Genomic DNA, 56,338 nt, shown 5'->3' with positions numbered 1-56,338 from the left:
GGTACTCCATGGCACCGACGCCGATGATCGCGCCCTGGCCCTGCATGAGGCGCGGCACGGAGTGGACCGTGCCGATGCCGCCCGGGTTGGTGAGGCTGATCGTCGAGCCGGCGAAGTCGTCGGCCGTGAGCTTGCCCGCGCGGGCCCGGCGAACGATGTCCTCGTAGGCCGTCCAGAACTGCGAGAAGGTCATCGTGTCGGCGCCACGGATCGCGGCGACGACCAGCTGGCGGGTGCCGTTGGCGTTCTGCAGGTCGATCGCCAGACCGAGGCCGACGTTGTCGGGGACGACGAGGGTCGGCTTGCCCTCGACGACCGCGAAGCTGTGGTTGATCACCGGCACGTCGGTGGCGGCCTTGACGAGCGCGAAGCCGATCAGGTGGGTGAACGACACCTTGCCGCCGCGGCTGCGGCGCAGGTGGTTGTTGATGACGGTGCGGTTGTCGGCGAGCAGCTTGGCCGGGACCGCGCGCACCGAGGTCGCCGTCGGGACCTCGAGCGAGGACTCCATGTTGGCCACGACCCGGGCGCTCGCGCCCTTGAGCGTCGTCGTCTCCGCACTGGCCGACGGCACGGGCCCGGCGGGCTTGGCGGCGGGAGCAGGAGCCGCAGGGGGTACGACGGGGCTGGCTGCCGCGGGCGCGGCGGCCGGGGCGGGCGCGGCCGGCGCCGGAGCGGCCGGTGGCTGAGCCTGGGCGGCCGGAGCTGGGGCGGCCGGAGCTGGGGCGATCGGAGCCGGCGCGGCAGCGTTGCCGTTGGGGGTGCCGTTGCCGTTCGGGGGCGCGGTCGCGAAGTGCTGCTGCCACACCTCCGGCACGCTGGTGGGGTCCTCGAGCCACTGCTGGTGGATCTCGTAGACGAGCCACTCGTTGGCGCCGAAGTCGGTCTGCTGGCCCGGCTGCGTGGACACGCGCGGATCGCCTCTTCCCGGTGGTCGAACTGGCTGCTCTGCCGGTCCGGAAGGCTACCTCTGTCGCGCACGTCACCCTGCCGTCGGGGTGTGGCGTCGCGCACGACCGGCGAGGCTGTCTGGATGGGCAAGGGCAAGCGGCGGGCCGAGCGCGACGGTGCGCGCGCCAAGAAGGACAAGGTCTGGGTCTGCCGCGGCTGCTGCTGCGGGACGAAGAAGAAGCACCCGGGCGTCGACCACGTCGGCCTCGAGAAGCAGTTGCGCGCCGGTGCGCAGGCGGCCGGGGCGCGCTACGAGGTCACCGGCTGCCTCGGGCCGTGCGGTCAGGGCAACATCGTGGTGGTCCGCTCCGAGGGCCGGCTGCGGTGGTTCCGCAAGGTCAACAGCACCGAGGTCGCCGACGCGGTCCTGTCGGTCCTCACCGAGGACGACCCGCCCGCGGCGCTCGACGGCCATCGCCTGCGCAAGCACGACGGCAAGAAGCCCGACCCGGACTGAGTCCGACCGCCCCGGTGCTCCTGGCACGTTCGGACGCCGGACATCCACCTCGTGAGCGGTGCGACGGCGAACGCGCGGGCCTACGCCTACGCCGGGGAGAGGACCCGCGAGGTGGATGTCCCCGGTCCGCGGACCGGCTGTCGGTCCGGGGCCGTCGTCACGGGGCATTCCGGGGGAGGTCGACGACGGCCCGGCAGCCGGGGGCTCCGTCAGTGAGGGTGACGCTGCCGCCGTGCAGCTCCACGAGCCAGCGCGTGATGGACAGCCCGAGGCCGCTGCCGCCGTCTCGGGCAGCCCGGGCGGAGTCGGTGCGGGTGAAGCGTTCGAAGACCCGCTCGCGGTCCTCGGGGGCGACCCCGGGCCCGTCGTCGACGACCTCGAGCCGGAGCCCGGACTCGTGCGAGACCGCCCGCACGGACACTCGCGAGGTCGCGTGCCGGCAGGCGTTGTCGAGCAGGTTCACCACGACCTGGTGCAACCGCTCGGGGTCAGCGTCGACAGACAGCGAGGCCGGCTCGACCGACACCGTCACCGGGGTGTCGCGCTGCAGGGCGACCTCGCGCACGACGTCGTCGAGGAAGGGCCGCAGCACGACCTGCTCACGGTGCAGCGGCACCTCGCCGGCCTCCAGGCGCGACAGGTCGAGCAGCTGCTGCACGAGCCGGCCGAGCCGCCGGGTCTGCGCGACCGCCGTCTCGAGGGTCTGCGGGTCGGGCTCGGCGACGCCGTCGGCGAGGTTCTCCAGGAGCGCCTGCAGGGCGGTCAGCGGGGTGCGCAGCTCGTGGGACACGTCGGCAACGAGCCGGCGGCGCTGGGCGTCGACCGCGCCGAGGTCGGCGGCCATCCGGTTGAAGACGGCCGCGAGCTCGCCGACCTCGTCGCGCGAGGTCGCCGTGACACGCCGGCTGTAGTCGCCGCGGGCCATCGCGCGGGCGGCCACCGCCATCTCGCGCAGCGGTGACGTCATGCCGCGGGCGAGGACCTGCACGAGCACCAGTGACAGCAGCACCCCGATGACGAAGGTGTAGCGGGGGAGCAGTCCCTGGCGCAGCAGCTCGATCGACAGCAGCAGCCCCGCAGCGGTCGAGCCGGCGACCAGGAGCCCCAGCTTGACCTTGATCGACCGGACCCGGTCCAGCGGCCGGATCACGCGTCGCCGACGGCGTAGCCGACACCGTGCACGGTCCGCACGACGGACTCGCCGAGCTTGCGGCGCAGCGCGGCTACGTGGCTGTCGACGGTCCTCGTCGTACCTCCTGCGTCCCTCCACCCCCACACGTCGGCCAGCAGCGCGTCGCGGGTGTGCACCGCGCCGGGTCGGGCGGCCAGGCGCAGCAGCAGGTCGAACTCGGTGGGGGTGAGGTGCACCTCGGTGCCGCCGCGGTGGACCCGACGGGCGTCGCGGTCGACCTCGACGTCGGAGCCGACGCGCAGCACCGCGCCGGGCGCGACGGCGCGGGCCGAGCGGCGCAGCAGGGCGGCGACCCGGGCGGACAGCTCGCGCGGGCTGAAGGGCTTGGTGACGTAGTCGTCGGCGCCGACCCGCAGGCCGACGACGACGTCGGTCTCCTCGTCGCGCGCGGTCAGCATCAGCACCGGCACCGGTCGCTCGGCCTGGACCTGCCGGCACACCTCGTAGCCGTCGATGCCAGGCAGCATCAGGTCGAGCACCACGAGGTCGGGCCGGACCTGGCGGCACAGGGCGACGCCCGACGGGCCGTCGTGCGCGACAGACACGTCGTAGCCGTCGGACCGCAGGCGCGCGGCGACGGCATCGGCGATGGTGGGCTCGTCCTCGACGACCACGACCTTCTCGTTCACGTCTCGGAGGCTAGGGGTCGCAGGTGCCCGTCGCGCGTGCCTTGTGTGCAGGGCCTGTGCAGGCTCCCGGTGGCGCAGCGGTCCCGTCAGCAGCAGGCTGACGGGCATGGGAGCGCTCGCGGGTCGGAGCGCACTGGTGACCGGTGGGAGCCGCGGCATCGGCCTCGCTGCCGCGCGTGGCCTCGGGGCGCAGGGGGCGCGGCTCGTCCTGGTCGGCCGCGACGCCGAGCGGCTCGACGCGGCGGTCGACGCGCTCGACGAGGAGGGCCTCGACGCGACAGGGGTCGCGCTCGACGTGGCAGACCTCGAGCAGGTACGCCGGCTGGCCGCCGTCAGTGCGGAACAGCCTGTGGACGTCCTGGTCCACGCCGCCGGGGTGATGAGCCAGCGGGCCGCGAAGCCGCTGCGCACGACGCCCGAGGAGTGGCGCCGGGTCCTCGGCACCAACCTCGGCTGCCGCACCGACATGGGCGGTCTCGACGCGCCGCGCTCCGCGGAGGAGGGCGCCGAGACCGCGGTCTGGCTGGCGTGCCGTGACGAGGGGCCGACCGGGCTGCTGTGGGAGGACCGAGCCGTCGTCCCCTGGTGAGGTGCGGTGACCGGATCGAGACCGGGACCCCTCCCGCAGGACAGGGACGTGTCGGACACTGGGAGGGTGACCCCGCCCCGTCTCGTGACCGCCCTGCTCGCCCTGTCGCTGCTCGCCGCGGCGTGCGGCGGTGACGACCCGCAGGCCGCGCCGATGACCACCGCGACCCCGTCGGTGAGCGCCTCGGCGACCCCGAGCGCGTCCGTGACCGCCACGCCGACGGCCTCGAGCACAGCGACGGCACCCGCCCCCGCGGCGACGCTCGCGCCCTGGAAGCCCTGCGGCGACGACGGCTTCCAGTGCTCGTCGCTGAAGGTGCCGCTCGACGTCGCCGACGCCACCAAGGGGACGGTCACGCTGGCGCTGACCCGCAAGCGGGCGACCCGGCCGGCCGACCGGATCGGCTCGCTGGTCATCAACCCCGGTGGTCCCGGCTCGTCCGCGGTCGGCTACCTGCAGGCCGCCTGGACCGCGATCCCGGCCGGCGTGCGGGCCCGCTTCGACCTGGTGGCCTTCGACCCCCGAGGTGTCGGGCGGACCGCGCCGGTCCGCTGCGCGAGCACCGCGGACCTCGACCGCTACTACCACCTCGACCCGACGCCCGACACCGACGCGGAGCTCACGGCCTACGTCGCCGGCAACGCGAAGCTGTCCGCCGGTTGCCAGCAGCGGTCCGGCCGGGTCCTGCCCTACGTCTCGACCCGCGAGGCGGCCGACGACCTCGACCGCGTCCGCGCAGCGCTCGGTGACGACACGCTCACCTACCTCGGCTACTCCTACGGCACCGCCATCGGCGCGACCTACCTCGAGCGGCACCCGACCAAGGTCCGCGCAATGGTGCTCGACGGCGCGCTCGATCCGCGGCTGACCTGGGACAAGCTGCTCGAGGGCCAGAGCAAGGGCTTCGACCTCGCGCTCGGCGCCTTCATGGACGACTGCGAGCGGACCTCCTGCCCGTGGCGCGACGAGGTCGACGGTGACCTGCTCGAGGAGTTCGACGCGCTCGCCGCGCGGATCGACAACAAGGCGATCGCCGGCGTGGGCAGCCGCACCGTCGGGCCGGGCGAGTTCTCACTCGGCGCGGGTTACGGCCTCTACAGCAAGAACCTCTGGCCCACCCTCGCGTCCGCGCTCGTGCAGGCCCACCGCGGCAGGGGCGCGGAGATCCTCGCGATGAACGATCGCTACCTCGACCGCACCGGCTCGGGCTACGAGAACGTCCTCGAGGCCAACGTCGCCGTCAACTGCATCGACCGGCCGTGGCCGTCCGGCACCGCGGACTACCTCGCCCTCGCCGACCGGGTCCGCGAGGACGCGCCCCGCTTCGGGCCCGCGATCGCCCTGTCGGGCCTGGCCTGCGCGCCGTGGCCGGTCGCCGAGGTCATGGAGCCGCGCACGGTCACGGGCAAGGGGGCGCCGCCCGTCGTCGTCATCGGGACGACGCGTGACCCCGCCACGCCGTACGAGTGGTCGGTGGCTCTCGCCGAGCAGCTCGACAAGGGCGTGCTGCTCATCAACGAGGGCGACGGCCACACCGTCTACCGCGCCGGCGCGAAGGCCTGCATCCGCGAGCGCGTCGACGCCTACCTGCTCACCGCGAAGGCCCCGTCCCCCGCCCGCTGCTGACCCGATCGCGTCCCCGCCGACCCGTCACCGATCCGAGTTGCGTCCAGTTCGCCGCACGCCAGCGCCGGCCGACGCGTGGCGTGGCAGCGGGAGCGGCGACAGGAGCCGGACTGGAAGCAGAAGGGATCGTCGAGGTGACAGGCCACGAGGTGAGGGATCGGTGCGGCGCGGTGAGGACCGCCCGCCGCCCGCACCGCGGAGGCTGTGCCACTGAGGTGCTGGGCTCAGGGACCAGCCCCTGGGGCTAACGCTTCGTGACGAGCGTGCGGGTCGGGACGAAGGCCTCGAGGCGCGCCGGTGCCTTGCCGCAGACCTTCGCCGAGGCCAGTCCGCCATCGACGGCGCGGCGGGCCTGCGAGGTGCCCTTCAGCGAGCCCTCCTCGTCGACCTCGCGGACGTCGAGCTTCGGGGCGTCGGGGCGCGCGGTCACGAAGCGCAGGGCGCTCGGGTGCGCGCAGTCGTGCAGCAGCGTGATCCGGGAGGCCGTCCCCGACGGCACGGTCTGGCGCGGCTCGGTGCCGCTGCCGGAGACCGTGACGCGCAGACGGCCGCCCTTCGGGACGACGATGTCGACGGGCATCAGTCGCACCTGCACGCGCAGCGGCGTGTTGGTCGCGGGCAGACCGAGCGACTCCTGGCGGAACCAGTTCTCGGTGATCGGCTGCAGGTGCTGCAGCGAGCGGTGCCCGTAGGTCGCGACCGGGATGCTCGAGCCGGGGACCTGCAGGACCTGGCCGTCGGCGTCGAGCGCCTCGACGGTCGCGGACACGTGCCCGTCGGGGCGGTCGGTCGTGAGCCACAGGTCCAGCACCGGCTGTCCCGTCAGGTGCAGCGCGGACCGCAGCGGCGGGGTGGTGAAGCCGGCCTCGGTGCCGCCGCCGCTGACGACGGACGTGCCCTCGGTGTAGGTCGTGCCGCCGCTGGGCTGGGTCGTGCCGAGGGTGGCCTCGGGGCCGAGGGCGAGCTGGCCGACCGGGCCGCCGGTGCCGGGGAAGTCCTTCTCCGCGCGCCAGCTGCCGTCGGTGGCCTGCACCTGCACGGTCGGCCACTTCTCGGTGCCGGTCTTGAGGCCCTTGAGGTGGCGGTCGTACCAGGCCGTCACCATCGGCAGCCAGTCCGCGCGCTCGAAGTCAGCGGCGACACTGCCGTGGCTGTCCGGGAAGTTGTGGGCCCACATGCCGTAGAGGCCCATCCGCGGGGTGGAGGCCGGGATCCGGTCGAAGAAGCCGGTCGCGGCAACGGGGAGCACGTTGTAGTCCTGGAAGCCGTGGACGTGCATGGTCGCGGCGGTGATCGTGCTGGCGCCCGCGCGGTACTCGCGCGCCTTCCAGCCGGCGTTGAGGTTGCCGGTCGGGTCGGCCGACGTCGCGAAGAGCTCTGGCTGGCAGTCGAGCTTCCCGGCGTACTGCCCGGGTGAGGGGTTGGCGCCCGGTGCCAGGGTCTCGAGCAGGTAGGCGCCGTTGGACAGCGCGGCCTGACCCGCGAAGGGGACGCCGTCGTAGTTGGAGTACTCGTACTGCCCGCTGACGCTCTCGACGGGGATGATCGCCTTGAGGTACTTGGTCTTGCTCTTGTCGCCGAGGCCGGCGACCGAGATCTGGGTCTCGCCGTCGTAGGAGATGCCGTACATCCCGACCGCGCCGCTGGCCCAGGCGGCGTCGCGGCCGAGGTACTCCACGACCCGCGCGCCGTCGTCGATCTGGTTGGCCGCGGTCTGCTCCAGGCAGCCGCCGGACTCGCCGGTGCCGCGGACGTGGGCCTGCGCCACGGCGTAGCCGCGCTGCGTGAGGTAGTCAATGATGTCCGCGCGTCCGTTGGTGCCGTAGCGCTTCACGCCCTGGCTGACGTAGGGCGTCATGATCAGGACGGTCGGCACCCGCTTCGGCGGCACGGCCTTGCCCTTGGCCGCGGGCAGCCAGGTCTCGACGTAGAGGTCGATGCCGTCGGCGGCCTCGACCACGTGCTGCTGGCGCTCGGGGTCGGCGTCGGGCGCCTTCGTGCCGTAGAGCGCCTTCGAGGCCGGCTTCGGCTCGAAGACACCCGCGGGGGCAGCGCTGGAGGTGCCGAGACCGGTGAGCGGCGTGAGCGCACCAGCGGTCAGGGCGGCGGCGAGGGCAAGGCGGGCTGGGACGCGCATGTCCCTTCACTTCGCCACGCGACGTGAAGTTCCTGTCGGTGCGCCATGTGCTGCTCGCCGGCCCCGAGCAGTGGCAGGGTAGGCGGGTGCCCGCACCCAGTCAGCGCCGCAAGATCGCCATCGCCACGTGGCGAGCCCCCAAGGAGGCGCGGCTGCACGCGCGGATGGCGGTCGACGCGAGCGCCGTCCTTGCCTACTGCGCGCGCAAAAGGGCCGAGGCCGGGGTGCAGGTCACCCCGGCGGCCGTCGTCGGCATGGCCTTCGCCCGCGGGATCCTGCAGGTGCCGGCGTTCCGCCACCGCGTCGCCTTCGGTCGGCTGCGCCGCTTCGACGGCGGCCAGGACGTCGCCTTCGCGGTCGACATCGACGGGGGCGACGACCTCGCGCCGACGAAGGTGCGCGACGTCGACGCCAAGACCGTCGTGGAGGTCGCGGGGGAGCTCGAGGTCGGCGCGGCCCGGCTCCGGGCCCGGGCCGACCGGGCCCACACGACCTCCACCGGCATCGCCCGCCGGGTCCCGTGGTTCCTCATGCGCCCGCTGCTGTGGGTCGCCTCGATCCTCAACGGCGGCCTCGGCGTGCCGGCCTTCGGGCAGCCGGCCCACCCGCTCGGGTCGCTGTTCGTCACCAACATCGGGTCCTTCGGCCTCGACGAGGGCTACGTCGCACCGCTGCCGTTCGCGCGCGTCCCGCTCTACATCTGCATCGGTGCGGTCGCCGACGCCCCGATGGCCGTCGACGGTGAGGTCGTCGTGCGTCCGCGAATCGTCATCACCGCCACCGCCGACCACCGCGTCGTCGACGGCGCCCACGCCGCCAAGCTGGCGCGCCTCGTCCGCGGCTACCTCGCCGACCCCGACACGCTCGACGTCCTGCCCGCGGCCTGACACGATCCCCGGCGTGACGAGTCCCGGTGAGGTCGTAGCGGCGTTCCTGACGGTGGCGGCGAAGGGAGAGTGGGACGCGGCCCTGCCGATGCTCGCCGACGACGTCGTCTACCAGAACATGATGCTGCCGGCCGTGACGGGACCTGCCGCAGTCCGCGAGACCGCCGACCAGCTGCTGTCGCTGTGCGGCGGCTCCGAGTGGGTCACCCACCGCCAGGTCGAGTCCGGCGACCTCGTCATGAACGAGCGCACCGATCGCTTCCTCATCGGTGGCGAGTGGCTCGACCTGCCGGTAGCCGGTGTCTTCGAGGTCCGCGACGGGCTGATCGCCGCCTGGCGCGACTACTTCGACCTGCAGACCGTGATGACCAGGGCGTTCCCGGACGCGTGAACGGACGGCACCGTGCTGCTGCGCTCGCGGGTCCTGCCGTACTGAGCCGTCGTCGCTGACGTCCGACCTCGCGACCGCGGGGCGCTACGTCGACAGGCCCGTCGACCCGGACCTCCGGCCGTGCTTCGACCGCGTCGTCGAGGAGCACTCGTGGACGGTCGCGACACCTGTCCGTCCACGGCATCGCGGCCGGGCTGCGCAACACCGGCTGACGGCGCCCGGACGTCTCGGGACCTTCGGCCCTGCCGGACCGTCGTCCCGTCGGTGAGGCTGGCGCCGTGACGGTGGCCGCGATCCGGACCGAGGGGCTGACCAAGCGCTTCGGTGCCGTGACCGCACTCGACGGCCTCGATCTCGTCGTGGAGCAGGGCGAGGTCTTCGGCTTCCTCGGCCCCAACGGCGCAGGGAAGTCGACCACGATCCGCCTGCTGCTCGGGCTGCTGCGCGCCACCTCAGGGACCGCGACGGTCATGGGCGTGCCGACGACCGACGTCGTGCGATCGCACCGGCAGCTGGCCCACGTGCCCGGTGACGTGGCGCTGTGGCCGCAGCTGACGGGCGTCGAGACGCTGACCCTGCTGGGCAACCTGTCCGGTGGCGTCGACGTGGCCTTTCGCGACGAGCTCGTCGAGCGCCTGCGACTCGACGTCAGCACGCGTGCCCGTTCCTACTCCAAGGGCAACAGGCAGAAGGTGGCGCTGGTCGCGGCGTTCATGACCCGACCTGCCGTCCTGCTCCTCGACGAGCCGACGTCAGGTCTCGACCCGCTCATGGAGGCGGAGTTCCAGCTGCTCGCGCGCGAGGCTGCGCAGAGAGGCCAGACCGTCTTCCTCTCGTCCCACGTGCTCGACGAGGTGGAGGACCTGTGCCACCGGGTCGCGATCCTGCGTGCAGGCCGGCTGGTCCGCGTGGCGTCGCTGGACGAGCTGCGGGGGTGGGCGACGACCGAGCTGGAGGCGAGCTTCGACGGTGTCGTCCCCGACCTGAGCGGCGAGCCGGGCGTCACCCGCGTCGTCCGTGAGGGGCAGGTGCTGCGCCTCACCGTGACCGGCTCGCCGGCACCGGTCCTGGGTGCGCTCGCCGCCGCAGGGGTGTCGAGGCTGCGCAGCCACGAGCCGAGCCTGGAGGAGATCTTCCTGACCTACTACCGCGAGACCGTCGTCCGGTGAGCGACCTCGGCGCGCACCGGGCGGTCGTCGCCCTGTCGAGCCGACTGGTGCGCCGTGGCGCGCTGCTGCTGGCAGCGTTCGGCGCGTCCTACGTCGCGCTGGAGATCGTCAGCTACGAGCAGACCTACCCGACCGCGGAGTCACGCGCGCGACTGGCGGACTTCCAGGACAACCCCGCTGTGCGGATGCTGCAGGGCCTCGCGCGTGACCTCGACACCACCGGTGGGTTCGTGGCCTGGGACGGCGGGTGGTTCCTTCAGACGGTCGCGGCCATCTGGGTCCTGCTGGCCGTGCTCCGCGTCACCCGGGCCGACGAGGAGAGCGACCGCTGCTCGCTGCTGCTCGTCGCCCCGCTCCCCGCCCGGCGCGTGCTGGCGCTCCAGCTGCTGGTCGCCGTCGCCGCCGGGGCGCTCTTCAGCGCTGCCTGCGTGGTCGTGCTCGTCGCGTGGGGCGTGCCGCCGGGCGGAGCCGGCCTGTTCGGGGTGGGCCTGGCCTGCTTCGTCGCGACCGCCGCAGGCCTGGCAGGCGTCATCGCCCAGCTCTTCGACGTGCGGCGCCGCGCGGTGGGGGTCGCGTCCGCCGTGCTGGCCGGCTGCTATCTGCTCCGCATGGTCGGCAACAGCACTGACCAGTGGGCGTGGCTGCGCTGGACCACGCCCTACGGGTGGGTCGACGAGCTCCAGCCGTACGGCGACACCTCCTGGACAGCGCTGGGCCTGCTGCTGCTCACCCCGGTCGTCCTCGTCACGGTGGCCTGCTCGCTCCGCGGGGCGCGTGACACCGGCGGAGCGGTGCTCGCCAGCGACGCGCGGCGAACGGCACGGACCCGCCTGCTCGGGTCGTCCCTCGCCTTCACATGGCGCTGCGGTCGGGGGGCGCTGCTCGCGTGGGGTGTCGGCCTCGCGGCGTACGCCGCGCTGATCGGCTCGTTGCTGCCGACTCTCGTCGACTACCTGCTCGACGACCCGCAGCTGCGCACGACCCTCGGCAGCTACGGCATCGACGTGTCCGACGTCTCCGACGGCATGGTGGGGTTCATGAGCTCGCTGTTCGGGCTGGCCTTCGCGCTGTTCGCCTGCTGGCGTCTCGGTGCGGCCCGGGCCGAGGAGGAGTCGGCCCGCCTCGACCACCTGTTCGCGAGGCCGCTCTCGCGCGCGCGGTGGGTCGGGGGTCACGTGCTCGTCGCCGGTGCGGGGGTCGTCGTCCTCGCGACGACGACCGGCACCAGCATGTGGGCCGGGGGTCGCCTGGCCGGAGCAGAGCTGTCCTTGGGCGCTGCCGTCGGCGCGACCTGGAGCACCGTTCCCGTGGCGTTCCTCCTGGCAGCCGTGGCCGTCCTGCTCTTCGCCACGCTGCCCCGGGTGACGGTGGTCGGCTCGGCGTCGGTCTCGGCCGTTGCCTACCTTCTCCCCGCCCTCGGCCAGGGTGTGGGTCTTCCGCTCTGGGTGAGGGACGTGTCGCCCTTCCAGCACCTGGCGGTCGTGCCCGTCGAGCCCTACGCGGTGACGGCGGGGCTCCTCATGCTGGGTCTTGCGTCTGTCGTGACGGCCGCGGGGATGGTCCTTCTGGCGCGTCGAGACCTCGCTGGCGCCTGACCGGCCACATGCCTCGAGGCGGGACGTTCGGCACTACCCACCAGCGGTCGAGACCTGGATCGTCGGGTTCGACGGAAGGGGACGTGCATGACCACGACGGTCCATCGCCTTGCCGCCCTCACCCGCACGTCCGCCGAGACCGAGGGTGTGCAGTTGTGACGACCACGTTGCCACCGCGACTCGCAGATCCTCCGGTCGGCCGGCGAGGGGGTCGCCCCCTGGCTCTGGCCACCCTGCTGCTCGCTGCAGGTCTGGCGTTGAACGCGGTGCTCGGGCCGCTGCTCACCGGCCTGGTCAGCTACCCCTTCAGCGAGACGCTGCGCAACCAGACCATCGGGCTGGAAGCCGTGACGCTCCTGCTCGTCGTGCCCCTGACCGCAGTGAGTGCCGCGTTGACCTGGCGAGGCCGGCAGGCGGGTCCGGTCCTCGCTCTCGGCCCGGCCACCTACGCGGCCTACATGATGCTCCAGTACCTCGTAGGTCCCGGCTACACCTATTACCCGCGGGTCCTGCCGCTCCACCTCGGGCTGTTCGTGCTCAGCGCGGCGGTGGCTCTCGGTGCGTGGTCCGCGGTCGCCGCGACTGCCCTCCCGACGACGAGCCGGCCCGTCGACCGGCGCCACGCGACCTTGCTGCTGGTGCTCGCGGCCTTCGTCGTCTCGCGCTACCTGTCAGTGCCCGCCGGGAGCTGGCAGGAGTCCGCGATCCCGCCGGACCTCACCCGTGAGTCGGGGATGTTCTGGACGATCCTCACCCTCGACCTCGGCGTCGTGGTGCCCCTCACCATCTGGGCCTCGGTCCTCCTGAGGCGCGGCGTCCCGGCGGGGCGCAAGGCCACCTACGCCGTCCTGGGTTGGTTTGCCCTGGTGCCCCCGTCGGTCACCGCCATGGCGGTGGTCATGGTCGTCAACGGCGACCCCCACGGGTCGGTCCTGCAGGTACTGGTGTTCTCCGTCGCAACGGTCGGCTTCTGGGTGTTCGCCTACGGCGCCTCTCGTCCACTGCGCACCCATGCAGCGGGCACTGGCCCCCGTCGGCGCCCGCTTCTGAGCGTCCGGGTGCCGCCGCCAGGTGGGCGACTGCTGGGCGCACCAGACCACCGGTGCCGGCGCGTGCCGGTCAGGCCAGGGACGCGACCTCCGCGGTCCGGTTGCGGACCAGGTCGTTGAAGGCCTGGCCTGGTCCGATGTGGTCCCACAGGGTCGCCGGGTAGTGCGTGACGTACATCGTGCGACGACCGCCGCGCCCCGTCGGCGCAGGTGAGGCGTGCATGACGTCCTGGATGTGCACCGTGACGTCGCCCGGCTCGGTGTTGATCTCGACGACGGGCAGGTCGCTCTGCGTGGACCACTGGTAGTGAAGGGTCTGGCCCTGGCTGCCGGGGACGGCGAGCAGGTTGCCGGTCTCCGCGCTCGACCCGGTCAGCTGGATCCCGAGGCTGACTGCCGGGCAGATGACCGCGTGACCGCCCATGCCGCAGTCCTGGTGCCAGGGGATGTTGGACAGGCCGCGCGTCTCGCCGGGCACCTTGATCAGGACGGCGCTGCCCTCCATGCGGTCGGGCGCGATCTGCAGTGCCGGGTCCAGCAGGGTGCCCAGCCGCTGCAGGCGCGGGTCCTGCTCGAGCTGCTGCAGCACGGTCGAGCGCAGGGTGGCGTAGACCAGCCGGCACACCTGCGGCCCGGTCTCGGTCTCGACGAACCAGCTCTGCTCGTCACCGGGTCGGGCCAGTGCCGCGAGCCGGTCGACCTCGGCGTTGGCCGCGGCCATCTCCTCGGCGGTGAAGACGCCCTTCACCAGCAGGTAGCCCATGGTGGTCAGCTGCGCGCTGAGCTCGGCGTCACTGTCGGACAGCGACATCTCTGCGTGCGGGTCGCGGCCCCCGAGATCACTGCCGGTGTACGGCGGGACGCCGGAGTGCAGGTAGCGCAGCGTCCTGTCCCACGCGGCCAGCTGCGTGAAGGAACCCCGCTCGTAGGTGATCTCCTGCGCGAGGTGGAGGTTGATCAGCGACCGGACCTGACCGGTGAGGTCCGCCCACGCCGCGGCGGTCAGGCGGACGGCGGTGTCGCCGCTGGTCTCGGTGGTCTCCAGGACCTCACCGTTGCGGACGGTGTAGGTGAGGGCCTGGTCCGCCACGAGGAAGGTCAGCGAGCCGGCCTTGGCCGTGTCGCGCGAGGCGAGCGACAGCAGCTGAGGGTCGAGGTCCGAGCGACGAGCGGGTGCGAGGGTCATGTCCGGCAGTATGCAAGAGAGCACTTGCACAACGCAAGAGGTATCTTTTCCCCCATGGCGAGGGACACCCGGGAGCGGCTGCTCGACGTCGCGCTCGCGCAGTTCGCCGCGCGGGGCGTCGAGGCCGTTCCCGTCACCGACCTCGAGAAGGGCGCCGGCCTGTCGCCGGGAAGCGGGAGCTTCTACCGGCACTTCCGGTCCAAGGCCGACGTGCTCGCCGCTGTCGTCGACCGCGAGGTGGATCGGGTCGCCGCCGCTCGCGACCTCCAGGGGCCGCTGCGCGACATGCGCGACTACTACGACTGGACCCTCGACAACCTCCAGCGGATGGGGCTGCTCATCGCCCTCTTGGTCCGAGAGGGTGCCAGCCTGCCGCACCTCGACCGGATCCGGACCGTGATCGCCGAGGGCGGGGTGGCGCACGACGCGGCCGACCTGCGGGCACGCATGGAGCGCGGGGACGTCCCGGCCCGGGACGCGGAAGCGGTGGCCGCGGTCGTCCAGGCCGCGCTCACCGGCTACCACCTGGCAGCGAGCTTCTTCGGGGGGTCCGCGGTGATCGATCGAGACCGCTTCACAGCAGCCCTGGCGAGCATGGTGACCGGCTCCACAGCCGACGACCAGGCATGGTGAGTGGGTGCCCCCGGCAGGATTCGAACCTGCGCTTCCGCCTCCGGAGGGCGACGCTCTATCCCCTGAGCTACGGGGGCTCGGGGCGCTCAGACGTTAGCAGGACGCGGGAGGTGACAAGCCGGGTGTTTCCGCTAGCCTCCGGCCATGTCGAGCAGCCTGGGCCGCGTCCTCGTCGTCGACGACGACGACGTCATCCGTCAGCTCATCACGGTCAACCTGGAGCTCGAGGGCTTCGAGGTCACGACCGCCGTCGACGGCCAGGACTGCCTCGACAAGGTCAAGGACGTCGCCCCCGACGTCATCACGCTCGACATCATGATGCCGCGCATGGACGGCTGGGAGGCCGCGTCGCGGCTGCGCGCCGATCCCGAGACCGCCGGCGTCAAGGTGGTGCTGCTGTCGGCCCGCGCGCAGGAGGCCGACCTCCAGCGCGGTGACCGGATCGGCGTCGACGCCTACCTCACCAAGCCGTTCGACCCCGACGAGCTGATCGCCACCGTCCGGCGCCTCGCCGGACTCCCCGAGGCCTGAGAGCCAGGAGTACGACGGGAGCGCTCCCGTCGTACCCCTGCTGGTCCTAGCTGGCGCTCGGGGCGGGGGCGGCCGACGAGGGGGCGGCCGACGGGACCGCGCTGGGGACCGTGGGCGTGGTCGGCGCGGGTGCGCTGCCGCCGACCGGGACGCTGCCGGTCTGGCTGACGCCGCCGGAGCAGGCCGCGCCCTTCTCCGGCGTCTGCGGGCCGGTCGTGTAGGTGTCGAGGAAGTCGTCGACGTCGCCGTCGTCGACGCTGTCGACGAACAACTGCCGGCCCCAGGCCTGCAGGCTGACCGCGCTCTTCAGGCCGGGGAACGGCGACAGGATGCGGTAGGGGTCGCCCTCGACCTTGTCGGTGAGCTCCTTGAGAGCGTCGCCGGTGACCTTGGTCGGGTCGTAGGTGACCCAGACCGCGCCGTGCTCGAGGGAGTGGACCGCGTGCTCCTTCGGGATCTCGGTCGTGTAGACGGCGCAGTTCTGCCACAGGCCGTTGTGGGCGCCGTTGACCGGCGGGCTCTGGGGGTACTCGAGCACCCCGTCGCGGTGCGTGCCGGCGGCGGTGACGTCGGCGACGACGAGCCCGTCGAACTTCCCGTCGGCGTCCTTGAGCGGGGTGGGGGCCTCGCTGCCGACGTTGGTCGCGGCGTAGAAGAGGATCCCGCCGAGGAAGACGGCGAGCACGGTGCCGCCGGCGACGACGCCCCACGGGAACGGCTTCTTGATCTGGGCGGCCTGGGCGCGACGCACGGCGTCACCGGGGTTGTTGCGCTTGGACATCACGGTGCGGTCGCTCCAGGGTCGGTGCCGGTGGTCGGATCCGGTCGTCCGGAAGATCCTAGGTGCGCGCGGGCGATAACCTCGACACGTGACCCCGACACAGCTCTCCGAGGCCGTGCGGGCCGCCGTGGCCGACGCCGTCTCAGCCGGTGAGATCGCGGTCGAGGTGCCCGCGACGGTGACCGTCGACCGGCCGCGTGTCGCCGAGCTCGGCGACTACGCCACCAACGTCGCGCTGCAGCTCGCCAAGGCCGCCGGCCGCCCGCCGCGCGAGGTCGCCGAGCTGCTCGCCGCGCGACTGCGCGACACCCCTGGGCTCGCCGCCGTGGAGGTCGCCGGCCCGGGCTTCCTCAACGTCCGGCTCGCCGAGGCCGCCCTCGGTGGCGTGGCCGCGACGATCGCCGCCGCGGGGGCCGCCTACGGCCGCGGCGACGCGATGGCGGGGGAGACGGTCAACCTCGAGTTCGTCTCCGCCAACCCGACCGGCCCGATCCACATCGGCGGCGTGCGGTGGGCGGCCGTGGGTGACTCGCTGGCCCGGCTCATGGAAGCCACCGGCGCGAAGGTCACGCGGGAGTACTACTTCAACGACCACGGCGGCCAGATCGACCGCTTCGCTGCCTCCCTGCTGGCGGCAGCCCGCGGCGAGAGCGCGCCCGAGGACGGCTACGGCGGGGCCTACATCGCCGAGATCGCGCAGCAGGTCCTCGCACTGGTCCCTGACGCGCTCGAGCAGGACGACCCGCAGGAGGTCTTCCGGCGCGAGGGCGTCCAGCTGATGTTCACCGAGATCAAGCAGGCGCTGCACGACTTCGGCGTGGACTTCGACGTCTACTTCCACGAGAACTCCCTGCACGAGTCCGGCGCGGTCGAGCGGGCCGTCGAGCGGCTGCGCGGCCTCGGCCGGATCTACGACAAGGACGGCGCGACCTGGCTGCGCACCGAGGACCTCGGTGACGACAAGGACCGCGTCGTCATCAAGGCCGACGGCCAGCCTGCCTACATCTCCGGCGACCTCGCCTACTACCTCGACAAGCGCGAGCGCGGCTTCGACCGGGTCGTGATCATGCTCGGCGCCGACCACCACGGCTACGTCGGCCGGATGCAGGCGATGTGCGCGGCCTTCGGGGACCTGCCGGGTCGCAACCTCGAGATCCTCATCGGCCAGATGGTCAACCTGCTGCGCGACGGCCAGCCTCTGCGGATGAGCAAGCGGGCCGGCACCGTCGTCACGATCGACGACCTCGTCGACGCGATCGGCGTCGACGCCGCGCGCTACGCCCTGGCGCGGTCGAGTGCCGACAGCCAGCTCGACATCGACCTCGACCTGTGGTCGCGCAAGAGCTCCGACAACCCGGTGTTCTACGTGCAGTACGCCGCCACCCGTGCGGCGTCGATCCTGCGCGGTGCCGCCGACCTCGGCATCGACGGCATCGACACAGCAGACACCTCGCTGCTCGTCCACCCGCTCGAGAACGAGCTGCTCAAGGCGCTCGCCGACTTCCCGGCCGTCGTCGCGAGCGCGGCCGAGCTGCGCGAGCCGCACCGGGTCGCGCGCTACCTCGAGGAGCAGGTCGCGAAGGCCGCGCAGCGCTGGTTCGACGAGAAGGTCGCCTGCCGCGCGCTGCCCCAGGGCGACGAGGACGCGACCCCGACGCACCGCGCCCGGCTGCTGCTGTGGAAGGCCACCCGCACCGTCCTCGAGAACGGCCTCGGGCTGCTCGGTGTGAGCGCCCCGGAGCGGATGTGACCGACCTCGAGCCGGCCGTGTGGCCGGTGACCGCGGAGCGCGGCGCCGACGGCGCGCTGCGGCTCGGCGGCGTCGACGTGCGCGACCTCGCCGCGCAGTTCGGCACCCCCGTCTACGTCCTCGACGAGGCCGACTTCCGCGGTCGCTGCTCGGCCTGGCGCGACGCCTTCGCCGACGCCGACGTCTACTACGCCGGCAAGGCCTTCCTGTGCACCGCGGTCGCCCGCTGGATCGCCGAGGAGGGCCTGTCGCTCGACGTCTGCACCGGCGGCGAGCTCGCGGTCGCGCTGGCCGCCGGCTTCCCGCCGGAGCGGCTGCTCTTCCACGGCAACAACAAGAGCGTCAGCGAGCTCGAGCGGGCCGTCGCCGCGGGGGTCGCGCGGGTCGTCGTCGACTCCTTCGAGGAGGTCGCCCGCCTCGCTGCCGTCGCCGAGCGCGCCGGGGTCCGCCAGCGGGTCTACGTCCGGGTCACGCCAGGCGTCGAAGCCCACACGCATGAGTACGTCCAGACCGGCCAGGAGGACCAGAAGTTCGGCTTCTCCCTCGCCTCCGGCGCCGCTGCGGAGGCGGTCCGTCGGGTCCTCGCCCTGCCAAGCCTCGAGCTGGTCGGGCTGCACTGCCACATCGGCTCGCACATCTTCGACGTCCGCGGCTTCTCCCTCGCCGCGCACCGCATGGTCGGGCTGCTCGCCGCGGTCCGCGACGAGCACGGCGTCGAGCTGCCCGAGCTCGACCTCGGCGGCGGCCAGGGCATCGCCTACACCTCCGCCGACGACCCGATGGACGTCAAGGACTACGCCGACGGCCTGCGCGCGATCGTCGAGAAGGAGTGCGCCGCAGCGGGCCTCGCGGTGCCGCGCCTCGCCGTCGAGCCGGGCCGCGCGATCAGCGGCCCGACGACCGTGACGCTCTACGAGGTCGGCACCGTCAAGGAGCTGCCCGGCCTGCGCACATACGTCTCGGTCGACGGCGGGATGAGCGACAACATCCGCACCGCGCTCTACGACGCGCACTACACCGCGGTGCTGGCGTCGCGGACCTCGACGGCCGACCCGCGCAACGTCACGCTGTGCGGCAAGCACTGCGAGAGCGGCGACATCGTCGTCCACGACGTGCCGCTGCCCGCCGACCTGGTGCCCTCCGACCTCGTCGCGGTGCCGGCGTCGGGGGCCTACCACCGCTCGATGGCCAGCAACTACAACCACGTCCCCCGGCCGCCCGTCGTCGCGGTGCGCGACGGCGAGGCCCGGGTGCTGGTCCGTCGCGAGACCGAGGCCGACCTGCTCGCCCTGGACGTCCCGTGACCACCTCGAAGCGGCTCCCTGTCCTGTTCCTCACGGCCGCGTTCGGCGTCCTGGCCGTCGTCGGGGTCGTGATCGGTGACCTGCTCGGCTGGCCGGCGGCAGCGGCGTACTCCGTCGTGGTCCTCGCCCTGCTGGTGCTGGGCATCCGGCGCTTCCGGCCGCGCCCCGCGAGCCGCGACCACAGCGGCTGCGCGTGCTGCAGCGGCGAGCCCTTCCGTGGCGTGGAGATCGTCCCGTGACCGCCCCGCTGCGGGTCGCGCTGCTGGGCTGCGGCACCGTTGGCTCGGAGGTCGTGCGACTGCTCCACTCCTCCGCGGCCGACCTCGAGGCCCGCGTCGGCGCGCCGCTCGAGCTCGCCGGCATCGCCGTGCGGCGGCTGCAGAAGCGCCGCGACCTGCCCGTCCCCGACGAGCTGTTCACGACCGACGCGGAGGGTCTCGTCGCGCGCGACGACGTCGACCTCGTGGTCGAGGTCATCGGCGGCATCGAGCCGGCGCGCACCCTGCTGCTGTCGGCGCTCAAGGCCGGCAAGGGCGTCGTGACCGCCAACAAGGCGCTGCTCGCCGAGGACGGCGCGACGCTCTACGCCGCCGCGCGCGAGTCGGGTGCCGACCTCTACTACGAGGCCTCCGTCGCGGGCGCCATCCCTCTGCTGCGGCCGCTGCGCGAGTCGCTCGCCGGTGACCACCTCAGCCGGGTGATGGGCATCGTCAACGGCACCACCAACTCCATCCTGACGCGCATGGACGAGACCGGCGCGGGCTTCGCCGAGGCCCTCGACGAGGCGACCGCGCTGGGCTACGCCGAGGCCGACCCGACCGCCGACGTCGAGGGCTTCGACGCCGCGGCCAAGGCGGCGATCCTCGCCGGGCTCGCCTTCCACACGCGCGTCACCGCGGCCGACGTGCACCGCGAGGGCATCTCCGACGTCACCTCCGCCGACATCGCCAGCGCCAAGGACATGGGCTGCGTCGTCAAGCTGCTCGCGATCGCCGAGCGCACCGCCGACGGCGTCGGCGTGCGGGTGCACCCCGCGATGATCCCGCGCAGCCACCCGCTCGGGTCGGTGCGCGAGGCCTACAACGCCGTGTTCGTCGAGGGCGCGTCGGCCGGGCAGCTGATGTTCTACGGCCGCGGCGCGGGCGGGTCGCCGACCGCGAGCGCGATCCTCGGCGACCTCGTCGCCGTCGCCCGCAACGCGCTGTCGGGCTCGCGCGGCACCCAGGAGTCCGCCTACGCCGACCTGCGCGTCCTGCCCATGGGCGACGTCGTCACGAGGTACCACATCAGCCTCGACGTGGCCGACAAGCCCGGTGTCCTCGCCGCCGTCGCGAGCGCGTTCGCGAGCCGCGGCGTGTCGATCCGCACGGTCCGCCAGGAGGGCCCGCGGCACGAGGACGGCGGCGACGCGCTGCTCGTCGTCGTCACCCACACCGCGACCGACGCGGCGCTGCAGGCGACGGTCGACGAGCTCCGCTCGCTCGACGTGGTGCGGGCGGTCGCGTCCGTGATGAGGGTGGAGGGGCAGCCATGACGGCACCGGTGCTGGCGCGAGCCGGCTGGCGCGGCCTGATCGAGGAGTACCGCGACCGGCTGCCGGTCACGGCGACGACCCCGGTCGTCACCCTGCAGGAGGGCGCGACCCCGCTCGTCCACGCCGAGCACCTCTCCTCGCTCGTCGGCGCCACGGTCCACCTCAAGGTCGAGGGCGCCAACCCGACCGGGTCCTTCAAGGACCGCGGCATGACGATGGCCATCTCCAAGGCCGTCGAGGCGGGCTCGAAGGCCGTCATCTGCGCCTCGACGGGCAACACCTCCGCCTCCGCCGCGGCCTACGCCGCCAAGGGCGGCCTCACCTGCGCCGTGCTCGTGCCCGAGGGCAAGATCGCGCTCGGCAAGCTGGCCCAGGCGCTCGTCCACGGTGCGCAGCTGCTGCAGGTCCAGGGCAACTTCGACGACTGCCTCGACCTGTGCCGCGACCTGTCGGAGCACTACGCCGTGACCCTGGTCAACAGCGTCAACCCCGACCGCATCGAGGGCCAGAAGACCGCGGCGTTCGAGGTCTGCGACGTCCTCGGCCGGGCCCCCGACGTGCACTGCCTGCCGGTCGGCAACGCCGGCAACATCACGGCCTACTGGAAGGGCTACGTCGAGTACGCCGCCGACGGCGTCGTCACGAGCCGCCCGCGGATGCTCGGCTTCCAGGCCGCGGGCGCCGCCCCGATCGTGTCCGGCCAGCGGGTCGCCGCGCCGCAGACCATCGCGACCGCGATCCGCATCGGCAACCCCGCCTCGTGGCAGCAGGCGATCGACGCCCGCGAGGAGTCCGGGGGCGACATCCAGGCCGTCACCGACCGGCAGATCCTCTCGGCGTACCAGCTGCTCGCCAAGCGCGAGGGCGTCTTCGTGGAGCCGGCCTCGGCGGCGTCGGTCGCCGGGCTGCTGCAGGCCCACGCCCAGGGCCTCATCGCCGCCGGCTCGAGCGTCGTGTGCACCGTCACCGGCAACGGCCTCAAGGACCCGGACTGGGCGATCGCCGGCGCGCCCAAGCCGGTCACCGTCGCGGCGGACGCGGCCGCCGCGGCCGCTGCGCTGGGCCTGTAGTGCCGTCGTTTCGCGCGGCACCCGTGCGGGTGCGGGTCCCCGCGACCAGCGCCAACCTCGGGCCGGCCTTCGACTGCGCCGGTCTCGCGCTGTCGCTCTACGACGACGTCGTCGTGCGCATCGCCGACAGCGGGCTGTCGGTCGACGTCGCAGGGGAGGGCGCCGAGGACCTGCCGCGCGACAAGCGCCACCTCGTCGTCAAGGCGCTGCGGATCGCCTTCGAGCGGCTCGGCGGGCAGCCGCGCGGGCTCGAGGTCGTCTGCGCCAACCGCATCCCGCAGTCGCGCGGGCTCGGCTCGTCGTCGGCCGCGATCGTCGCCGCGCTGCTCGCGGCGAGGGCGCTCGTGCTCGGCGGCGAGGACCTGCTCGACGACGACGCGGTGCTCGCGCTCGCCACCGAGGTCGAAGGCCACCCCGACAACGTCGCGGCCTGCCTGCGCGGCGGGCTGACGCTGGCGTGGGGGAGCGAGCCCCGGGTGCTCCGGCTCGCGCCGCTGCCCGCTCTCACGCCGGTGGCCTTCGTCCCGACCACCCGCGCGTCGACCAAGAAGGTGCGCGGGCTGCTCCCCGAGAGCGTGACCCTCGCCGACGCGGCCGCCAACTCCGCCCGCACGGCGCTGCTCACCCACGCGATGACCGCCGACCCGTCGCTGCTGCACGCGGCGACCGAGGACCTGCTCCACCAGTCCTACCGCGCGAGCGCGATGCCGCGGTCCTATGGCCTGGTCCAGCGGCTGCGTGCCGACGGTGTCGCCGCGACCATCAGCGGGGCCGGCCCGACCGTGCTGGCCCTTGTCGAGCAGGGCGACGCCGAGGCCGTCGCGGCCCGCGTCCCCAAGGGCTGGGAGGCGCACCGCCTCGCCGTTGACCTCGCCGGGGCGCAGGTCCTTCCGCTGTAACCCGGCGGTGACGGACGCCTGTCCCGGGTGCGACACGGGCCGCGTCGGTTGTGCAGGGCGCACACCGACCGTTACGCTGTGCACGCACCCGTCGCCCGCTCTGGGCACCGTGCACCCGCCCGAGCAGTCGGTGTGGACCTCTCACTCCGCCGCTCCGGCCCACCTCTCCGCCCGCGGGCTTGACGCCCGCAGAGCGGTGCTGCGTCGGACCGTCAGCGGTGTGCCGGACCCGAGGCCGGCGGTCCGTGCCGGCCGGGCCACCCCCGCCGCCCCCTTACCCCCCGCCCCCGCGGCGGGCCCCGGAGCGCCCTGCACCACGCGACCCGGACCCACGACCGGCCTGTCCCACACGGCAGGCCGGTCCTCACGAAGGACGATCCTTGACCGACTCCTCCGACCTGCTCGCCGAGACCGCCACCGGTCCCGAGCAGGACGCCCCCGCCGAGTCCGCGCCCGCCGCAGGTGCCACCCGCACCCGGCGGCGCGCCACCGGCGGCGGGGCGGGCGCGACGACGGCGCGCGCCACCAGCGCAGAGACGCCCGCAGAGCCGGCCGCACCTGCGCCTGCGCGCACCTCCGCTCCCGACGCGGGCCCCAACCTCTCCGCGCTGCTCCTCCCGCAGCTCAAGGCGCTCGCCAGCGAGCTCGGCATCACCGGCGCGAACGGCCTGCGCAAGGGCCCGCTCATCGACGCCATCCAGGCGCACCAGACCGGCCAGTCGGCCCCCCAGCCCGCGCAGACCTCCCGGCCCACGGGCACCCGGGCGTCGTACGACGCTGCCGCTCCCGAGGCCGGCGCGTCCGCCGACGACCGCGCGACCGACAGCACCGACAGCCGCGACGGCTCCGACGGCTCCGACGGCTCCGACGGCTCTGAGCGGGACGGCGAGGCGGCGGGCAGCGACCGGCCCGAGCGCGTCGACCGTGGACGGGAGCGCTTCCTCGAGCGCGAGGCGCGCCGGGCCGAGCGGGCCGCCACGGGCGGCGACGGCCAGGACCGCCAGGACCGGCCGCAGCAGGACCGCCAGGACCGTCAGGACCGGCCGCAGCAGGACCGCCAGGACCGGCAAGACCGGCAGGACCGGCCCCAGCAGGACCGGCCCCAGGGCCAGCCGAGTCAGGGCGGCCAGCCAGGTCAGGGCGGTCAGGACGAGGACGAGTTCGGCGGTCGGCGTGGGCGCTTCCGCGAGCGCGGCCGCGGGCGCAACCGCAACCGCACCGGCTCCGACCGCTACGAGCCCGACACCTTCGTCAGCGACGAGGACGTGCTCGTGCCCGTCGGCGGCATCCTCGACATCCTCGACAACTACGGCTTCATCCGCACCAGCGGCTACCTCACCGGACCCAACGACATCTACGTCTCGCTGCAGCAGGTCCGCAAGTACGGCCTGCGGCGCGGCGACGCGGTCACCGGTCAGGTCCGCCAGCAGCGCGAGGGCGAGCGGCGCGACAAGTACAACGCGCTGGTCCGCCTCGACTCGGTCAACGGCCTCGACCCCGAGGAGGCGCTGAACCGCCCCGACTTCACCAAGCTCACGCCGCTCTACCCGCAGGAGCGGCTGCGCCTGGAGACCGACCCGTCGATCCTCACCACCCGCGTCATCGACCTGGTGATGCCGGTCGGCAAGGGCCAGCGCGCCCTGATCGTCAGCCCGCCGAAGGCCGGCAAGACGATGGTGATGCAGGCGATCGCCAACGCCATCACCACCAACAACCCCGAGTGCCACCTCATGGTCGTCCTGGTCGACGAGCGGCCCGAGGAGGTCACCGACATGCAGCGGTCGGTGAAGGGCGAGGTCATCGCCTCGACCTTCGACCGCCCGCCGACGGACCACATCACGGTCGCGGAGCTGTCGATCGAGCGCGCCAAGCGCCTGGTCGAGCTCGGCCACGACGTGGTCGTCTTGCTCGACTCGATCACCCGTCTCGGCCGCGCCTACAACCTCGGCGCGCCCGCATCCGGCCGCATCCTCACCGGTGGCGTCGACTCCGCGGCGCTCTACCCGCCGAAGCGCTTCCTCGGCGCGGCCCGCAACATCGAGAACGGCGGCTCGCTCACCATCTTCGCCACCGCACTGGTCGAGACCGGCTCGGCGATGGACACGGTGATCTTCGAGGAGTTCAAGGGCACCGGCAACGCCGAGCTCAAGCTCGACCGGCGCCTCGCGGACAAGCGGATCTTCCCGGCCATCGACGTGGACGCCTCCGGCACCCGCAAGGAGGAGATCCTGCTCGCGCCCGAGGAGCTGCGCATCGTCTTGCAGCTGCGCCGGGTCCTGCACGCGCTCGACACGTCGTCCTCGCTCGAGCTGCTGCTCGACAAGATGAAGGCGACCCGCACCAACGTCGAGTTCCTCATGCAGATCCAGAAGACGACCGTCCCCGCTGACGCCGAGCACTAGCCCGGCGTACGACGCCACCGCCCGCGGGAAGAGCGGCCCGCGCGGCGCGGTTCTACGGTCTGGCACACTGGATGCCACACCGGCACCGGTTCACGCAGTCCGGCCCGCAGGACGACACTCCCGTCGTGCTCGCGTGCTGCCTGCGACCCGGCGGCCACCTACCCCGAGAGGCACCACCATGAAGGCCGACATCCACCCGGCGTACGAGCTCACCACGGTGACCTGCACCTGCGGCAGCACCTTCACGACCCGCAGCACCGCCAAGGGCGGCAGCATCAGCGCGGACGTGTGCGCCCAGTGCCACCCGTTCTACACCGGCAAGCAGAAGATCCTCGACACCGGCGGCCGCGTGGCCCGCTTCGAGCAGCGCTTCGGCAAGCGCACCTCCAAGTAGCGACCTCACGGCGCCTGACCCGGACACCGGGTCGGGCGCCGTTGTCGTGTCCGCCCCCAGGGCAGCAGCCAGACCAGCAGGAGGAGCGATGGCCGAGTCGATCGGCAACCCCACGGACAACGCGCTCGCCGAGCACGCCGAGCTCGAGGCGATGCTCGCCGACCCGGGGGTCCACGCCGACCAGGCGCGCGCCCGCGAGCTCGGTCGTCGCTACGCCGAGCTCGGGCCGCTGGTGGCCGCGATCCAGCAGGAGAAGCAGCTGCAGGAGGACCTCGACACCGCGCGCGAGCTCGGCGCGGAGTTCGCGGACGAGCTGCCCGGCATCGAGGCCGAGCTGGCCACGACGAGCGCCCGGATCCGCGAGCTGCTCATCCCGAAGGACCCGGCCGACGCCAAGGACGTCATCCTCGAGGTGAAGGGCGGCGAGGGCGGCGACGAGGCCGCGCTGTTCGCCGGCGACCTGGTGCGGATGTACATGCGCTACGCCGAGCGGCAGGGCTGGAAGACCGAGCTGGTGTCGGCCACCGAGGGCGAGATGGGCGGCTACAAGGACATCTCCCTGGCCGTGAAGTCGCGCGACCCCGCCAACCCCGTCTACGGTCGGCTGAAGTTCGAAGGGGGTGTGCACCGCGTCCAGCGGGTGCCCGCCACGGAGTCGCAGGGCCGCATCCACACCAGCGCCGCCGGTGTCCTCGTGCTGCCCGAGGCCGAGGAGGTCGACGTGACGATCGACCAGAGCGACCTCAAGATCGACGTCTACCGCTCGAGCGGCCCCGGCGGCCAGAGCGTCAACACCACCGACTCCGCGGTGCGCATCACCCACGTGCCGACGGGCGTCACCGTGTCGATGCAGAACGAGAAGAGCCAGCTGCAGAACCGCGAGGCCGGCATGCGCGTCCTGCGTGCCCGGCTGCTCGCCCTCGCGCTCGAGGAGCAGGCGGCCAAGGACAGCGCGGTGCGCGGGGCGCAGATCCGCACCATCGACCGGTCGGAGAAGATCCGCACCTACAACTGGCCCGACAACCGCATCGCCGACCACCGCAGCGGATACAAGGCCAACAACCTCATGCAGGTGCTCGACGGCGACCTCGACCCGGTGATCCAGTCGATGGTCGACGCGACCCAGGCAGAGCAGCTGAAGGGAGACGAGGGGTGAGCCTGACCGGAGCGGTCCGTGCCGCGACCGCGACGCTCGAGCAGGCGGGGGTCGACAGCCCCGAGCACGACGCCCGCGCCCTCGCGGTGCACGTGCTCGGCCTGGACCGACCGTCGGACCTGCTGCTGCACGACGGCCTCACCGCCGAGCAGAGCACGGCGTACGACGAGCTGGTGGCGCGGCGTGCGCAGCGGGTGCCTCTGCAGCACCTCACCGGCTCGGTCGGCTTCCGCTACGTCGAGCTCGAGGTCGGGCCGGGCGTCTTCGTCCCGAGGCCCGAGACCGAGTCGGTCGTGCAGTGGGCCGTCGACGCGGTCCGCGCCGAGGGCTGGGAGGCGCCGCTGCTCGTCGACCTGTGCACCGGGTCCGGCACGATCGCCTTCGCGCTGGCCAACGAGGTCCCCGCAGCGACGGTCCACGCCGTCGAGCGCGACCCCGGCGCGCTGGCGTGGACCCGCCGCAACGCGGCCAACCGGGTCGCCGCCGGCGACCCGGAGGTCCAGCTCCACCAGGGCTCCGCCGAGGACGCGCTGCCGGAGCTCGACGGGCAGGTCGACCTGGTGGCGAGCAACCCGCCCTACGTCGCCGAGGACGAGCGCCACATCCCCGACCCCGAGGTCGTCGACCACGACCCGGAGATCGCGCTGTTCGCCGGGGCCGACGGCCTCGACGTGGTGCGGCTGGTCGAGCAGGCCGCGCGCCGGCTGCTCAAGCCCGGCGGCCTCGTCGTCGTCGAGCACTCCGACCGTCAGGGCACGACCTGTCCTGCCGTCTTTACCGAGGCCGGTGGTTGGACCGAGGTCCAGGACCATCGCGACCTCACCGGTCGCGACCGCTTCACGACCGCCCGCTGGACCGGCTGATGACGACCTACGACGTCACCTCCGACCCGACGCCCGGGGTGGAGGCCGCGATCGACGTGCTGCGGCGCGGCGACCTCGCCGTGCTGCCGACCGACACCGTCTACGGCATCGCGGCCGACGCCTTCTCGCCGACCGCCGTCCGCCGGCTGCTCGAGGCCAAGGGCCGCGGGCGCGACCTGCCGGTCCCGGTGCTCGTCGGCTCGTGGCGCACCCTCGACGGCCTGGCCGCGAGCGTCACCCCCACGGCGCGTGCCCTGGTCGAGCTGCACTGGCCGGGCCCGCTGACCCTCGTGGTGCGGGCCGCGCCCTCGCTCGCCTGGGACCTCGGCGACACCCGCGGCACCGTCGCGGTCCGCATGCCGCTGCACGCGACCGCGCTCGCCGTCCTGGAACAGACCGGGCCGCTCGCGGTGAGCAGCGCCAACCGCAGCGGGCAGCCGCCGGCGAGCGACGCCGCGGAGGCCGAGCGGCAGCTCGGCACGTCGGTCGCGGTCTACCTCGACGCCGGCCCGTCCGGGGACCCCGTCCCCTCCACCATCCTCGACCTCACCGGCGAGCGCCCGCGCGTCCTGCGCGAGGGCGCCCTCGACGTCGAGGTCCTGCGGGAGACCTGCCCCGACCTCCTCACCGAAGGCGAGCCCTCGTGACCGACCCGACCCAGCCGGAGCGCTTCCGGGTCCTGCACGTCTGCACCGGCAACATCTGCCGCTCGCCGATGGCCGAGCAGATGATGACGGCCGGGCTGGCGCAGCGGCTCGGCCCCGACGCGGTCGCCTTCGAGGTCGCCTCCGCCGGGACGATGGGCTACACCGGCGCGCCGATGGAGGCCTTCGCGCTGTCGAGCCTGGCCCGCTACGCCGTCGACGGCTCGGCCTTCCGGGCCCGCGAGCTCGTCTCCGACCTGGTCGTCTCGGCCGACCTCGTGCTGGCCGCGACCCGCGAGCACCGCGCGGCCGCCGTGGTCATGCACCCGCGCGCCGCGGCCCGCACCTTCACGCTGCGCGAGTTCGACCGGCTGTGCTCCGCCGTCGACCCGACAGCCCTGCCCACCGGTGACCTGGTCGAGCGCGGGCGGGCGCTGGTCCGCGCCGCCGCCGCCAACCGCGGCCTCGTCCCGCCGGCGTCCCCGCGCGACGACGACGTCGAGGACCCCTACCAGGGGCCCGAGGCCGGCTTCGCCTCGTGCGCGTCGCTGGTCCACGCCACCCTGCAGCGCCCGCTCGACCTGCTCGCCGGCGCCCGGTGACCTTCGCGTCGTACTCCTGGGTGTCCGCCCGGGTGTCGAGGTCTGCCGCTCACAGCCGTCGCGGATAGCCTGCGCTGGTGCGGGAGTACCTCCTGGTCCTCTGCGTCGCGGCCGCGGTCACCTATCTGCTGACCCCGGTCGCGCGCCGCATCGCCGTGCGCACCGGAGCCATGGCCGAGCCGCGCGACCGCGACGTGCACGCGATCCCGACGCCGCGGCTCGGGGGAGTGGCGATGTACGCCGGGGTCGCGGCGGCCTTCCTCGTCGCCCACCAGCTGCCCGCGCTGCAGACGGTCTTCACCTACTCCGACGTCCAGGCGGTGCTCGTCGGCGGCGGGATCATCGTGGCCCTCGGCATCGTCGACGACCGGTGGCCCCTCGACGCGCTCACCAAGCTCGCCGGCCAGCTGGTGGCTGCCGGCGTCATGGTGCTGCTCGGCCTGCAGCTGCTCACCCTCACGCTGCCGGGCGTCGGTGCGCTGTCGCTCGGCGTCGAGGGCGTGCCGCTCACGGTCATCCTCACGCTGCTCACCGTCAACGCCATCAACTTCATCGACGGCCTCGACGGCCTGGCCGCCGGGGTGGGCGCGATAGCGGCGCTGGCCTTCTTCGCCTTCGCCTACTCGCTGTCGAGCGGTCAGGTGACCTCCGGGCTCGCGCAGTCCCGGATCTCCTCGCCGGCGCTCATCGCGGTCGTGCTGGCGGGCGTGTGCCTGGGCTTCCTGCCGCACAACTTCAACCCGGCGCGCATCTTCATGGGCGACAGCGGCTCGATGCTCATCGGGCTCATGCTCGCGGGCTCGGTGACGTCGCTGACGGGGCAGTTCGACTACGACGCGCTGCCGCCCGAGGTCGCCTTCCCCGCGCTGCTCGTCCTGCTGCTGCCGGCCGCGGTCCTGGCCGTGCCCTTCGTCGACCTGCTGCTGGCCGTGATCAGGCGCACCAGGGCGGGTCGCTCGCCCTTCGCCCCCGACAAGGCTCACCTGCACCACCGGCTGCTCGAGATCGGCCACAGCCACACGCGTGCGGTGCTCATCATGTACTTCTGGACCGCCCTGCTGGCCTTCGGCGGGGTGGCCGTCGCCGTCACCGGGGGCATCCTGCCGGTGCTCGCCGTGATGGGCGGGCTGGCCGCGCTGGCCCTCGTCGCCTCCAGCATCCCGCGGCTGCGGGCCGCCCGCGCGCTCGACCGGTGACGACCCCCAGCTGGGAGGTCGTGCTCTTCCGCGCCTCGGTCTGGCCCACCCTCGTCGCAGGTGCCGTCGCGGCCGTGGTCGCCGGCGTCCTGCGCGGCGTGGAGGGGGCCGCGGGGGCGCTGCTCGGCTGCGTGCTGGTCGTCGCGTCGTTCGGTCTCGGGCTCTACGTCGCGCGCCGCACCCGGCCGCTGCACCCGCTGTTCACGATGAGCGCCGCGCTGATGTCCTACCTGTTCACGGTGACCGCGCTGCTGCTCGTGCTCGTCCTCGTACGCCGCACCGGAGTCGTCGACCGCACCTCCGTGGGCGCCTCCGTCCTCGTCAGCGTGCTCGTCTGGCTGGCCTGCGAGGTGCGGGCCTTCCTGGGTCTGCAGCTGCTCTACGTCGAGCCCGTCGAGGACCCGGACGCCGACGTGAAGAAGGTCTCCGACCCCGCTCGCGAGGCCGAGCCCGAGGGCTGATAGCGTTTCGCACGCGATGAGCCATGACGGGTCACCGGGGGGCCAGACCAACCCGGGTGATGCGTGGACGGTGATCGCCTACATCCTGTCCGGCCTGCTGCTGTGGGGCGGGGTAGGACTGCTCGTCGACCGATGGTTGGGCACGGACTTCGTCGTGGGGATCGGCATGCTCCTCGGCTGCGTCAGCTCGCTCTACCTCGTCTACATCCGGTACGGCAGGGAAACCCCCTGATGGTGAAGGAGAACGTGTGAGCCCGCTCGCGTCCTCGGGTGAGGAGTTCGCCCCGCCGAGCAGCCGCGACTTCGAGTTCCCGCCGATCCCGGGTCTCGGTGAGGTCACCAAGCCGATGGTGCTGGTGGTGCTCGCTGCCGTGCTCGTCGCGGTCTTCTACTACCTGTCCGCGCGCAAGCAGGCGGTCGTCCCCGGCAAGCTGCAGTTCGCCGGCGAGGGCGTCTACGGCTTCGTGCGCAACGAGGTCGGCCGCGACGTCATCGGCCACGACTTCCTCAAGTACGTGCCGTTCCTCGCGACGCTGTTCAGCTTCATCCTCGTCAACAACATCTTCGGCATCATCCCGCTCATCCAGTTCCCGACGATGTCGCGCATCAGCTACCCCGCGGTGCTGGCGATCCTCGTCTGGCTGCTGTTCATGGGGATCGGGATCGGGAAGAAGGGGCCCTTCGGCTTCTTCAAGGAGATGATGTTCCCGCCCGGCGTCCCGAAGCCGGTCTACATCCTGCTGGCCCCGATCGAGTTCGTCTCGACCGTGCTGGTGCGCCCGCTCACGCTCGCGCTGCGTCTGTTCGCCAACATGTTCGCCGGCCACCTGCTGCTGCTGGTCTTCATCCTCGGTGGCGAGCACCTGCTGTCGCAGGGTGGGGCGCTGGCCGCGATCAGCCCGCTCGCGTTCCTGCTCGGTATCGTCCTGACGTTCTTCGAGTTCCTGGTGCAGTGCCTGCAGGCCTACATCTTCACGCTGCTCACCGCTCTCTACATCGCCGGTTCGCTGGCGGACGAGCACTAAGACCGCACGAAGCGCACGCGGGCTCCACCGCGCGCGCCCAACCTCTGGAAGGAACACGATGGAAGGCACGCTCAACCTGGTCGGCTACGGCCTCTCGGCCATCGGCCCGGGCATCGGCGTCGGTCTGATCTTCGCCGCCTACATCAACGGTGTGGCTCGTCAGCCCGAGGCTCGCGGTGTGCTCCAGCCCATCGCGTTCCTGGGCTTCGCGCTCGCCGAGGCGCTGGCGCTGTTCGGCCTCGTCCTCGCGTTCGTCCTCTAGCGGGCTGACGTGCTGACCCTCCTGGCGAGCGAGAGCGGGGAGATCAACCCTCTCGTCCCCCACCTGTCCGAGATCATCGTCGGCCTGGTCGCCTTCTCGCTGCTGTACTTCTTCCTCGCGAAGAAGGCCTTCCCGATGTTCGAGAAGGCCTACACCGAGCGCACCGCCGCCATCGAGGGCGGCATCAGCAAGGCCGAGGCCGCCCAGGCCGAGGCCAACGCCGCGCTCGAGCAGTACAAGGCGCAGCTCGCGGACGCTCGGGCCGAGGCCGCGCGCATCCGCGACGAGGCTCGCGAGCAGGGCAAGGCGATCGTCGACTCGCTGACCGCGGAGGCCCGCGAGACCGCGGACCGCATCACCGCGCGTGGCGAGGAGCAGCTCGCTGCCGAGCGTCAGCAGGTCGTGACGCAGCTGCGCGGCGAGATCGGCCGCCTCGCGGTCGAGCTGGCCGAGCGCGTCGTGGGCGAGTCGCTCGCCGACGACGAGCGGCAGCGTCGCGTCGTCGACCGCTTCCTCGCGGAGCTCGAGCAGTCGGGCAGCCAGCCGGCGGGGACGACCTCCTGATGCAGGGAGCCAGTCGCGAGGCCCTGGTCTCGGTCCGGGAGCGCCTCACCGCGCTGCGGGCCGAGCTTCCCGACGCCGCCGGCATCGGTTCGGTGGCCGAGGGGCTCTTCTCGGTCGTGCGCCTGCTCGACCGCGAGGGCAACCTGCGCCGCACCCTCGGTGACCCGGCGACCGACGCCGAGGCCAAGACGCAGCTGGTCGACGGGCTGCTCGGCAGCCAGGTCGAGCCGCTGCCGCTCGGTCTGCTCAAGGACGCCGTGGCCAAGCGGTGGAGCTCGCCGCGCGACCTCGTCGACGCCGTCGAGGTGCTCGCCGTCACGGCGGTCTTCCTCGTGGCCGAGGCGGACGGCGACCTCGACGACGTCGAGGACGAGCTGTTCCGGCTTGCGCGCACCATCGCGCGTGAGCCTGCGCTGCGCGCGGTCCTCACCGACCGCGGCCTCGACCCCGAGCGCAAGCAGGCGCTGCTCGACGGGCTGCTCGACGGCAAGGTCAAGCCCGCCACCAAGCGGATCGCCGTGGCCCTGGTCGTCAACCCCCGCGGCCGCACCCTCGAGGACGGCCTGCAGGACTACGCCGCGCTGGCCGCAGACGTGCGCTCGCGCACCCTCGCGACCGTCACGAGCGCCGTCCCGCTCGACGAGGCTCAGCAGCAGCGGCTCGCCGCCTCGCTGACCGCTCAGCTCGGCCGCGAGGTCCAGCTGCAGGTCGAGGTCGACCCGAAGGTCGTGGGCGGCGTGGTCGTCCACGTCGGCGACGAGGTCATCGACGGCTCCACCCGGCACCGGCTGGCCGAGGCCCGCCGCCGCCTCACCTAAGCCTCACCCCCGAACGCCCGCACCGAAGCAGAGAGCAGGGACACCATGACGGAGCTCAGCATCCGCCCGGAGGAGATCCGCGACGCGATCGAGCGCTACGTCTCGTCGTACACCCCGGAGACCACCCGCGAGGAGGTCGGACGGGTCATCGAGACCGGTGACGGCATCGCCCGCGTCGAGGGCCTCCAGGCGACGATGACCAACGAGCTGCTCGAGTTCGAGGGCGGCCTGCTCGGCCTCGCCCTCAACCTCGACGAGCGCGAGATCGGCTGCGTCATCCTCGGTGAGGCCTCGGGCATCGAGGAGGGCCAGGAGGTCCGTCGCACCGGTGAGGTCCTCTCCGCCCCGGTCGGCGACGGCTTCCTCGGTCGCGTCGTCGACCCGCTCGGCAACCCGCTCGACGGCAAGGGCGAGATCGTCGCCGAGGGTCGCCGCATCCTCGAGCTGCAGGCCCCCACCGTCGTGCAGCGCCAGCCGGTGACCGAGCCGCTGCAGACCGGCATCAAGGCCATCGACGCCATGACGCCCGTCGGCCGTGGCCAGCGCCAGCTGATCATCGGCGACCGCCAGACCGGCAAGACCGCGGTGGCGCTCGACGCGATCATCAACCAGCGCGACAACTGGAAGAGCGGCGACCCGAAGAAGCAGGTCAAGTGCATCTACGTCGCCATCGGCCAGAAGGGCTCGACGATCAGTGAGCTCGTCGGTCGCCTCGAGGAGGCGGGCGCGCTCGAGTACACCACCGTCGTCGCCGCCCCGGCCTCGCAGTCCGCGGGTCTGAAGTACCTCGCCCCCTACACCGGCTCGGCCATCGGCCAGCACTGGATGTACCAGGGCCAGCACGTCCTCATCGTCTTCGACGACCTCTCCAAGCAGGCCGACGCCTACCGCGCCATCTCGCTGCTGCTGCGTCGCCCGCCGGGCCGCGAGGCCTACCCCGGCGACGTCTTCTACCTGCACTCCCGCCTGCTGGAGCGCTGCGCGAAGCTCTCCGACGAGCTCGGTGGCGGCTCGATGACCGGCCTGCCGATCGTCGAGACCAAGGGCAACGACGTCTCGGCCTTCATCCCGACCAACGTCATCTCGATCACCGACGGTCAGATCTTCCTGCAGTCCGACCTGTTCAACTCCGGTGTCCGCCCGGCCATCAACGTCGGCATCTCGGTGTCCCGCGTCGGCGGCAACGCGCAGATCAAGGCGATGAAGTCCGTCGCCGGTCGTCTGCGCCTCGACCTGGCGCAGTACCGCGAGCTGGAGGCCTTCTCGGCCTTCGCCTCCGACCTCGACAAGGCGTCGAAGGCCCAGCTCGACCGTGGCCAGCGGCTCGTCGAGCTCCTCAAGCAGGGGCAGTTCTCGCCGTACCCGGTCGAGCGCCAGGTCGTGTCGATCTGGGCCGGCACCAACGGCAAGGTCGACATCGTGCCGACCGGTGACGTGCGCCGCTTCGAGGCCGAGCTGCTCGACTTCATCGCGCGCTCGCACCAGGGCATCTACGACGCCATCGTGCAGTCCGGCAAGCTCGACGACGCGACGATCGAGCAGCTCGCCAAGGCGGTCGACGACTTCACGCAGCAGTTCCAGACCAGCGACGGTCAGCCGCTGCTCAAGGAGGCTGCGGTCGAGGCCATGGACAAGGACGACGCCGGCCAGACCAAGATCACCGCCTACAAGCCCGCGCCCGCCGCCCGCTGACATGGGTGCTCAGCTCAGCGTCTACCGGCGACGCATCAGGTCGATGCAGTCGACCAAGAAGATCACCAAGGCGATGGAGCTCATCGCCGCCTCCCGCATCGCCAAGGCCCAGGCCGCCGTCAACGCCGCTCGTCCCTACGAGCAGCAGATCACCCGCGTGCTGTCGGCGCTCGCGTCGCAGTCGGCGATCAACCACCCGCTGGTCAACGAGAAGCCCAACCCCTCGCGGGCAGCCATCCTCGTGATCTCGAGTGACCGCGGCCTCGCCGGTGGCTACAGCTCCAACGTCCTCAAGCAGGCGGAGGCGCTCGCGTCCCTGCTCCGCGAGGAGGGCAAGGAGCCGGTCAGCTACCTGGTGGGCCGCAAGTCGGTGGCGTACTTCCGCTTCCGCGGGCGCGACATCGAGGACAGCTGGACCGGCTTCTCCGAGAAGCCGACCTACGCCGACGCCAAGATCGTGGCGGACACCCTGATCGACGCGTTCGTGAAGCCCACGGAGGACGGCGGGGTCGATGAGATCCACATCGTCTTCACCGAGTACGTCTCGGCGCTGACCCAGAAGCCGGTCGCCGCGCGCGTGCTGCCGCTGGTCGTCGAGTACTCCGACGAGGTCGCGCCCGACGGGCCGCTGCCGCTCTACGAGTTCGAGCCCTCGCCGGAGAAGCTGCTCGACGCCCTGCTGCCGCGCTACGTCGAGACCCGCGTCTACGCGGCGCTGCTCGCCTCCGCGGCGTCGGAGTCGGCCTCGCGCCGGCGTGCCATGAAGGCCGCGACGGACAACGCGGAAGAGCTCATCAAGTCGCTCACCCGAGCGGCGAACTCGGCCCGTCAGGCCGAGATCACCCAGGAGATCAGCGAGATCGTCGGCGGCGCGAGTGCGCTCGCCTCGGCAGGGAGTGAGTGACCGCATGACCATCACCGCAGACGAGACCACCGCGGCACCGTCCGCCGGCGGCACGGGCCGCGTCGCCCGCGTCATCGGCCCCGTCGTCGACGTGGAGTTCGCTCCCGACGAGATGCCGGAGATCTACAACGCCCTCGAGGTCGAGCGCACCATGGGCGGTGAGACCTTCACGCTGACGCTGGAGGTCGCGCAGCACATCGGTGACAACCTCGTGCGTGCCATCTCGATGCAGCCGACCGACGGCCTCGTGCGTGGCGCCCCCGTCACCGACACCGGCGCCCCGATCTCGGTGCCCGTGGGCGACGTGACCAAGGGCCACGTCTTCAACGCCCTCGGCAAGCCGATGGACGTGTCGGAGGAGTCGCTCAACATCACGACCCGCTGGCCGATCCACCGCCCGTCGCCGGCCTTCGACCAGCTCGAGAACAAGACCGAGATGTTCACCACCGGCATCAAGGTCATCGACCTGCTCGCGCCCTACGTCTCCGGCGGCAAGATCGGCCTGTTCGGCGGTGCCGGTGTCGGCAAGACCGTCATCATCCAGGAGATGATCTACCGCGTCGCCAAGGAGTTCTCCGGCGTCTCGGTGTTCGCCGGCGTCGGCGAGCGCACCCGCGAGGGCAACGACCTGTTCGGTGAGATGACCGAGTCCGGCGTCATCAACGACACCGCGCTCGTCTTCGGTCAGATGGACGAGCCGCCGGGCACCCGCCTGCGCGTGGCGCTGTCCGCGCTGACGATGGCGGAGTACTTCCGCGACGTGCAGAAGCAGGACGTGCTGCTGTTCATCGACAACATCTTCCGCTTCACGCAGGCCGGCTCCGAGGTCTCCACGCTGCTCGGCCGCATGCCGTCGGCCGTCGGTTACCAGCCGACCCTCGCCGACGAGATGGGTGTGCTCCAGGAGCGCATCACCTCGACGCGTGGTCACTCGATCACCTCGCTGCAGGCGATCTACGTGCCCGCCGACGACATCACCGACCCCGCGCCGCACACCGCGTTCACGCACCTCGACGCGACGACCAACCTCAACCGCGCGATCTCCGAGAAGGGGATCTACCCGGCCGTCGACCCGCTCGACTCGACCTCGCGCATCCTCGACCCGAAGTACATCGGCGACGAGCACTACAACACCGCGCGTGAGGTGCAGCGCATCCTGCAGAAGAACAAGGAGCTGCAGGACATCATCGCGATCCTCGGCATCGACGAGCTCTCCGAGGAGGACAAGGTCCTCGTCAACCGGGCCCGTCGCATCGAGCGCTTCCTGTCGCAGCCGTTCTTCGTGGCCGAGCAGTTCACCGGCCAGCCCGGCAAGTTCGTGCCGCTCGACGAGACCATCGACTCGTTCAAGCGGCTCACGCAGGGCGACTACGACCACATCCCGGAGCAGGCGTTCTTCCTCTGCGGTGGTCTCGAGGACCTCGAGGCCAACGCGAAGAAGCTGCAGGGCTAAGAACCACAGCAGGTACGCCGGGGCGGCGGCCGGGTGATCCGGCCGCCACCCCGCACCGCCCGTCCCGGATCTTCCGGAGCGGGCACCCGACAGCAGGAGGAGGACGACAGTGGCGCAGCTGCACGTCGAGCTGGTCTCGGTCGAGCGCGAGGTCTGGAGCGGTGAGGCGGACTTCGTCTCGGCCCGCACCACCGAGGGCGACATCGGCATCCTGCCCGGCCACGCGCCGCTGCTCGGCGAGCTCGCCGAGGGCGCCGTCGTCACCATCAAGCAGTCCGGTGGCGCGCAGGTCGTGGCCGCCGTGCACGGCGGCTTCCTGTCCATCACCGACGACGGCGTGACGGTCCTCGCCGAGATCGCCGAGCTGGCCGCCGACATCGACGCGAGCCGTGCCCAGGCTGCGCTGCAGCGGGCGCAGAGCGAGGGCGACGACTCCGCGGTGCGACGCGCGGAGAGCCGCCTGCGAGCGATCGGGCAGTCGGTCTAGGTCGGATCAGGCCAGCGAGACCGCGAGCCCCGGACCCGGCGAGCAGACGTGAAGGCGCTGATCGCCCTCGAGGTGGGCGTCGCCCTCGTGCTGCTCGTGGCCGTGCCGCTCGGCGCGATCGCGGTGCGCCGCCGGGTCCTGCAGCGCGGTGGCGGCACCGTCGACCTCTCGCTGCGTCTCAACGCCCGCTCGCGAGGCCGCGGTTGGGTGCTCGGCGTCGGCAAGTTCGCCGGCGACGAGCTGCACTGGTACCGCGTCTTCTCGCTGTCGATGCGCCCGCGCCGTCGGCTCGCGCGCGCGACCCTCGTCGTGTCCGAGCGTCGCAAGCCCACCGGGCCCGAGGCGTTCGCGCTGCTCAAGGGCGCGATCGTGCTGGAGTGCCGCGAGCCGTCCGGCCCGGTGCAGATCGCGCTCGAGGAGCGCGCCGTCACCGGCTTCCTCGCCTGGCTGGAGTCCCAGCCGCCCGGCGCCCGCCTGCACCGGTAGCCGCCCACCGCGGTTCTCGCTCGGACTCACGGGTCACCATCCCTGACCCGTCCACCTCCACCTCAGACGCGCCCGCTGCTCGTCTCGCTCGGCTTCGCCGGCGCAACTGCGTGCGCGTGGGGCTGGGCCGACGTGGCGCGAGCCTGCTTGAGCGTGCTCGGCAGGCGCCCCACCGGCACGCGCACGCGCATCCGCCGTCCCGCGCACCGGTCGCCGCCGGTCGCCGCCCGCCTGGCCGGGGCCGCCGGGCCGGTCAGGTGGTGCGGGTCGGGTGGGTTCCGGTCAGGTGGTGCGGTCGCCGCCGGGCTGCCAGAGGACGTCGCCGCCCGGGTTCGCCACCCGCGACAGGATGAACAGCAGGTCGGACAGCCGGTTGAGGTAGAGCACCGGCTCGCGGTTGGTCGTGTCCGGCTGGTCCTCGAGCAGCGCCCACACCGAGCGCTCGGCCCGGCGGGCGACGGTCCGCGCGACGTGCAGGAGCGCAGCACCCGGGGTGCCGCCGGGGAGGATGAAGCTGGCCAGCTTCTCGAGCCGGGCGTTGTAGTCGTCGCAGGCCGCCTCGAGCCGCTCGGTGTAGGCGGGCGTCACGCGCAGCGGGGGGTACTGCGGGTCCGCGACGACGGGGGTGCACAGGTCAGCGCCGACGTCGAAGAGGTCGTTCTGGATGCGCACGAGCAGCGCGGTGAGGTCCTCGGACAGCCCGCCGAGGGCGACCGCGACACCGATCGCGGAGTTGGCCTCGTCGACATCGGCGTACGCCGCGAGCCGCGGGTCGGTCTTGCGGACCCGGCTCATGTCGCCGAGGGCGGTCGTGCCGTCGTCGCCGGTCTTGGTGTAGATCCTCGTCAGGTGCACGGCCATGCCCGTCAGCGTAGGTGGACGGGGCGGACCAGGCCCGCACAGCCGGATGTGGCGATCACGACGCCGTCTCCAGCGTGCGTGATCGCCACATCCGGGCTAGCGAGCCGGGCGGGCCGGCCCCCGCTCTGTCAGCCGCACTCCTTGATCCCGCAGAGCAGGGCGGCCACCGGGCCCTCGTAGAGGTAGGGACCGTCGAGGTTGCCGTCACCGTCGAGGATGCGCAGCCGGTCGTCGGTCGCACCGGGGTCGCGGTCGACGAGGACGACACCGTCGAGGTAGTCCTGGCCGGCGCCGACGTCGCGCCACTCGCTGTTGGCCGCGCCGTACTGCACCTGCCCGGCGCCCGGCGCCGGGATGACCACGAGCGTGTCGGTCGTGGTCCCCGGGGAGCAGCAGGGGACGAAGGCGAGCACCTGCGCGTTGTCGGCGGTCGGCCGCCCGACGAAGACCTCTTGGCCCGACTCCCCGCCCAGGGTGAAGGACACCGGATAGGCGGTGTCTTCGCCGACGAACCATGCCTGCCCGAGGACGTAGCGCAGGCCTCCGTCGGTCGAGCCCGCGAAGTGCGCCACGAAGCGAGCGGCGGAGATGTCCGACCCTCGGTCGACCGCCATGGCGAATCCGCGCTTCGCCCCGATCACAAGGTCCTCGTCCGGGCGTTCGCCACGCTCCGGCCACGCCGCCAGGAGGTTCGACGGGACATCAGCTGACGCACGGTCGGATGCATCCGGGTCGGCGGGCTGGGCGTAGACGAATGAACCGTCATCCACACGGATCTGGTCCTGCAAGGGCCCGGTGGGGCCGGTGCGACGGAAGACCGCGCTCCGCCCTGTTGCCACGAGGCGGAAGGTGCGCCCGTCGGCCGCGTAGTCGATCGAGTTCGTCCCTGGCGCACCCACCACGACGACGTGCGGTGTCTCGATTCCGGGCACGATCGCCCTGTAGCCGTCGATCGTGGGCTCCGCGACCTGGTCCAGCAGGAGCAGCGGCGCCTCTTCGCCTGTGGTGGCGATCACCGCGTGGGCCTTGCCCTCCGGCGCCCAGATCTGCAGCAGCACGACCTCCCTGTCGTCCGCGGTGCGCCCGCGGAAGAGCACCTCTCCCGAGGCGTCTGAGGCGGCGTGGACACGGCCCCACTCCGCACGAGCGTCGGAGTCCAGCGCCGTGCTGCCGCTCACCGATGGCCAGTCCAGCGCGTTGGTGGGCCGGTCACCGGTCGTTGTCGGGGTCGCGAAGTCCTGAGGAGCAGTGGTCGGGGTCGTGCCACCGATCATCGCGGGCACCGCGAGGGCGATCGCGGCGACGGCGGCCGTCGTACCGAGGACCGCAGCGAGACCGCGGCGGCGCCGGATCCCGCGGGCCCGACGCTCGATGCCCTCGAAGGGGTCGGCGGCGGGGGAGACCAGGTCGGCGCGACCGGAGAGGGTCGAGCGCAGCTCGTCGTCGATCGGGGCCATCACAGTGCTCCTGCCGGGAGGGCCGCGCGCGGGTCGTCGCGCAGGCCGGAGTCGTCGCGCAGCGCGGTGAGCGCGCGGGAGGTCGTGGACTTGACGGTGCCGACGGAGACGCCGAGCACGCGGGCGACCTCCGCCTCGGGAAGGTCTTCGTAGTAGCGCAGGACGACCATCGCGCGCTGCCGCTTGGTCAGCGTCGCAAGGGCGGTCCACAGCGCGTCGTGCAGGTCGAGGTCGGCGGTGACGTCGCGCCCCGGCCGCTCGGGCAACGACTCGGTCGGTCGCTCGTCGACCCGGCGACGTCGCCAGAACGACGTCTGCGTGTTGACCATCACCTTGCGCACGTAGCCGTCGACGGCCTCGCGCTCGCGGATCCGGTCCCACGCGAGGTAGGTCTTGGCCAGCGCGGTCTGCAGCAGGTCCTCGGCGTCGGGGCGGCTGCCCGTCAGCAGGTAGGCCGTGCGCATCAGCGCGGGCGAGCGCGCGGCGACGTAGGCCCGGAAGGCCTCGCGTCCCTGCTCGTCCATGCGTGCTCCTCAGGTCGGTCTCGTGTCGGTGCTGACAGGGAGGACGCCACCCGCTCGCCGAAGGTTGCGTCCCTATGCTGACGGCGTGGACCGCTTCGTCGTCGCAGGAGGTGCCCGCCTCGCCGGTGAGGTGGCCGTGACCGGTGCGAAGAACAGCGTCCTCAAGCTGATGGCCGCGGCGCTGCTCGCCGAGGGCACGACCACCCTCACCGCCGTCCCCGACATCCTCGACGTCTCGATCATGAGCGAGGTCCTGCGTCGGCTCGGCTGCACGGTCGAGCAGGGCGAGGGCTCGGTCGCGATCGACGTGCCGGCCCAGCCGGGCCACGAGGCGGACTACGACCTCGTACGCCGGATGCGCGCCTCCATCGCCGTGCTCGGACCGCTGGTCGCCCGGTGCGGCGAGGCCAAGGTCGCGCTGCCCGGCGGTGACGCGATCGGCTCGCGGGGTCTCGACATGCACGTCGCCGGCCTCGTCAAGCTCGGCGCCACCGTCGAGAGCGAGCACGGCTACCTCATCGCCCGGGCACCGCGGCTGACCGGCGCGCAGGTCTGGCTCGACTTCCCGAGCGTCGGCGCCACCGAGAACCTCCTCATGGCCGCAGCGCTGGCCAAGGGCACGACCGTCATCGACAACGCCGCCCGCGAGCCCGAGATCGTCGACCTGTGCCAGCTGCTCGTGCAGATGGGCGCTCAGGTCGGCGGCATCGGGACCTCGACGCTCGTCGTCGACGGCGTCGAGTCGCTGTCGCCCGCCACCCACGAGACCGTCCCGGACCGCATCGTCGCGGGCACCTGGGCGATGGCAGCGGTCATGACCCGCGGTGACGTGCACGTGCGCGGCGCCCGCCCCGAGCACCTCGAGATGGCCCTCGACAAGGTCCACCAGACCGGCGCCGAGGTGACGGTCGAGGACGACGGCTTCCGGGTGACGATGGACGAGCGGCCGCGCTCCGTCGACGTCGTGACGCTGCCCTACCCGGGCTTCCCGACCGACCTGCAGCCGATGGTGCTGGCCGTCAACGCGATCGCCGACGGCACCGCGATGGTCACCGAGAACGTCTTCGAGGCGCGCTGGATGTTCGTCGACGAGCTCAAGCGGTTGGGTGCCGACGTCCGCACCGACGGCAAGCACGCCGTCGTCCGCGGGCGCGAGCAGCTGTCGGGCGCGCCGGTGCGCGCCCACGACATCCGGGCCGGCGCGGCGCTGGTGCTCGCCGGCCTCGTCGCCGACGGGGTGACCGAGGTCGGCGAGGTCCACCACATCGACCGCGGCTACGCCGGCTTCGTCGACCAGCTCGTCGCGCTCGGGGCCGACGTACGACGGGAAGCCGCCCCCGCCGAGCTCTTCTAGCGGCTCGGGTCAGGAGCGGACGAGCTGCTCGGCGCGGGTGGCGTCGGCCCGGAAGACGAGCACCGCCCAGCCGGGCGGCGAGGTCTCCGTCGCGGGTGCCGGGGCCACCGTCGCGCGGATGCCGGCCTCGCGCAGGACGCCCTGCAGCATCTCGGCATCGTCGGCCACCCGCACGGTCGCGACCGGCACCAGCAGGCCGAAGTCGCCGGCGGACCGGGCCTTCTCCAGGCGCCGCGCCATGCGATCGTCGCGCTCGGTGGTGGAGAACACCCAGCGGCAGATGAGGATGATCACGCCGAGAGCGCCGAGGGCCACGAGCGGCCCGAGCAGGAAGTGGTAGCTCGACACGATCACACCTGCATGCTCTCACCGCGACGCGCGGTCGGCCATCGGGAACGACGGCTGGTCCGATGGCGTCCCGCGTGCCGGCTCGAATTCGTGACCCAGACGTGACACACCTGGAGGCATCCGCAAGGCGGTCCGGCGCGTCTTCCCCTACAAGGCCGCCCGAACCGGACGGCCCAGGGGAGGTGGCACGTGCACGACACCGACAGCGACTGCCTGACCATCACGCAACCCGACCCGGGCCGTGTGGTGGCCCTCGCGGGACACCTCGACGTCCACGCTGCCGCCGACGTGCGGCTCGCCCTCGCCGACGCCGTCGAGGGCGGTGACGGCGACCTGGTCGTCGATCTCGCCGCACTCGAGGCCATCGACGCGACGGGTCTCGGCGTCCTCGTCGGCGCCCACCGCCGGGCCAGCCGCACCGGCCGGACCCTGGTGCTGCGCGACGTGACCCCGGCGGTGGGCCGGGTGCTGTTCCTGACCCGGCTCGACCGGGTGCTGCGCACCAGCCGGACCCGCTGCGCCTGACGGCCCTACAGCCCTGCCGCCTGCAGGCCGATCAGGCCGCGTGGACGACTACTTCGGCGCCGCTCCGACGCCCGCTCCGCAGGCCGGCCAGCCGTGGGGCACGCCGGCCGTGCAGAGCGGCCCGCCGGCCCGGCGTACCCGTGGGTGGCTCGTCGCCCTGGTCGCCGCGGGCGCGCTGCTCGCCGTCGGCCTGGTGAGCCTGCGCGACACCGCGCAGAGCGGGCAGGTCTCGCAGCTGCGGGCCGTCACCGAGCCCGCGCCGGCCGTCGTGGGGTGGACGGCGAGCTACGTCGACGAGGCGGGGCGGCCGGCCCGCTGGGACCCGTGCGAGCCGATCCGCTACGTCGTGCAGCCGCAGTGGATGCCGCAGCAGGGGCGGCGCGACCTCGCCGAGGCGCTGCGCCGGATCTCAGCGGTCAGCGGGCTGCGCTTCGTCGACGAGGGCGACACCGAGGAGGTGCCGTCGGACGGCCGCGCGGCCTACCAGTCCGAGCGCTACGGCCAGCGGTGGGCGCCGCTGCTCGTCGGGTGGGTGCCGGCCGCCCGCACCGACCTGCCGATCGGTGACGGCACGCAGGGGCTCGCGGTGGCCGTCGCCGTGCCCGGCACCGACGCGGGTGGCCACCTCGTCACCGGGCAGGTCGTGCTCGACGCGGACCACCGGCTGGCGTCGGGCTTCGGCCCGGGAGCGACCGAGGGCGAGGTGCTGCTGCACGAGCTCACCCACGTCGTGGGTCTCGGCCACGTCGACGACGCGACGCAGGTCATGCACGTCACGACGACCAACAGCGAGAGCGAGTTCGGCCGCGGCGACCGGGCCGGGCTGACGGCCCTCGGGGCGGCGGCCGGCTGCCACCCCGCTCCGGCCGCGCGCGAGCTGCAGCTCGGCTGAGACAGGTCTCACACGAGCGTCGCGAGTGTTCCGAATACAGTTCGGTCAGGAGGTGGTCATGACCGAGCGCGACAAGCCCTGGGTGATGCGGACCTACGCCGGGCACTCCTCGGCGGCGAAGTCCAATGAGCTCTACCGGATGAACCTCGCGAAGGGCCAGACCGGTCTGTCGGTCGCCTTCGACCTCCCGACCCAGACCGGCTACGACCCCGACGCCGAGCTGGCCCGGGGCGAGGTCGGCAAGGTCGGCGTGCCGATCAGCCACGTCGGTGACATGCGGCAGCTGTTCGACGCGATCCCGCTCGCCGAGATGAACACCTCGATGACGATCAACGCCACCGCGATGTGGCTGCTCGCGCTCTACGAGGTCGTCGCGGAGGAGCAGGGCGCAGAGCCCGGTCAGCTCGCCGGCACGACCCAGAACGACATCGTCAAGGAGTACCTCTCCCGCGGGACCTACGTCTTCCCGCCCGGGCCGTCGCTGCGGCTGATCACCGACATGGTGGCCTACACCGTCACGGCGATCCCGAAGTGGAACCCCATCAACATCTGCAGCTACCACCTGCAGGAGGCGGGCGCCACGCCCGTCCAGGAGATCTCCTTCGCGCTCGCCACGGCCATCGCTGTCCTCGACTCGGTCAAGGCCTCGGGCCAGGTCCCCGACGAGCGCTTCGGCGAGGTCTGCGCGCGCATCTCCTTCTTCGTCAACGCGGGCGTCCGCTTCGTCGAGGAGATGTGCAAGATGCGCGCCTTCGGCCGGCTCTGGGACGAGCTGCTCGCCGACCGCTACGGCGTCACGGACCCCAAGCACCGTCGCTTCCGCTACGGCGTGCAGGTCAACTCCCTCGGCCTCACCGAGGCCCAGCCGGAGAACAACGTCCAGCGCATCGTCATCGAGATGCTCGGCGTCACGCTGTCGAAGGACGCGCGCGCCCGCGCGATCCAGCTGCCCGCGTGGAACGAGGCGCTCGGCCTGCCCCGCCCGTGGGACCAGCAGTGGTCGCTGCGGCTGCAGCAGGTGCTGGCCTACGAGACGGACCTGCTGGAGTACGACGACATCTTCGAGGGCTCCGTCGTCGTCGAGGGCAAGGTCTCCGACCTGTGCGCCGAGGTGCGCGCGGAGCTGGCCCGCATCCAGGACATGGGCGGCGCCATCGAGGCCGTCGACTACATGAAGACCGCGCTGGTCGGCTCGCACGCCGAGCGGCGCCGCCGCATCGAGGCCGGTGAGGACGTCGTCGTCGGCGTCAACCGCTTCACCACCACCGAGCCGAGCCCGCTGACCGCCGACGTCGACGGGTCGATCCTCACCGTCGACCCGGCCGTCGAGCAGCAGGCCGCCGACGCGGTCCGTGCCTGGCGCGACGGGCGCGACGCGCTCGCCGTCGACGAGGCGCTGCGGGCGCTGCGCGACGCCGCCAAGACCGAGGACAACCTCATGGCCGCCACCCTGGTCTGCGCCCGCGCGGGCGTCACGACGGGGGAGTGGGCCGGCGCCCTGCGCGAGGTCTTCGGGGAGTACCGCGCGCCCACCGGTGTCGCCGGTGCGTCGGCGTCGGGTCCGGCCGGTGACGAGGTCGCCGAGGTCCGCGCGCTCGTGAAGGCGACCGCGGAGGAGCTCGGCGGTCCGCTGCGCTTCCTGGTCGGCAAGCCCGGCCTCGACGGCCACTCCAACGGCGCCGAGCAGATCGCCGTGCGCGCCCGCGACGTCGGCTTCGAGGTCGTCTACCAGGGCATCCGCCTCACCCCGTCGCAGATCGTCGCGGCCGCGGTCGAGGAGGACGTCCACGTCATCGGGCTGTCGGTGCTGTCGGGCTCCCACATGGAGGTCGTCCCGGCGGTGCTGGCCGGCCTGCGCGACGCCGGTGCCGGTGACGTGCCGGTCGTGGTCGGCGGCATCATCCCGGAGTCCGACGCGGTGCGGCTGCGCGAGCTCGGCGTCGCCCGGGTCTTCACGCCCAAGGACTTCGCCCTCAACACGATCATGCGCGACATCGTCGAGGTCGTCCGCGCGGCCCACTGATCGCTGCGCCCGGACGCGCCCCGGTCTGCCGCGTTGCGTCCTGCGGACGGCGTTGCGGTCGCGCGCTCGCGCCGTAGGACGTAACGGGCTGCAGGGGCTGCAGGTGGGGCTGCGCGCTGCCGAAGATCCAGGGGACGCCTGCCCCCTGTTCCTGGAGCGCCCCCTGTGAGTGAGCTGTGAGCCTTGCCGCTGTCCCGTCCGACCTGCCCCTCGCGCGCTCGGAGGCGGCCCTCGTCGCCGCGCGCCTGGTCGCCGGTGTCGAGCAGGTCGTCCACGGCCGCCGCGCCCAGGTCGAGCTCGTCGTCTGCGCCGTCCTCGCCGGCGGGCACGTGCTCGTCGAGGACGTCCCCGGCAGCGGCAAGACGACCCTCGCGCGGGCCGTCGCGCAGTGCCTCGGTGGCACCTTCCGGCGCATCCAGGGCACCGCCGACCTGCTGCCCGCCGACATCACCGGCAGCGGCGTCTGGGAGCCCGAGCGGCGCGCCTTCGCCTTCGTGCCCGGCCCGGTCTTCGGCCACGTCGTCCTGGTCGACGAGCTCAACCGCACCCCGCCGCGGACCCAGTCGGCGTTCCTCGAGGCGATGGACGAGGGCGCGGTCACCGTCGACGGCACCCGTCACCCGCTGCCCGACCCCTTCGTCGTGCTCGCGACCCAGAACCCCCTCGAGCAGTACGGCACCTACCCCCTGCCCGAGGCCCAGCTCGACCGCTTCGCCGTCACCCTCACCCTCGGCGCCAACGACCCGGCCACCGAGCGGCTGGTCGTGCGCGAGCAGCTCGACCACGCGACGGTCGGTGAGCTGGTCGCCGTGACCAGCCCGGGCGAGCTCGCCGCAGTGCGACGAGAGGTACGCCGCACGCACGTCGCCGACGCCGTCCTCGACCACGCGGTGCGGGTCGTCGAGGCGACCAGGTCGCACCCCGGCGTCGTGCTCGGCGCGAGCACCCGCGCGGCGCTGACCCTCGTCCACTGCGCGCAGTCGCGGGCGCTGCTGGCCGGGCGCGACCACGTCACGCCCGACGACGTGAAGGTCCTCGCCCCGCCCGTCCTCGGCCACCGGCTCGTGCTGCGCGACAGCGGCGGCGGGCTGCGGCGCGGGCAGCAGCTGGTCGCCGAGCTGCTCGCGGCGGTGCCGGTCCCGCTCGCCACGTGAGCCCGGCATGAGACCGACCCGCGGTGTCACCGCGGCGGTCGCGGCCGCCGTCGTGCTGCACCTGCTCGGCCGCATCACCGGCGGTGGCTGGCTGGCCCTGGCCAGCGCCGCGGCGCTCGTCCTGCCGCTCGCCGCGGTGCTGCTGCGCCCGCGTCTCGACGGTCTCGAGGTGACCACGACGCCCGTACGCGCCCGGGTCGGCGACGAGGTCGAGGTGCAGCTCGTGGTCCGCAACGCCGGTCGGCGGCCGAGCCCGCCTGCGCGGCTCACCGACACGTCCCCAGGCCTGTCGCCCCTCGTCGTCGCAGTGCCCGCGCTGGCCCCTGGCCAGCAGGTCGCGGCCGTGCTGCGGCGCACCGCCGTCACGCGCTGCGCCACGACAGCTGGTGAGGTGCAGCTGACGAGCACCGCGCCCTTCGGTCTGGTGCGGGTCAGTGCCACGCGTCACGTGGACGTCGCGGTGGTGGTGGCCCCACGGGCCGTCACCGTCACGGCGCTGCCCGAGGGCGGGCAGGGCTCCGGCGGGAGCAGCCGCCCGTTGCCCGGCGTCGGCACCGAGGTGCTCGGCCTGCGGCCGTGGCGGCCGGGCGACGGCGCGCGGGCGGTGCACGCCCGCTCCAGCGCCCGCCACGGACGACCCGTCGTGCTGGAGCGCGAGCGCGACACCGGCTCGGCCGTCGTCGTGCTCTGCACCGGTGCGGGCTCGGGCCCGGAGTGGGAGGCGTCGGTGGCGAGCGCCTGCTCGGTCGCGGAGCAGGCCGTGCGCCACCAGCGCGCCCCGGTCCTGCTGGCCACCGGGCACCAGGCGCCCCGGCTGCCGGACCTCGCCGCCGTCCTCGAGTGGCACGCCGGGCTCGACGCCGCACAGCCGCTCGACGCCGCGACCGTCGCCGCGGCGACGCGCGCGGCGGGGAGCGGGGGCACCGTCGTACTCGTGTCGGGTGGTGGGCTGCTCGTCGACCGCACCGCGAGCGTGCGCCGGGCCTGCGCCGCGGTCGGCGCGGTCGTCGTCGAGGCGGGCCGGTCGTGAGCGGGCTGCGTCTCGCGACCCTCGTCGCCGTCGTCTGCGGGCACCTCGCCGCCGTCGCCGCGACCGTGCTGCCGGTGGCAGCGCTGCTGGTGAGCGTCCCGCTCGTGGTGGCCGGCGCCGTCGTGACGAGCCGCGCGAGCGACCGCAGCGCCGCGCGGCTGCGGGCCGGTGCCACCCTCGTCGCGGTAGGCCTGGCGCTGGTCGTGCTGCCACGGGTCGTGAGCGGTGGGGGAGAGGCGGGGCCGCGCGGGGTGCTCGGGCCGCTGCTCGTCGGCGTCAGCGTCGCTCAGGCCTTCACCTGGGTGCGGCGCCGTGAGCTGTCCGGCGGCCTGCTCAGCGCGCTCGGCCTGCTCGTGCTCGGGGCGTCGTTCGCGCCCGACGTCCTCGTCGGGCTGCCCCTGCTCGCGGGCTGGGTCGCGGTCGTCACCGCGGTGGTCCTCGCCGACCGCGAGCGGGTCGCCGACGGGGTGGACGTGACGCTCGCGGCCGGCTCGCCGCGCGGCCCGGTCGTGACCGCCGCCGCCCTCGCGGCGGTGCTCGGGCTCGCCGGCTTCCTGCTCGTGCCCGTGCCCGAGGACGCCGGGCTGCGCAGCCGGCTGGCGGCACAGGCCCAGGCGCAGCAGTTCAGCGGGCGCGGGGTCCCGGGGGCCTACACCGGCACCCGGGTCGACCTCAGCACCCGCGGTGACCTCACCGACCAGCCGCTCATCGAGGTGCCCGCCGACTCGCCGCCGCTGTGGCGCAGCGGCGTCTACGACACCTGGGACGGTCGTGCCTGGACGACCCCGGGCGACCTGAGGCGGATCTCCGGCCCGCCCTTCGCCGTGGCCGCGCCGACCGGTCCGACCCGCACCGACGACGTGCGGGTCGAGCGCCGCGCCGCCGGCCCGGTCTTCGCGCCGGGTCCGGTCGTCTCGCTCGAGGCCGGCGGGCGCTCCGCGGTGGTCGACGGGTACGGCGCGCTGCAGGGCTCGACCTCGCCGGGCTACCGCGTGACCACCTCCGTCGTGCAGCCCAGCGTCGAGGTGCTGCGGGCCGCCACCGGGCCCGACGAGACCGATCCGCGCTGGACCGCGCTGCCCTCCGGTCTTCCGCAGCGGGTCGTCGACCTCGGCCGGCAGCTGGCCGCGGGTGCGTCGTCGCGCATCGACGTGGTCCGGGCCGTGGAGGCGCACCTGACGGCCACCGCGTCCTACCGCCTCGACTCGCCCGTGCCCGGTCCCGGCGAGGACGCCGTCGACCGCTTCCTGTTCGTCGACCGGGTCGGCTTCTGCGAGCAGTTCGCCGCTGCCGAGGCCCTGCTCCTGCGCGCCGCAGGCATCCCCGCCCGCTTCGTCACCGGGGTCGGTTACGGCGTCGAGGACGGCGATCGGCGTACCTATCGGCAGAAGGACCTGCACGCCTGGGTCGAGGTCTTCCACCCCGGCTTCGGCTGGGTGCCGTCGGACCCGACGCCCCCGTCGACGCAGCTCGCGAGCGCGTCGCTGCGCACCCGGGTCGTCGCTGAGCTCACCGCCGCCCTGCGCCGGGCCGACGACGTCCCCGGTGGCCGGCCCGCGATCGCTGCGGCTCTGCTCGCCCTCACGGCCGCGGTCGCCGGGGTGCTGCTGCTGCGCCGTCGCCGACCGGTGCCCGGCGATCGCCTTCCGCGCGTCGTGGCCGACGTGCGGGGCCGCCCGGCGCTGGCGGCCTTCCTCAGGTACGACGCGAGGCTCGCGGGTCGCGCCCGCCGGCCGGCCGAGTCTCTCGGTGAGCTGCGCTCCCGTCTGGACGCGCCACCCGAGGTCGTGGCCGCACTGACCGTCGTCGAGCAGGAGTGCTACGCCGCAACCGCCCCGGCCCGTGCTCCCGAGGCGGCCGAGGTGCTCGACCGGGCCTGAGCCCGAGTGGCGCACACTGTCGGGTGTGAGCGACGAACCGCGACCTCGCGCGCGGGACCTGGTGCGCACGAGGTCCCGGCGCTACACCGCGCCGGACACCGGGCGGATGCACCACATCGGCGCCGCTCCCGAGGTCGTGCCCGTGCACACCGAGGAGGGCGTCGAGACCGCCCGGACGACGTCGTGACAGCTGGCCGACCGCACCGTCGCCCAGCTCGAGCAGCAGCGCGACCGCACCGCGCGCGACATGGCCCGGGCCGCCGACGACCTGGATTTCGAGGCTGCCGCCCGGCTGCGCGACGAGCTCGCCGCGGTCGAGCAGGAGCTGTCCGGGCGCGGCTAGCGCGCGGGCGCCGCGACGCCCCAGAGCGCCGCGACGTGGGTGACGTCCGTGCCGCAGCAGCCGCCCAGGGTGGTGATCGACGGCAGCTGCGCGAGCACATCCGCGACGCTGGACCGCAGCAGGCCGCGGTCGCCCTCGTCGAGCTCCTCCATGACGTCGAGCTCGGCGTGGGTGAGCATCGACGCGTTGGGGCGCAGGCACTGCAGGCGCGACTGCCACGCGCCGCCGTCGAGGGCCGGCAGCAGGTGGGTGGGGTGGGCGCAGTTCACGCCGTACCAGTCGGGCGCTGCGGTGGCGTCGGTCTGCTCGACCGCGTCGCGAAGCGGCGTGCCGTCGGGGAGGCGCCCGTCGGTCTCGACCGTGAACGAGACGCCGACCGCGACGCCGACCTCGCGTGCCGCGCGCACGACGCCGACGGCCTCCGCCACCTCGCTGAGCGTCATGGCGTGCACGACGTCCACGCCGGCCTCCGCGAGGCTCCGCACCTGGGGCAGGTGGTAGCCCGCTGCCTCGTCCGCGCGGTGCCCTGCCGCGACGTAGCCGTCGCCCCGCGGCCCGACGACGCCGGACATCCGGACCCGGGCACCCGGGGGCGCCACGTCCCGCACGAGTGAGACGGCCGAGCGGTTGACGCGGTCCAGCGCGGCGGCGTCGTAGCCGAGCCGCGCTCCCCAATCGGCGTTGGCGCGCCACGTGGGCGTCTCGAGCACCAGCCCAGCACCTGCAGCGGAGGCCACCTCGACGTAGTCGCGGTAGTAGGTCGCCAGCGCAGTCGCTCCTGCCGTTTGCTCCACCAGCGGGAACGCCGCGAACTCCGGCAGGTCGAGTCCCTTGTGGAACAGCAGGTCCGTCTCCAGACCACCGTCGGTCACCCACTCCAGCGCCATGACTTTCCCCTCCCTGCGATACGGACTGCCTGGACCTAGCCGAGGCTGGCGGTCACGATGTGAGCCGACATCCGGGCGAGGACCGGTCCGGTCCCCCACCGCGTGCGCAGCGCGGCTGCGACCTGCCCCGTGCACGTCTCGAGGTCACCGCGCGCCTCGATCTCGGCGCGCAGCGGTGTGCCTCGGCAGTAGCCCCGTGCGAGGTCGTCGACGCTCGGCGCGCGGCACTCGCGCTCGACCGTCTCGACGTCGAGGTCGCGGAAGCCGGCCATCGCCAGGTCAGCGGCGACGCGGTCCACCTCGTGGTAGCCGTGCGGCACGCGGGCGAGGAAGGACGGTGGGTCGTCGGGGAAGACGGCGGCGAGAGCTGCCATGACCTCCGCCTCGACCTCGTGCGTCGCGAGCGCTGCCCAGGTGGTGAACAGGAAGCGGCCACCGGGTCGGAGCACCCGTGCGACCTCGCGGTAGGCGGCCGGCCGGTCGGGGAAGAACATGACGCCGAACTGGCAGGCGACGAGGTCGGCGCTGTCGTCGTCAAAGGGCAGCTGCATCGCGTCGGCCTGGCGCCAGGTCGCCGCTGGTGCCTTGGTGCGTCCGACGTCGACCATCGCGTCGTTGAGGTCTGTCGCGGTGGTCCGCGCAGCGGGCAGGGCGACCGCAAGGGCCCGCGTGAGCACACCTGTGCCCGCGGCGAGCTCGAGCACGTCCTGCGGCCCGTGCGCGGCCGCACGGGTGGCGAGGTCGGTGGCCCATGGACGGAAGACCGCGGGGACCAGGAGCTCGTCGTACGCCGTGGACATGTCCTCGGCCCAGATGTGACGTGCCTCGTCAGGCATCCCTCGACGGTAGAGCAGATTGCCTCTGAGCGGCAGGGCTCGCGCGACCTGCGCCCCCGGCAGGGCTAGCGTCGCGGCGTACGCCTCATCCGCATGACCTGCTCGGTCGACGGCGTCGGCCGCGTGCATCGACGTGCTCTCCATGCGCGTGCGACGCGAGCGACCCGGCGTCCGCGCCTGGGAGCGCGGGGGATCACTGGCCGAAGGGACGCGAGACGCACGTGCTGAAGTACGGCAGCGTCGACAGGTCGGCGGCCACCCGGACCTGTCGACCGCCGTCGTACCGGCGCCCGCTCGGCTCGTAGCGCCAGCACCCTCGTGGCAGGACCACGTCGCGCGTGCGAGCACCCTCGCGCAGGACGGGTGCGACCAGGACGTCGTCGCCGAGCATCCACTGGTCAGCCACGTCCTGCAGGCTCGGTTGCGGGTTCGAACGGTGAGAGCCTCCCGTCCGGTGCCGTCCAGACAGCGTGGCTGCGCACGATCGGGTGGTGTCCCGGAGCGTCTGTGGCCGCGGTAGCTGACAACCCGCCTGCTGCAGCGCTGTCAACTCCTTCGGTTGCTCCACGCCTTCGGCGTAGATCTGGCTGCTACCGCGCCGCGGAGGCCCGAGCTCAGCTCGACCCGCCTTGCGTGCGAGATGCTGGTCCGCTGACTGCTCGAGAGGCAGTCGGTGGAGCCGGAGCTCGGGCCGGCGGCTGGTGGGGCCACGACTTCCCCTCATCTGGACAACGCTGTGAAGACCACGCTCGGGTTCCCTTGGGGACCGTCGCGTCGCTGACGACGAGGACGGCCAGGAGTACGGCGATCAGTCCCACGCCGTCAGTCCTACTAGCCCGGCCGAACCGTCACGTCCGCGGGCCCGCCGACCCGCTCACGGCCCGAAGGCCTCGTGTCGGGATGTCACCTGCGGCGGTCCGGAGCGCGGCTGCGCCACCTGCGGCTGGTAGACGAGCTGCGACCCCTGGAAGCTGTTGCTGTCCGTCGGGCACAGGTTCTCGGCGATGACCCACCCCGTGATGCCTGGCGCGCTGGCTGTGGACAGACTCAGGCTGTTCTGCGCTGCCACGAGACCGCTGTAGGCGCCGCTGCCGGTCACCATGGAGAGGGAGCCACCCGCGTAGAGCGTGATGCCCGGCAGGTAGGCGTAGACCTTGGTCTTCTGCACGGTGATGGCGCCGTCGCCGAGCGACGGGCAGGTGCGGTTGGTCGAGGACTCGGTGATGATCGTCTGCTGGACGCTGTCGCCGTTGGTGCGCAGCTCCGCGTTTCCTCGGTAGACGTAGTACACGCCCACGGGCCCGGCGGAGGACTGCGTCCACATGTTGGTGTTGTCCTTGGACGACCACGACCACGACCACCCGGCCGGTGTGGGCTTCGACGGTCCGGTGCAGGGAGTGCCGGCGGGCTCCTTGGTCTCGCCCCCGGGGCAGAGGTCGGTCCAGAACGGCTTGACCGACGGATGTACGGCGCCCGCGTAGAGCAGCCGTGGGTCGATGGTCGGCATGGTGCGCGCAGGTGCGCCCGACGCCGCCGGCGCGAACTGGTTCAGGCCGGTCGCCGTGAAGGTTCCGCCGGTGACGGACACGCTGCCAGCCGTCCCGGTGATGTTGACATTGGAGTGGACGTCAGCGCCGCTGCCGACCCCGGTGCCGCTCCGGACCTCGAAGCCACCCGACATGGCGATGTCCCGGCCTGTGAGCAGCGCCGCGGGCGCCGGGTCACGGGGGAAGGCGAACTCGACGCGCACGAGCCGCCGCGAGGTGGCCCGCTCGTAGTTCGGCGCGTAGCCCAGCGCCCACAGGACCCGGCGGTCCGAAGGCCGTAGGACGACGTAGTCCCCGGTCGGCGTCCGGACCCGGCCCGTGGGAGCGAGCGCCTCCAGGGCGGCCCTGGCCGCGGCCGCTTCCCCAGCCCCGGGAGCGAGGACGTGGCCGGTGTTCCAGGACCTGTCTACCGACAGCCGGGCAAGGGCGTCGTCGATGCCAGCGTCCGCCGCGTCGAGGCTCGTATGGCGCACGGCGTGAGCAGCGTGCGTGCCCAGAGCCCGGACGGTGACCTGGAACAGGATCACAACGAGCAGCACGAGCACGGAGGCGGTCCCGATGACCATGATCATCGCGAAGCCGTCATCGCGCCGAAGCCGCCTCACGCTGTGTTCCTGTTCCGGACGGTCCAGGTGTCGCCGCGAGGCGAACCGTCAGCCCTGGCATAGCTCACCGTGGCCGTCACGGTGCGCACGGAGGCCGGCGCGGCCGGCGTGTACGCCAGGCGCAGCTCGGTGATTGACGGGAGGACGCGCCTGCTGCCGTCTCCAGCCGTCCGCAGCAGGGCGGGCGCACCGGCGGCGGTCGTGCCCGCGGACCACGTGATCGTCTCCGCGGCGGACTGCAGGCCGTCGTCGTCGCGGTCCAGCCAGACGCTGACCGTGCTGGCTGTGGCCCCGCGGGTGACCGTCAGGGCGTCGCGCAGGTCTCGGCTGAGCCAGGCGGTCGCCCGCATCGCGTCCTCCCGGTTCCACACGTCGGAGGTCACGCTGCGGTAGGTCCGGTGCACCGAGAGCACGCCCCCGAACAGGACCGACATGACGATGCCGAGGAGAACCACACTGACGAGCAGCTCCGCGAGCGTCACGCCCGCGTCATCCCGCCTCACGTGACCCGCACAGTGAAGAAGCTGCGCACGCTGGCGCTCGGATCGGCCGGGGACGTAGCCGTCACCGTCACGGTCACGTCCCCGGTGGAGGTGCTCGGCGGGACCGCCACCACGGCAGTCACCGGGACGGTCGTCCCCGAGCCCACGAGGTCGAGCGCGCCCGTGCCCGGCAAGGCGGTGTCCAGCCGCAGCTCTCCAAGGTCCACCCTGCCGTTGCGGTTCGGGTCGGCGTACCAGCTGATCGCCCACGGCAGGACAGTCACTCCCCGCACCACGTTCGCGGTCAGCCGGAACGGCTGCTGCTGGCCGTCGTTGGACAGCAGGACGCCGACTGGCGCGGCGGTGCCGCGAGGCGCGTCCGGCACCGTCAGCGTCGACGCCCCGAGCACGAAGGCGCCCGAGGTCCGGCCGACAGGGGCGGCGCTGTAGACCAGGGTGCTGGTGCTCCGGGACTTGGCCTTGTTGCGTTCGGACCAGGCGATCGCGACCTGCACCCGGCGACAGAGGCAGCCCGGCGGTGACGTCACATAGCTGCTGACGGTCGCGCGAATTGCGGGGGGCAAGGCCACCGGCCGCACGTGCTGCGCGACTCCGGCGCCCGTCGCGAGGACCACCACCGGCTCGCGGGCCGCCAGGACGGGGGCGGTGAGAACCCCGCTCTGCAGGACCAGGGACGGGTCGGTGCCGAGATCCGTGGACGCGTGGCCCAGCGCTGCCCAGGGAAGGGCCCGCAGCTCCTCGATCTCCTTCATGAGCAGGTCTCCGGCGGATTGCACGTGCCGCGCGTACGCGGCGGCATGCAGGGCGCTGACGAGGTTGCCGGCGAGCGCCGTCATCATGCCGACGGCGAGCATCATGGCGACGATCACCTCCACGAGGGAGAAGCCGTCGTCGCTGAGGGGTGTGCATTCGTCCGGCATGGACACGACATCGACGGCCGGAAACGCCGAGCACATGACCCGTTGGGACCGGCGTGCCGTTGGGGCGCCGTTGTGCGAGCTGTGGACGGCTCGGTCCTGGTGCACTCGGAGGCAGGCGGCTACACGCCGCTGATGTGGATGAGCCGCGCCTCGCCGAGCGCCTTCACGGCGCGCACACCGACGAGATGGAGCGCGGACGGGCTCTCGCGCCAGCCGCTGCCGCCCGCGGCTAGCCTCGACGCGTGCGCCTCGTCCTCGCGACCTGCTCGGTCGACTACGTCGGCCGCCTCACCGCCCACCTGCCGCTGGCCACCCGGCTGCTCATGGTGAAGGCGGACGGCTCGGTCCTCGTGCACTCCGACACCGGGGGCTACAAGCCGCTGATGTGGATGACCCCACCCTGCGCGACCGCCGAGGTCGACGGTGTCTGGACGGTCACCAACAAGGGCGGCGAGCAGCTCGTCATCACCGTCGAGGACGTCCAGCACGACACCGCGCACGAGCTCGGCACCGACCCGGGCCTGCAGAAGGACGGGGTCGAGAAGCAGCTGCAGGCCCTGCTCGCCGACCAGTGCCACGTCCTCGGTGACGGCTTCACGCTGGTGCAGCGGGAGTACTTCACCGACATCGGCCCGGTCGACCTGCTGTGCCGCGACGCGGCGGGTGCCCACGTGCTGGTCGAGGTGAAGCGGCACGCCGAGATCGACAGCGTCGAGCAGCTCACCCGCTACCTGCAGCGGGTGTCGACCGTGCTCGGCGACGGGGTGCGCGGCGTCCTCGCTGCGCAGTCGTTCAAGCCGCAGGCGAAGGTGCTCGCCGCCGACCGCGGCATCGCCTGCGTGCAGGTCGACTACGACCACCTGCGCGGCCTGGAGTCGCT

Annotated in this window: 60 protein-coding genes and 1 tRNA gene (2 of these 61 only partly in view); 44 read left to right on the top strand and 17 right to left on the bottom strand. The window is 73.0% G+C overall.

Annotated elements, in window-relative coordinates:
• A protein-coding gene (locus Q8R60_06000; protein MDP3712021.1) for a multifunctional oxoglutarate decarboxylase/oxoglutarate dehydrogenase thiamine pyrophosphate-binding subunit/dihydrolipoyllysine-residue succinyltransferase subunit crosses the window boundary here: on the bottom strand, positions 1-910 show its beginning. 2,780 nt of this gene lie to the left of the window's left edge; 910 of the gene's 3,690 nt are visible here — the first part of the coding sequence; it begins with the start codon at positions 908-910; its stop codon lies off the left edge, out of view.
• A gap of 90 nt (positions 911-1,000) precedes the next feature.
• Between Q8R60_06000 and Q8R60_05995 the strand changes: the two genes are divergently transcribed.
• Positions 1,001-1,408, top strand: a complete 408-nt coding sequence (locus tag Q8R60_05995) for a hypothetical protein (protein ID MDP3712020.1) — start codon at positions 1,001-1,003, stop codon at positions 1,406-1,408.
• A 157-nt stretch (positions 1,409-1,565) separates the two neighbouring features.
• Here the strand turns inward: Q8R60_05995 and Q8R60_05990 are convergent, their stop codons facing one another.
• On the bottom strand, positions 1,566-2,558 hold the full coding sequence (locus tag Q8R60_05990) for a HAMP domain-containing sensor histidine kinase (protein MDP3712019.1): 993 nt from the start codon (positions 2,556-2,558) through the stop codon (positions 1,566-1,568).
• Complete coding sequence (locus Q8R60_05985; protein ID MDP3712018.1) at positions 2,555-3,229, bottom strand: response regulator transcription factor; 675 nt, start codon at positions 3,227-3,229, stop codon at positions 2,555-2,557. The genes Q8R60_05990 and Q8R60_05985 overlap by 4 nt, the downstream gene beginning before the upstream one ends.
• Before the next feature lie 106 nt (positions 3,230-3,335).
• Between Q8R60_05985 and Q8R60_05980 the strand changes: the two genes are divergently transcribed.
• Positions 3,336-3,818: an SDR family NAD(P)-dependent oxidoreductase gene (locus tag Q8R60_05980; protein ID MDP3712017.1), complete on the top strand. Its 483-nt coding sequence runs from the start codon at positions 3,336-3,338 to the stop codon at positions 3,816-3,818.
• Positions 3,819-3,884: 66 nt separating this feature from the next.
• Positions 3,885-5,444, top strand: coding sequence for an alpha/beta hydrolase (locus Q8R60_05975; protein MDP3712016.1), 1,560 nt, complete (start codon positions 3,885-3,887; stop codon positions 5,442-5,444).
• Between the two features lie 244 nt (positions 5,445-5,688).
• Here the strand turns inward: Q8R60_05975 and Q8R60_05970 are convergent, their stop codons facing one another.
• Positions 5,689-7,581: a CocE/NonD family hydrolase gene (locus tag Q8R60_05970; protein MDP3712015.1), complete on the bottom strand. Its 1,893-nt coding sequence runs from the start codon at positions 7,579-7,581 to the stop codon at positions 5,689-5,691.
• Between the two features lie 86 nt (positions 7,582-7,667).
• Between Q8R60_05970 and Q8R60_05965 the strand changes: the two genes are divergently transcribed.
• From Q8R60_05965 to Q8R60_05945, 5 genes are all read left to right on the top strand, one after another.
• Complete coding sequence (locus Q8R60_05965; protein ID MDP3712014.1) at positions 7,668-8,468, top strand: 2-oxo acid dehydrogenase subunit E2; 801 nt, start codon at positions 7,668-7,670, stop codon at positions 8,466-8,468.
• A gap of 13 nt (positions 8,469-8,481) precedes the next feature.
• The gene (locus Q8R60_05960) at positions 8,482-8,859 is read left to right on the top strand and encodes a limonene-1,2-epoxide hydrolase family protein (protein ID MDP3712013.1); all 378 of its coding nucleotides are present in this window, start codon (positions 8,482-8,484) and stop codon (positions 8,857-8,859) included.
• A 278-nt stretch (positions 8,860-9,137) separates the two neighbouring features.
• Positions 9,138-10,028 (top strand): ABC transporter ATP-binding protein, encoded by an 891-nt coding sequence (locus Q8R60_05955; protein MDP3712012.1) that lies wholly within the window; start codon positions 9,138-9,140, stop codon positions 10,026-10,028.
• Positions 10,025-11,623 carry a hypothetical protein gene (locus Q8R60_05950; GenBank protein ID MDP3712011.1) on the top strand — a complete coding sequence of 533 codons (1,599 nt, stop codon included), beginning with the start codon at positions 10,025-10,027 and terminating at the stop codon, positions 11,621-11,623. Before Q8R60_05955 ends, Q8R60_05950 begins: the two co-directional genes overlap by 4 nt.
• 257 nt (positions 11,624-11,880) lie before the next feature.
• On the top strand, positions 11,881-12,792 hold the full coding sequence (locus Q8R60_05945) for a hypothetical protein (GenBank protein ID MDP3712010.1): 912 nt from the start codon (positions 11,881-11,883) through the stop codon (positions 12,790-12,792).
• On the opposite strand, the gene Q8R60_05940 is transcribed toward Q8R60_05945, so the two are convergent.
• On the bottom strand, positions 12,743-13,858 hold the full coding sequence (locus tag Q8R60_05940; GenBank protein MDP3712009.1) for a phytanoyl-CoA dioxygenase family protein: 1,116 nt from the start codon (positions 13,856-13,858) through the stop codon (positions 12,743-12,745). The genes Q8R60_05945 and Q8R60_05940 overlap by 50 nt on opposite strands.
• 54 nt (positions 13,859-13,912) lie before the next feature.
• On the opposite strand from Q8R60_05940, the gene Q8R60_05935 reads away from it, so the two are divergent.
• A complete protein-coding gene (locus Q8R60_05935; protein ID MDP3712008.1) occupies positions 13,913-14,491 on the top strand; it encodes a helix-turn-helix domain-containing protein in 579 nt (192 codons plus the stop codon).
• A 5-nt stretch (positions 14,492-14,496) separates the two neighbouring features.
• On the opposite strand, the gene Q8R60_05930 is transcribed toward Q8R60_05935, so the two are convergent.
• Positions 14,497-14,568, bottom strand: a tRNA-Arg gene (locus tag Q8R60_05930).
• A gap of 67 nt (positions 14,569-14,635) precedes the next feature.
• On the opposite strand from Q8R60_05930, the gene Q8R60_05925 reads away from it, so the two are divergent.
• The gene (locus Q8R60_05925; protein ID MDP3712007.1) at positions 14,636-15,022 is read left to right on the top strand and encodes a response regulator; all 387 of its coding nucleotides are present in this window, start codon (positions 14,636-14,638) and stop codon (positions 15,020-15,022) included.
• A gap of 46 nt (positions 15,023-15,068) precedes the next feature.
• Here Q8R60_05925 and Q8R60_05920 read toward each other — a convergent pair whose 3' ends face one another.
• Entirely contained in the window at positions 15,069-15,803 is a 735-nt protein-coding gene (locus tag Q8R60_05920; GenBank protein MDP3712006.1) for a DUF3105 domain-containing protein, read from the bottom strand.
• 88 nt (positions 15,804-15,891) lie between these two features.
• Between Q8R60_05920 and argS the strand changes: the two genes are divergently transcribed.
• The 24 genes from argS (at position 15,892) to Q8R60_05800 (ending at position 37,769) form a co-directional block, all read left to right on the top strand.
• On the top strand, positions 15,892-17,553 hold the full coding sequence (argS, locus tag Q8R60_05915) for an arginine--tRNA ligase (GenBank protein MDP3712005.1): 1,662 nt from the start codon (positions 15,892-15,894) through the stop codon (positions 17,551-17,553).
• Positions 17,550-18,857, top strand: a complete 1,308-nt coding sequence (gene lysA / locus Q8R60_05910; protein MDP3712004.1) for a diaminopimelate decarboxylase — start codon at positions 17,550-17,552, stop codon at positions 18,855-18,857. The genes argS and lysA overlap by 4 nt, the downstream gene beginning before the upstream one ends.
• Entirely contained in the window at positions 18,854-19,096 is a 243-nt protein-coding gene (locus Q8R60_05905) for a hypothetical protein (protein ID MDP3712003.1), read from the top strand. Before lysA ends, Q8R60_05905 begins: the two co-directional genes overlap by 4 nt.
• Complete coding sequence (locus tag Q8R60_05900) at positions 19,093-20,391, top strand: homoserine dehydrogenase (protein MDP3712002.1); 1,299 nt, start codon at positions 19,093-19,095, stop codon at positions 20,389-20,391. The genes Q8R60_05905 and Q8R60_05900 overlap by 4 nt, the downstream gene beginning before the upstream one ends.
• Positions 20,388-21,461, top strand: coding sequence for a threonine synthase (thrC, locus tag Q8R60_05895; GenBank protein MDP3712001.1), 1,074 nt, complete (start codon positions 20,388-20,390; stop codon positions 21,459-21,461). The genes Q8R60_05900 and thrC overlap by 4 nt, the downstream gene beginning before the upstream one ends.
• A gap of 29 nt (positions 21,462-21,490) precedes the next feature.
• Complete coding sequence (gene thrB, locus Q8R60_05890) at positions 21,491-22,360, top strand: homoserine kinase (protein MDP3712000.1); 870 nt, start codon at positions 21,491-21,493, stop codon at positions 22,358-22,360.
• 608 nt (positions 22,361-22,968) lie between these two features.
• The gene (gene rho, locus Q8R60_05885) at positions 22,969-24,762 is read left to right on the top strand and encodes a transcription termination factor Rho (protein ID MDP3711999.1); all 1,794 of its coding nucleotides are present in this window, start codon (positions 22,969-22,971) and stop codon (positions 24,760-24,762) included.
• 178 nt (positions 24,763-24,940) lie between these two features.
• A complete protein-coding gene (rpmE, locus tag Q8R60_05880; GenBank protein MDP3711998.1) occupies positions 24,941-25,156 on the top strand; it encodes a 50S ribosomal protein L31 in 216 nt (71 codons plus the stop codon).
• Between the two features lie 88 nt (positions 25,157-25,244).
• On the top strand, positions 25,245-26,312 hold the full coding sequence (prfA, locus tag Q8R60_05875) for a peptide chain release factor 1 (GenBank protein MDP3711997.1): 1,068 nt from the start codon (positions 25,245-25,247) through the stop codon (positions 26,310-26,312).
• Entirely contained in the window at positions 26,309-27,175 is an 867-nt protein-coding gene (gene prmC, locus Q8R60_05870) for a peptide chain release factor N(5)-glutamine methyltransferase (GenBank protein ID MDP3711996.1), read from the top strand. The genes prfA and prmC overlap by 4 nt, the downstream gene beginning before the upstream one ends.
• Entirely contained in the window at positions 27,175-27,822 is a 648-nt protein-coding gene (locus tag Q8R60_05865; protein ID MDP3711995.1) for an L-threonylcarbamoyladenylate synthase, read from the top strand. The genes prmC and Q8R60_05865 overlap by 1 nt, the downstream gene beginning before the upstream one ends.
• Entirely contained in the window at positions 27,819-28,421 is a 603-nt protein-coding gene (locus Q8R60_05860) for a hypothetical protein (GenBank protein MDP3711994.1), read from the top strand. The genes Q8R60_05865 and Q8R60_05860 overlap by 4 nt, the downstream gene beginning before the upstream one ends.
• A gap of 77 nt (positions 28,422-28,498) precedes the next feature.
• Positions 28,499-29,617: an MraY family glycosyltransferase gene (locus tag Q8R60_05855; GenBank protein ID MDP3711993.1), complete on the top strand. Its 1,119-nt coding sequence runs from the start codon at positions 28,499-28,501 to the stop codon at positions 29,615-29,617.
• Positions 29,614-30,078: a hypothetical protein gene (locus Q8R60_05850; GenBank protein MDP3711992.1), complete on the top strand. Its 465-nt coding sequence runs from the start codon at positions 29,614-29,616 to the stop codon at positions 30,076-30,078. The genes Q8R60_05855 and Q8R60_05850 overlap by 4 nt, the downstream gene beginning before the upstream one ends.
• A 16-nt stretch (positions 30,079-30,094) precedes the next feature.
• Complete coding sequence (locus Q8R60_05845) at positions 30,095-30,310, top strand: hypothetical protein (GenBank protein MDP3711991.1); 216 nt, start codon at positions 30,095-30,097, stop codon at positions 30,308-30,310.
• A gap of 16 nt (positions 30,311-30,326) precedes the next feature.
• A complete protein-coding gene (atpB, locus tag Q8R60_05840) occupies positions 30,327-31,103 on the top strand; it encodes a F0F1 ATP synthase subunit A (GenBank protein ID MDP3711990.1) in 777 nt (258 codons plus the stop codon).
• A gap of 58 nt (positions 31,104-31,161) precedes the next feature.
• Complete coding sequence (gene atpE / locus Q8R60_05835) at positions 31,162-31,365, top strand: ATP synthase F0 subunit C (GenBank protein MDP3711989.1); 204 nt, start codon at positions 31,162-31,164, stop codon at positions 31,363-31,365.
• A gap of 9 nt (positions 31,366-31,374) precedes the next feature.
• A complete protein-coding gene (locus tag Q8R60_05830; protein ID MDP3711988.1) occupies positions 31,375-31,929 on the top strand; it encodes a F0F1 ATP synthase subunit B in 555 nt (184 codons plus the stop codon).
• A complete protein-coding gene (locus Q8R60_05825; GenBank protein ID MDP3711987.1) occupies positions 31,929-32,747 on the top strand; it encodes a F0F1 ATP synthase subunit delta in 819 nt (272 codons plus the stop codon). The genes Q8R60_05830 and Q8R60_05825 overlap by 1 nt, the downstream gene beginning before the upstream one ends.
• A gap of 45 nt (positions 32,748-32,792) precedes the next feature.
• Positions 32,793-34,439: a F0F1 ATP synthase subunit alpha gene (gene atpA, locus Q8R60_05820; protein MDP3711986.1), complete on the top strand. Its 1,647-nt coding sequence runs from the start codon at positions 32,793-32,795 to the stop codon at positions 34,437-34,439.
• A 1-nt stretch (position 34,440) separates the two neighbouring features.
• Entirely contained in the window at positions 34,441-35,343 is a 903-nt protein-coding gene (locus Q8R60_05815) for a F0F1 ATP synthase subunit gamma (GenBank protein ID MDP3711985.1), read from the top strand.
• A gap of 4 nt (positions 35,344-35,347) precedes the next feature.
• Positions 35,348-36,796, top strand: coding sequence for a F0F1 ATP synthase subunit beta (atpD, locus tag Q8R60_05810; protein MDP3711984.1), 1,449 nt, complete (start codon positions 35,348-35,350; stop codon positions 36,794-36,796).
• 109 nt (positions 36,797-36,905) lie between these two features.
• On the top strand, positions 36,906-37,283 hold the full coding sequence (locus Q8R60_05805) for a F0F1 ATP synthase subunit epsilon (protein MDP3711983.1): 378 nt from the start codon (positions 36,906-36,908) through the stop codon (positions 37,281-37,283).
• Positions 37,284-37,331: 48 nt separating this feature from the next.
• Complete coding sequence (locus Q8R60_05800) at positions 37,332-37,769, top strand: DUF2550 domain-containing protein (GenBank protein MDP3711982.1); 438 nt, start codon at positions 37,332-37,334, stop codon at positions 37,767-37,769.
• Positions 37,770-38,051: 282 nt separating this feature from the next.
• Here Q8R60_05800 and Q8R60_05795 read toward each other — a convergent pair whose 3' ends face one another.
• From Q8R60_05795 to Q8R60_05785, 3 genes are all read right to left on the bottom strand, one after another.
• The gene (locus Q8R60_05795) at positions 38,052-38,630 is read right to left on the bottom strand and encodes a cob(I)yrinic acid a,c-diamide adenosyltransferase (GenBank protein MDP3711981.1); all 579 of its coding nucleotides are present in this window, start codon (positions 38,628-38,630) and stop codon (positions 38,052-38,054) included.
• Positions 38,631-38,758: 128 nt separating this feature from the next.
• The gene (locus tag Q8R60_05790; GenBank protein ID MDP3711980.1) at positions 38,759-40,087 is read right to left on the bottom strand and encodes a hypothetical protein; all 1,329 of its coding nucleotides are present in this window, start codon (positions 40,085-40,087) and stop codon (positions 38,759-38,761) included.
• Positions 40,087-40,611 carry a SigE family RNA polymerase sigma factor gene (locus Q8R60_05785; GenBank protein ID MDP3711979.1) on the bottom strand — a complete coding sequence of 175 codons (525 nt, stop codon included), beginning with the start codon at positions 40,609-40,611 and terminating at the stop codon, positions 40,087-40,089. Before Q8R60_05785 ends, Q8R60_05790 begins: the two co-directional genes overlap by 1 nt.
• Before the next feature lie 85 nt (positions 40,612-40,696).
• Here Q8R60_05785 and murA point away from each other — a divergent pair, with 85 nt between their 5' ends.
• The gene (gene murA / locus Q8R60_05780; protein ID MDP3711978.1) at positions 40,697-41,965 is read left to right on the top strand and encodes a UDP-N-acetylglucosamine 1-carboxyvinyltransferase; all 1,269 of its coding nucleotides are present in this window, start codon (positions 40,697-40,699) and stop codon (positions 41,963-41,965) included.
• 9 nt (positions 41,966-41,974) lie between these two features.
• Here the strand turns inward: murA and Q8R60_05775 are convergent, their stop codons facing one another.
• Positions 41,975-42,313, bottom strand: a complete 339-nt coding sequence (locus tag Q8R60_05775; protein ID MDP3711977.1) for a hypothetical protein — start codon at positions 42,311-42,313, stop codon at positions 41,975-41,977.
• A 189-nt stretch (positions 42,314-42,502) separates the two neighbouring features.
• Between Q8R60_05775 and Q8R60_05770 the strand changes: the two genes are divergently transcribed.
• The 8 genes from Q8R60_05770 to Q8R60_05735 all read left to right on the top strand — a co-directional run bounded on the left by Q8R60_05770 (position 42,503) and on the right by Q8R60_05735 (position 50,160).
• Entirely contained in the window at positions 42,503-42,838 is a 336-nt protein-coding gene (locus tag Q8R60_05770) for an STAS domain-containing protein (GenBank protein ID MDP3711976.1), read from the top strand.
• 40 nt (positions 42,839-42,878) lie between these two features.
• Positions 42,879-43,730 carry a matrixin family metalloprotease gene (locus tag Q8R60_05765; GenBank protein ID MDP3711975.1) on the top strand — a complete coding sequence of 284 codons (852 nt, stop codon included), beginning with the start codon at positions 42,879-42,881 and terminating at the stop codon, positions 43,728-43,730.
• 58 nt (positions 43,731-43,788) lie between these two features.
• Complete coding sequence (locus Q8R60_05760; GenBank protein MDP3711974.1) at positions 43,789-45,753, top strand: methylmalonyl-CoA mutase family protein; 1,965 nt, start codon at positions 43,789-43,791, stop codon at positions 45,751-45,753.
• Between the two features lie 176 nt (positions 45,754-45,929).
• Positions 45,930-46,907 (top strand): MoxR family ATPase, encoded by a 978-nt coding sequence (locus tag Q8R60_05755; protein MDP3711973.1) that lies wholly within the window; start codon positions 45,930-45,932, stop codon positions 46,905-46,907.
• A gap of 7 nt (positions 46,908-46,914) precedes the next feature.
• Positions 46,915-47,937, top strand: a complete 1,023-nt coding sequence (locus tag Q8R60_05750; protein ID MDP3711972.1) for a DUF58 domain-containing protein — start codon at positions 46,915-46,917, stop codon at positions 47,935-47,937.
• The gene (locus tag Q8R60_05745) at positions 47,934-49,817 is read left to right on the top strand and encodes a transglutaminase domain-containing protein (protein ID MDP3711971.1); all 1,884 of its coding nucleotides are present in this window, start codon (positions 47,934-47,936) and stop codon (positions 49,815-49,817) included. The genes Q8R60_05750 and Q8R60_05745 overlap by 4 nt, the downstream gene beginning before the upstream one ends.
• Before the next feature lie 25 nt (positions 49,818-49,842).
• The gene (locus tag Q8R60_05740) at positions 49,843-50,004 is read left to right on the top strand and encodes a hypothetical protein (GenBank protein ID MDP3711970.1); all 162 of its coding nucleotides are present in this window, start codon (positions 49,843-49,845) and stop codon (positions 50,002-50,004) included.
• A gap of 3 nt (positions 50,005-50,007) precedes the next feature.
• Positions 50,008-50,160 carry a UvrB/UvrC motif-containing protein gene (locus Q8R60_05735; GenBank protein MDP3711969.1) on the top strand — a complete coding sequence of 51 codons (153 nt, stop codon included), beginning with the start codon at positions 50,008-50,010 and terminating at the stop codon, positions 50,158-50,160.
• On the opposite strand, the gene Q8R60_05730 is transcribed toward Q8R60_05735, so the two are convergent.
• From Q8R60_05730 to Q8R60_05705, 6 genes are all read right to left on the bottom strand, one after another.
• Positions 50,157-51,047, bottom strand: a complete 891-nt coding sequence (locus Q8R60_05730) for a homocysteine S-methyltransferase family protein (protein MDP3711968.1) — start codon at positions 51,045-51,047, stop codon at positions 50,157-50,159. The two genes, Q8R60_05735 and Q8R60_05730, sit on opposite strands and share 4 nt — an antisense overlap.
• A gap of 35 nt (positions 51,048-51,082) precedes the next feature.
• Positions 51,083-51,883, bottom strand: coding sequence for a methyltransferase domain-containing protein (locus tag Q8R60_05725; protein MDP3711967.1), 801 nt, complete (start codon positions 51,881-51,883; stop codon positions 51,083-51,085).
• Between the two features lie 193 nt (positions 51,884-52,076).
• Positions 52,077-52,607 (bottom strand): glycoside hydrolase family 31 protein, encoded by a 531-nt coding sequence (locus Q8R60_05720; protein ID MDP3711966.1) that lies wholly within the window; start codon positions 52,605-52,607, stop codon positions 52,077-52,079.
• 150 nt (positions 52,608-52,757) lie between these two features.
• Positions 52,758-54,035, bottom strand: a complete 1,278-nt coding sequence (locus Q8R60_05715; protein ID MDP3711965.1) for a hypothetical protein — start codon at positions 54,033-54,035, stop codon at positions 52,758-52,760.
• On the bottom strand, positions 54,032-54,538 hold the full coding sequence (locus Q8R60_05710) for a prepilin-type N-terminal cleavage/methylation domain-containing protein (protein ID MDP3711964.1): 507 nt from the start codon (positions 54,536-54,538) through the stop codon (positions 54,032-54,034). Before Q8R60_05710 ends, Q8R60_05715 begins: the two co-directional genes overlap by 4 nt.
• Complete coding sequence (locus tag Q8R60_05705) at positions 54,535-55,458, bottom strand: hypothetical protein (GenBank protein ID MDP3711963.1); 924 nt, start codon at positions 55,456-55,458, stop codon at positions 54,535-54,537. Before Q8R60_05705 ends, Q8R60_05710 begins: the two co-directional genes overlap by 4 nt.
• Positions 55,459-55,700: 242 nt before the next feature.
• Here Q8R60_05705 and nucS point away from each other — a divergent pair, with 242 nt between their 5' ends.
• Positions 55,701-56,338: the 5' portion of an endonuclease NucS gene (gene nucS, locus Q8R60_05700; protein MDP3711962.1), read on the top strand. Its footprint extends 19 nt past the window's final position; 638 of the gene's 657 nt are visible here — the first part of the coding sequence; it begins with the start codon at positions 55,701-55,703; its stop codon lies off the right edge, out of view.

The sequence above is a fragment of the Mycobacteriales bacterium genome (assembly GCA_030697205.1).
GTDB lineage: Bacteria > Actinomycetota > Actinomycetes > Mycobacteriales > SCTD01 > JAUYQP01.
This window is presented reverse-complemented; position numbering and strand designations above follow the sequence as displayed.

Coding starts and splice junctions, on each gene's coding strand:
- Q8R60_05815 (MDP3711985.1), top strand. CDS start 34,441: ATGGGTGCTCAGCTCAGCGTCTACCGGCGACGCATCAGGTCGATGCAG.
- Q8R60_05785 (MDP3711979.1), bottom strand. CDS start 40,611: ATGGACGAGCAGGGACGCGAGGCCTTCCGGGCCTACGTCGCCGCGCGC.
- atpE (MDP3711989.1), top strand. CDS start 31,162: ATGGAAGGCACGCTCAACCTGGTCGGCTACGGCCTCTCGGCCATCGGC.
- Q8R60_05760 (MDP3711974.1), top strand. CDS start 43,789: ATGACCGAGCGCGACAAGCCCTGGGTGATGCGGACCTACGCCGGGCAC.
- Q8R60_05795 (MDP3711981.1), bottom strand. CDS start 38,630: ATGGCCGTGCACCTGACGAGGATCTACACCAAGACCGGCGACGACGGC.
- thrC (MDP3712001.1), top strand. CDS start 20,388: ATGACGGCACCGGTGCTGGCGCGAGCCGGCTGGCGCGGCCTGATCGAG.
- atpA (MDP3711986.1), top strand. CDS start 32,793: ATGACGGAGCTCAGCATCCGCCCGGAGGAGATCCGCGACGCGATCGAG.
- Q8R60_05750 (MDP3711972.1), top strand. CDS start 46,915: ATGAGACCGACCCGCGGTGTCACCGCGGCGGTCGCGGCCGCCGTCGTG.
- Q8R60_05720 (MDP3711966.1), bottom strand. CDS start 52,607: ATGAGGGGAAGTCGTGGCCCCACCAGCCGCCGGCCCGAGCTCCGGCTC.
- prfA (MDP3711997.1), top strand. CDS start 25,245: ATGGCCGAGTCGATCGGCAACCCCACGGACAACGCGCTCGCCGAGCAC.
- Q8R60_05970 (MDP3712015.1), bottom strand. CDS start 7,581: ATGCGCGTCCCAGCCCGCCTTGCCCTCGCCGCCGCCCTGACCGCTGGT.
- Q8R60_05980 (MDP3712017.1), top strand. CDS start 3,336: ATGGGAGCGCTCGCGGGTCGGAGCGCACTGGTGACCGGTGGGAGCCGC.
- Q8R60_05920 (MDP3712006.1), bottom strand. CDS start 15,803: ATGTCCAAGCGCAACAACCCCGGTGACGCCGTGCGTCGCGCCCAGGCC.
- Q8R60_05825 (MDP3711987.1), top strand. CDS start 31,929: ATGCAGGGAGCCAGTCGCGAGGCCCTGGTCTCGGTCCGGGAGCGCCTC.
- atpD (MDP3711984.1), top strand. CDS start 35,348: ATGACCATCACCGCAGACGAGACCACCGCGGCACCGTCCGCCGGCGGC.
- Q8R60_05925 (MDP3712007.1), top strand. CDS start 14,636: ATGTCGAGCAGCCTGGGCCGCGTCCTCGTCGTCGACGACGACGACGTC.
- rpmE (MDP3711998.1), top strand. CDS start 24,941: ATGAAGGCCGACATCCACCCGGCGTACGAGCTCACCACGGTGACCTGC.
- Q8R60_05940 (MDP3712009.1), bottom strand. CDS start 13,858: ATGACCCTCGCACCCGCTCGTCGCTCGGACCTCGACCCTCAGCTGCTG.
- Q8R60_05845 (MDP3711991.1), top strand. CDS start 30,095: ATGAGCCATGACGGGTCACCGGGGGGCCAGACCAACCCGGGTGATGCG.
- Q8R60_05705 (MDP3711963.1), bottom strand. CDS start 55,458: ATGCCGGACGAATGCACACCCCTCAGCGACGACGGCTTCTCCCTCGTG.
- Q8R60_05725 (MDP3711967.1), bottom strand. CDS start 51,883: ATGCCTGACGAGGCACGTCACATCTGGGCCGAGGACATGTCCACGGCG.
- Q8R60_05790 (MDP3711980.1), bottom strand. CDS start 40,087: ATGGCCCCGATCGACGACGAGCTGCGCTCGACCCTCTCCGGTCGCGCC.
- Q8R60_05730 (MDP3711968.1), bottom strand. CDS start 51,047: ATGGCGCTGGAGTGGGTGACCGACGGTGGTCTGGAGACGGACCTGCTG.
- Q8R60_05865 (MDP3711995.1), top strand. CDS start 27,175: ATGACGACCTACGACGTCACCTCCGACCCGACGCCCGGGGTGGAGGCC.
- Q8R60_05935 (MDP3712008.1), top strand. CDS start 13,913: ATGGCGAGGGACACCCGGGAGCGGCTGCTCGACGTCGCGCTCGCGCAG.